Genomic DNA, 55,823 nt, shown 5'->3' on the forward strand with positions numbered 1-55,823 from the left:
CCTTGCGGTCCTTGCCTTCCCACTCGAAGATGTACTGCGTGGGCGCTTTTCGCCCTTTTGTAGCGCGGGACGGCGCCGAAGCCGTCCGAGCGCCCGCCGCTGGTGCGCGCGTCGCCATGTTGTGACCCCCGACAAAGATTTAGATTTCTTATTACGAATTGGTGGTTGCCAGCACTTCTTCGAGTGACGTGACTCCCTGCTTGACCTTGAGCAGGCCAGCCTCCCGCAACGATAGCACGCCGTCGCGCCGCGCCTGTTCCGCGATCTGCAACGCCGTGCCGTGCGTCAGAATGATCTGCTGCATGGCTTCCGTGATCGGCATCACCTGATAGATGCCGCACCGGCCCTTGTACCCGCTGCCGTTGCAGCGTTCGCAGCCGACCGGATGATAGGGCTGCCAGGTGCCGTCGATATCCGACTCCTGAAAGCCCGCGTCGAGCAGCACGTCGCGGGACAGTTCGCCCACACGCTTGCACGTGCAAAGCTTGCGCGCGAGACGCTGCGCGGTAATCATCAGTACGCTCGAGGCGATATTGAATGGCGCCACGCCCATATTCATCAGTCGCGTGAGCGTGGTGGGCGCGTCGTTGGTATGCAGCGTGGACAGGACCAGGTGGCCCGTCTGCGCGGCCTTGATCGAGATGTCCGCGGTTTCGAGGTCGCGGATTTCGCCGACCATGATGATGTCCGGATCCTGCCGCAGGAACGATTTGAGCGCGGCCGCGAAGGTCAGGCCCGCCTTGTCGTTGACGTTGACCTGATTGATACCGGGCAACTGGATTTCCGCGGGATCCTCGGCGGTCGAGATATTGATGTCGCCCTGGTTCAGCAGGTTCAGGAACGTATAGAGCGACACGGTCTTGCCGCTGCCGGTCGGGCCGGTCACGAGCACCATGCCGTACGGGCGCTTGATCACCTCGAGCAGCGCTGCCTTCTGCGCCGGCTCGTAGCCAAGCTGATCGATGTCGAGCTTGTCCGACGAGGATTCGAGAATCCGCATCACGATCTTCTCGCCGAACAGCGTCGGCAGCGTCGATACGCGGAAGTCGATCGCCTTCTCGATCGTCTCCTTGCCGTCCTTGTCCTTGGGCAGGGTGAGCAGCAGCTTCATGCGGCCGTCCTGCGGCACGCGCTTCTCCGAGATGTCCAGGCGCGACAGCACCTTGATACGCGTCGCCACCTTGTCGCGGATATCGAGCGGTGGCCGCGCGACTTCCTGCAGCACGCCGTCCACGCGGAAGCGTACCCGGTAGAAGAACTCGAACGGCTCGAAGTGAAGGTCCGACGCGCCGCGCTGGAACGCTTCCGTGAGCAGCTTCTGCAGGAAGCGTACCACCGGTGCGTCGTCGATTTCGTTGCCGGGCCCCTTGCGCGCGCCCGCCGCGGCCGCCACCGGATCGTAGTCGATCATCTTGGTCGGCGTCGCGCCCGTTCCGGTGGGCGAGATGTTCTTCATCGTGCCGAGCGCTTCGCTGGCCGTGCGGAAGTGCCTCACCAGCTTGTCGTGCTCGACCACCACCGTTTCCACGGGCAGGTTGAACTTCTGCTTGATGGCATCGACGCCGGCCTGGTTGGCCGGGTCCGACATCGCCACGATCAGGCGATTCTCCCGCCGGCCCAGCGGCAGCAGTCGGTGCGCATGGAATTCGCGATTGCCCGCGAGCGCGGGTGGCACGCGCGCGAGGTTGTACTGCGCGAGATCCAGTAGCGGCAACTGATACTTGTCCGCGGCGAAGATCGCGATGTCGTGCGCGCTCATCGTGCCGCTGGCAATGATCTCGTCGATCAGCAGCGACTTCTTCTCTCGTGCCGTCTGTTCCAGCTGGGCAAGCAACGCGGGCGCGATCCGCCGGCTCTGCGCCAATGCGAGGCCTAGTGTCATGGCAATACGATGCGTATGAGCGCGCTGCCCCAGGGTCTTCCCATGCAAAGCGTCTTGCTATGCAAAGGCCAGGGTCAAGGGTCAGGCACGCGTTGTTGACTGCGGCGGGAGCAGGGGGCGAACTTCCCGGGTTCGGGGCAGTTTGCCGCTGGGGTCACTTTTTGTAAAGCGAGCGGAGGCGGGGTGTTGGCGTTTGCGCGACAGTCCGCAACCCTACTGGAGCAGGGATGTGACAGAGGGTGTGACCGCGGTTGTCAAAACCGTCGATACAAAGCAAAAAAGCCGCACATTGCTGTGCGGCTTTTTCAGGAATCTGGTCGGGGTGAGAGGATTCGAACCTCCGGCCTCTACGTCCCGAACGTAGCGCTCTACCAGGCTAAGCTACACCCCGATTTCGTTTTTACTTCTGTCTGCTTTTTCTTTTATCGCCGCGTCATCAAGATTGACGTTGCAGCGAGAAAGCACACAAGTCTATCAGCGTTTCCTTCAGTTGGGAAGGGGGAAATTGCATTGCCGCCCTCTCCGCCGCTTCCGCTTCGCGTTGCGCGGCGGCGTACGTCACGTCGAGCGCGCCGCTTGCATGAATCGCCGCAAACACCGCGTCAAAGTGTTCGGTGCCGCCCTGCACGATCGCGTCGCGCGCGAGCTCGCGTTGTTGCTCGGTGCCGTGCTCGAGCAGATGCAGCAACGGTAGCGTGGGCTTGCCCTCGCGCAGATCATCGCCGGCGTTCTTGCCCATCTGCTCCGCGCTAGCGGTGTAGTCGAGCATGTCGTCGATAAGCTGGAACGCGGTGCCGATGCGGCGGCCGTATTCGGCAGCGGCCTCTTCCATGGCGGCGTCCGCGCCCGCGAGCACCGCGCCTAGTTGGGCGGAAGCTTCGAACAGCTTGGCCGTCTTGTAGCGGATGACCTGCAGGTACCGTTCGACGGTCACCTCGGGGTCGTGCATGTTGAGCAGTTGCAGCACTTCGCCTTCCGCGATCACGTTGGTCGCGTTGGAGAGGATCTCCATGATGCGCATGCTGCCGGCGTCGACCATCATCTGGAATGCGCGCGAGTAGAGGAAGTCTCCGACCAGCACGCTCGCGGCATTGCCGAACACCGCATTGGCGGTCTCGCGGCCGCGGCGCAGTTCCGACTCGTCCACCACGTCGTCATGCAGCAGCGTGGCGGTGTGAATGAATTCGACCACGGCCGCCATTTCGTGATGGCGATGGCCATCGTAGCCAAACGCGCGCGCGGACAGCAGCAGGATCACGGGGCGCAGGCGCTTGCCGCCCGCGCCGATGATGTATTCGCCGATCTGCTCGATCAGCGGCACTTCCGATGCCAGTCTATGGCGAATGACAGCGTCAACGGCGCGCATGTCGGCAGCGACCGGGGCAAGCAAGGCAGTGGCGGAAGACTGGGACAAGATGATCACCGTTACGCAAAACCGGTGGATTATATGCGAAGCATGTGAGGGAATGGCTGCCGAGCAGCGCGGGTTCTATAATGCGCGCATGGACAAGACCCGCACATCTCGCCGGCACTCGCGACGCACCGTCTGGTGGATCGCCTTTGCCGCGCTGGCCGGTTTTCTGCTGGCTGACCTGACCTGACTGGTTTGCCGCATGGGGCGTCCGGCAAGTGCCTGAGCCGCCGCTGGCGGGCCCGGTAGGCTATCTATTTGTTTTCGTTGCGCTTTTCCGCAAGCTGGTATAGACTTGCCGGTTCCTTCGGTCTGTCTGGGCTGTTCGGCTTGGTCGGATGAGGGTTCGTGCACAAAGGATCGTCGCACGTTCGTAGCACAAAACTTGGCGTAAGAAGCGGCGCCAGCCCGTGGTTGTTTCCGGGCAGCATTTCTCGCTTCATTCACATCGAGAGGTTCGACAATGTACGCGGTCGTAAAAACCGGCGGCAAGCAATACAAAGTTGCTGCTGGCGAAAAACTTAAAGTAGAACAGATACCGGCAGACATTGGCGCAGAAATCACGCTGGACCAAGTGCTCGCAGTGGGCGCTGGCGACCAAATCAAGTTTGGTACGCCGCTGGTTAGCGGGGCTTCCGTCAAAGCTACCGTGATCTCCCAAGGTCGTCACGACAAAGTGAAGATCTTCAAGATGCGCCGTCGCAAGCACTACCAGAAGCGTCAGGGCCATCGTCAGAATTACACCGAGCTGCGCATCGACACGATCGTTGCCTGAGCGATATTCGGCCTAGACAGGAGTAAGACATGGCACAGAAAAAAGGCGGCGGTTCTACACGGAACGGCCGCGATTCAGAATCGAAGCGACTGGGCGTGAAGGTTTACGGTGGCCAGGCCATCAACGCCGGCGGCATCATCGTTCGTCAACGCGGTACGCGCGTGCATGCTGGCGAAAACGTCGGCATCGGCAAGGACCACACGCTGTTCGCGCTGGTTGACGGTCACGTGCAGTTCGCCGTCAAGGGCGCTGCCAAGAAGCAGCAAGTCAGCGTCGTTCCGGCGGCCTGATACAGCCTTTGCAGCACGAAGGCCCCGCAACGCTTGCGGGGCTTTTTCATTTCTGGCGACAATGTTGAGGCCGCCAGCCCGAGCCCACACGGAAAATCATCATGAAGTTCATCGACGAAGCCCGAATCGAAGCGATTGCCGGCAATGGCGGCAACGGGAGCGCGTCGTTCCGGCGCGAGAAGTTTGTGCCGTTTGGTGGCCCCGATGGCGGTGACGGCGGCCGAGGCGGCAGCGTATTCGCGCAGGCCGACCGCAACATCAACACGCTGATCGATTTTCGCTACGCGAAGAAGCACGTCGCGCGCAACGGCGAAAACGGCCGCGGTGCCGATTGCTACGGCGCGGCAGGCGAGGACGTGACCCTGCGCATGCCCGTGGGCACGCAGATCGTCGACATGGACACCGGCGAGACCATTGCCGATCTGACCGAGCACGGTCAGATCGTGTGCCTGGCCGAAGGCGGCATGGGTGGCTGGGGCAATCTGCACTTCAAGTCGAGTACCAACCGCGCGCCGCGCCAGCAGGTGGACGGCAAGCCCGGCGAGCGCCGCATGGTCAAGCTCGAGCTCAAGGTACTCGCGGATGTGGGTCTGCTCGGCATGCCCAACGCCGGCAAGTCGACGTTTATCTCGCATATCTCGAACGCGCGGCCCAAGGTCGCCGATTATCCGTTCACCACGCTCCACCCGAACCTCGGCGTGGTGCGTGTCGACCACGAGAAGTCGTTCGTGGTGGCCGATATCCCGGGGCTGATCGAGGGTGCCGCCGAAGGCGCGGGCCTCGGCCACCAGTTCCTGCGCCATCTGCAGCGTACCGGCCTGTTGCTGCATATCGTCGATCTCGCACCGTTCGACGATAACGTCGATCCCGTGGCCGAGGCCCGCGCGATCGTCAACGAACTCAAGAAGTACGACGAGGAACTGTACGAGAAGCCGCGCTGGCTCGTGCTGAACAAGCTCGACATGGTGCCGGAAGACGAGCGCGCCACGCGGGTCAAGGACTTCGTCAAGCGCTACAAGTGGAAGGGACCCGTATTCCAGATCTCCGCGCTGGCCGGTGACGGCTGCCGCGAACTGATCTACGCGATCAAGGACCATCTGGAGGCCATCAAGGCCGCGGAAGCCGCGGCGCTGGCCGAGCCGGATATCCGGCTTGACGATCGCCTGCACAACGTGGACCGCGGCGACGACGAATCCTGATCGCTTCCTGATCCCCATCTCTTTCGGTATCCCCACCATGCAATCGGTCATCGCGCAGGCAAAACGAATCGTCGTCAAGGTGGGATCAAGCCTTGTCACCAACGATGGCAAGGGGCTAGATCACGATGCCATCGCGCGCTGGGCCGCGCAGATCGCCAAGCTGCGCGCGGCGGGCAAGGAAGTGGTGCTGGTCAGCTCCGGTGCCATCGCCGAGGGCATGCAGCGCCTGGGCTGGACGCGCCGCCCGCGCGAGATTCACGAGCTGCAGGCGGCCGCGGCGGTCGGACAGATGGGCCTTGCGCAAGTCTACGAAACCCAGTTCGGCCGCTACGGCATTCGCACCGCGCAGGTGCTGCTGACTCACGCCGACCTGGCCGATCGCGAACGCTACCTCAATGCCCGCTCGACGCTGCTGACACTGCTGGCGCTGGGAGTGGTGCCGATCATCAACGAGAACGACACGGTGGTCACCGATGAAATCAAGTTCGGCGACAACGACACGCTCGGCGCGCTCGTGACGAACCTGATCGAAGGCCACGCGCTCGTGATTCTGACCGACCAGCGCGGTCTCTACACGGCCGATCCGCGCAAGGATCCGAACGCCGAGTTCGTGCATGAGGCACTGGCTGGCACACTCGAACTCGAGGCGATGGCTGGTGGCGCGGGCAGCTCCATAGGCCGGGGCGGCATGCTGACCAAGATCCTCGCTGCCAAGCGCGCGGCCAAGTCGGGCGCGCATACGACCATTGCATCGGGCCGGGAAGCCAACGTGCTCGAACGTCTGGCCGAAGGCGAGGCCATCGGCACGCAACTGTTGGCGCCGACCGGCCGCCTGACCGCGCGCAAGCAATGGATGGCCGACCACCTGCAGCTGCGCGGGCGCGTGATCATCGACGCCGGCGCGGTGGAAAAGCTGACGGGCGGCGGCAAGTCGCTGCTACCGATCGGTGTGGTGGACGTGCAGGGGGAATTCGCGCGCGGGGAAGTGATTGCGTGCGTAGATCCGGCAGGCCTCGAGGTCGCGCGCGGCATTACCAACTATTCGAGCGCCGAAGCCCGCCTGATCGCGCGCAAGCCGTCGTCGGAAATCGAAAGCGTGCTCGGCCATCTGAACGAGCCCGAACTCATTCACCGCGACAATCTGGTGCTGGTGTAACGCCACGGCAGGGCGACCCTCACCCCCGGTTCTCTCCCAGTGGGAGAGGAACCGGCGGGGCGGTGCTTACGGGCTGCGGCGGAAAGTCGGCGCGTAGGCGCGCAGGTCGCGTATCAGCTTCTCCGGCTTGCCGGCCACGGTGCGCCCGTCGCAGAAATAGTCCGTCGCCAGCGTCGATGCGTAGCTGTTGCGCTGCCGCGTCATCATCCGCTGCCAGTCGTCCATGCCGCGATTCGAGACCCAGTCCTTGCTGCCAGTCGGCATCGTCGCGTAGACCTTGCGCTCGAACGCGTCGCAGCGCATGCCTTCGTAGCTGACGTTGCGCGCACCGGACTTGCTCGTGATCACCACCGTATAGCGCACGACGTTGTCGGCGCCCACGCTGACGGACTTGGCATCGACGGCAAAGTCGAAGTTGCCCGAGTCGTTGACCGAGAACGGAATCAGATCGGCGTCCTGCGGCGGGGCCGGCAGCACCGTTTCGCCTTCCGAGAACGGTCGATCCTCGAATGGATTCAGAAAGCCCGACGACTGGTCGCCCTCCGACGGCTTGCTATTGGTCTTGCAACCACCCAGCATGAGGCAGGCTGCAACAAGCAGCAGCCCGGCGCGAGCGGCCGGGCCGGTAATGCGTTTCATCAGGACTCCGTTTGATCAGTGGGCGCCGGACTGGCCGGCGCTGTGGGTTCGGCCGACGCGGCCACAGATTGGGATGGCGCGGCCCCGCACGGTTCACCGCACGGCTCAATGTGCGAATCATCGTGCGAGTCATGATGCGAAACCATCGCCGAGCGCTGACCACCGTAACGGCCGGGGCCGCCATGGTGATTGCCGTGGTGGTTACCGTACGGGCTCAGCGGCACGCGGCTGCGATGCAGGAAGCGCGACAACTCGGTCAGCGCCAACTGATAGACGTCGCGCTTGAACTCGATGACGGCTTCCAGCGGCACCCAGTACTGACTCCACCGCCACGCATCGAACTCGGGATGGTCGGAGGCACGCAACTGGATGTCGCAGTCGCGACAGACCATGCGCAGCAGGAACCAGATCTGTTTCTGGCCCCTGTAGTGGCCGCGGATTTCGCGGCGAATGAACTTGTCCGGCACCTCATAACGCAGCCAGTCGCGCGTGCGACCGACAATCCTGACGTGCTCCGGAAGCAGGCCGACTTCTTCTTGCAGTTCGCGGTACATGGCCTGTTCCGGCGTTTCGCCGTACTTGATGCCACCTTGCGGAAACTGCCAGGAATGTTCGCCGATTCGCTTACCCCAGAAGACCTCGTTACGTGCGTTGATGAGGATGATGCCGACGTTCGGGCGAAAGCCTTCACGATCGAGCATGACTGCACCTCGAATCCTTTAGAATTACGTCGATTATAAAGGAAGCGCGCGGGTCGGCCCGACGAGGGGGATGCTGGTTTTCCCCGAGCGGCAAGGGCAGCTTGAGGCGCGTCTTGCCCACCCGTATTCGCCCACCGAATCGAACTTACGCAGAGATCGCAGAGAAATCAACGGATGAAAGCCTCGCAATTCTTCATTTCCACGCTCAAGGAAGCGCCCGCCGACGCGGAGATCGTGTCGCACAAACTGATGATGCGTGCCGGCATGATCAAGAAGCTCGGCGCCGGCATCTACAACTACATGCCAGTGGGCCTGCGCGTGATCCGCAAGGTGGAGAACATCGTGCGCGAGGAGATGAACCGCGCCGGCGCGGTGGAACTGTCGATGCCGGTGATCCAGCCGGCCGAGCTGTGGCAGGAAACCGGCCGCTGGGACAAGATGGGCCCCGAGCTGCTGCGCCTGAAGGACCGCCACGAACGTGATTTCGCCGTGCAGCCGACCTCGGAAGAGGTGGTGACCGATATCGCGCGCAGTGAAATCCGCAGCTACAAGCAGCTGCCGGTCAATTTCTATCAGATTCAGACCAAATTCCGCGACGAGCGCCGTCCGCGCTTCGGCATCATGCGCGGCCGCGAATTCACGATGAAGGACGCCTATTCGTTCGACCGCGACATCGACGGCCTGAAGGTGTCGTATCAAGCGATGTACGACGCTTACGTGCGCATTTTCGAGCGTTTTGGTCTCGAGTTCCGCGCGGTGGCGGCCGACAACGGTGCGATCGGCGGCTCGGGTTCGCATGAATTCCACGTGATCGCGGATACCGGCGAAGACGCGATCGTCTACTGCCCGACCTCGGATTACGCGGCCAACATGGAAGCGGCGGAAGCACTGCCGCTGGCGGCGAGCCGTGCCGCACCCGCCGAGGCGCTGGTCAAGGCCTCGACGCCGGGCAAGGCCAAGTGCGAGCACGTGGCCGAGTACCTCGGACTGCCGCTCGAGCGCACCATCAAGTCGATCGTGCTGGCCAAGGATGCGGCCGAAGGTACCAATACCGGCGCCGAGATCTGGCTGCTGCTGTTGCGTGGCGACCACGAACTGAACGAGGTCAAGGCGTCGAAGGTGCCCGGCCTGCTCGACTTCCGCTTTGCGACCGAAGCCGAGATCGTCGAGACGTTCGGCACGCCGCCCGGCTATCTGGGCCCGGTCGGCACGAAGAAGCCGGTCAAGGTCGTGGCCGATCGCACGGTCGCGAATATGAGCGATTTCTGCGTGGGCGCGAACGAGCGCGACTATCACCTGACCGGCGTGAACTGGGGCCGTGACCTGCCCGAGCCGCTGGTGGCCGATATCCGCAACGTGGTGGCTGGCGACGCCTCGCCTGACGGCAAGGGCGTGCTCGAGATCTGCCGAGGCATCGAAGTGGGCCACGTGTTCATGCTCGGCACGCGCTATTCGGAGTCGATGAACGCGACGTTCCTGGACCAGAATGGCAAGACGCAGCCGATGCAGATGGGCTGCTACGGCATCGGCGTGACGCGGATCCTAGGCGCCGCGATCGAACAGAACTTCGACGAGCGCGGCATCATCTGGCCGGCCGCGATCGCACCGTTCGCGGTGGTGATCTGCCCGATGGGCTACGACCGTTCGGAAGCGGTGAAGGCCGAAGCCGACCGCATTCATGCGGAACTGCTGGCGGCTGGCGTGGACGTGATCCTCGACGATCGCGGCGAGCGCCCCGGCGTGATGTTCGCCGACTGGGAGCTGATCGGCGTGCCGCACCGCGTGGTGGTGGGCGACCGAGGCCTGAAGGAAGGCAACGTCGAATACCAGGGTCGCCGCGATGCCGAGGCGACGCACGTTGCCGCAGCGGATGTGGTGGCGCACGTGCGCGGCAAGCTGGCAAACTGAGCATCATGCACCCAAGGCCGCAACGTCCCGCCATGCCTGACCGTCCGCCCCGTCCGCGCCACCCGCTGCGTCAGTGGTTGCTGACCGGCGGTCTGATGCTGACCCTGGCGGCAGGCACCGCGCATGCCGGCGCGCAAAAGGAAGAGGCGCTTGCCGATTCCGTGCGCGGCGCGCTGGCGGCGGCCATTGCCGACAACCGGCCGGTGCGGCCGGCCTTTGCGAGCGGCACCGAGCGGCTCGGCTATCTGAAATGGCTCGGCGAGATGTCGCGCCGGCTCGAGAGCAAGATTCCCGAGGCGCAGGTGCGCGTCGAGCTGATCGAGACCGTGTATTACGAAGCCAAGCGCGCGGGGCTCGAGCCCGCGCTCGTGCTGGGTCTCGTCCAGGTCGAAAGCGGATTCCGCAAATATGCGATCAGTTCTGTCAGCGCACGCGGGCTGATGCAGGTGATGCCGTTCTGGGTGCGCACCATTGGCGACGGCGATACGCGCAAGCTGTTCCATTTGCAGAGCAACCTGCGCTATGGCTGCACGATCCTGCGGCATTACCTCGATCGCGAGGACGGCGACCTGTTCCTCGCGCTCGGCCGTTACAACGGCAGCCGCGGCCGCCCCGAATATCCGAACGCGGTGCTGGCAGCATGGAAGCGCTGGCAGTATTCTGAAGCGACGGTGACCATGGCGGGCGACCCGGAACCCGCAGCGCCCGCGCGGCGCGCCTTGCCGCCGGAAGCGCCGGCGCGTAATCCGTTCTCGCCGCAACGGATCACCAATCCGTCTTAGTGACGCGGACCAGCACACCAACAAGCAGGCAGACAAGCACGCGATCATGACCATCGAGACGAAGGGCGGCTATTGCTCCTCCTCGCCCGAGCTGGAGCGCTGGCTGGCGCGCCATATCGAACAGGGGTTCACCGCCGAGGCACTGGTTCGTTCCATGCTGCGCTCGGGCTACGAGGCATCGTTTGCACGCGATACGGTCGCTGCGGCATTGGGCCTGCCGATGCCGCCGACCGCGACGCCGCCGATGAGCGCGCACAATGCCGCGCCGAGTACCTCGCGGGCGGCGACGAGCTCCGCGAGTTCATCCGCACTGCATGCATCGCAGTTGCTGCAGTCGCCGTCATCTCAAGCGTCGGCACAGACCGAGAACGCGCAGCCGGGTGGCAATGTGTTCCGGCACCTCGGTCACTCGATTCCGATTCTGTTCGCGCTGGAAGCACCGCGCGTGCTGCTGCTGCAGAACCTGCTGACCGACGCCGAGTGCGATGCGCTGGTCGCGTTGTCGCGCGGACGCCTCGAGCGCTCGCCCGTGGTCAATCCCGATACCGGTGACGAGAATCTGATCGATGCGCGCACGAGCATGGGCGCGATGTTCCAGGTAGGCGAACATGCGCTGATCGAACGCATCGAGGCCCGCATCGCCGTAGTGACCGGGTTGCCGGTCGAACATGGTGAAGGATTGCAGATTCTGAACTACAAGCCGGGCGGCGAGTATCAGCCGCACTTCGACTACTTCAATCCGCAGCGTCCGGGCGAGGCGCGTCAGTTGCGCGTTGGCGGCCAGCGCGTGGCGACGCTCGTGATCTACCTCAACAGTCCGCCAGCGGGCGGGGCCACGGCGTTCCCGAAGCTCGGGCTCGAAGTGGCGCCGGTCAAGGGCAATGCGGTGTTCTTCAGCTACCAGTTGCCGGATGGCGGTCTCGACGATCGCACGCTGCATGCGGGCCTGCCGGTGGAAGCCGGCGAGAAGTGGATCGCCACCAAATGGCTGCGCGAGCATCCGTACCGCAGTTCGATCTGACCCGTACCGGCACCTTTTAGTTAAACCGTACCGGTACTGTATAGGCCTCGACGCCTGGACTTGGGTATTCCATCCTCATTGCCTCTGGAATCCCATGGCCCTCGAGCACCTTGTTGCCGGCTCCGGCATGTTCGCCGCGTTCTGCGCGTTCGCTCTCGTTTCCTCGATCACCCCCGGGCCCAACAACACCATGGTGCTGGCGTCGGGCGTGAACTTTGGGTTTGCGCGTACCGTGCCGCATCTGCTCGGTATCAGCATCGGCTTTTCGCTGATGGTCGCGCTGGTGGGGCTCGGGCTGGGCTCGATCTTTACGGCGTTGCCGTGGACCTGGCACGTGCTGCGCGCGGTGGCGGCCGTGTATCTGGTGTGGCTGGCGTGGAAGCTCGCGACATCCGGCGGCATGCAGGATCGCGAAGTCGCGCGCCCGATGACCTTCCTGCGCGCGGCCGCATTCCAGTGGGTAAATCCGAAGGCGTGGGTGATGGCGGTGGGCGCGTGCAGCACCTATGTGCTGCACGGCAATGTCTGGCTCAACGTGCTGCTGATGGCCGCTGTCTTCGCGGTGATCAACCTGCCCAGCGTGGCGATGTGGGCGGTATTCGGCTCGGCGCTGCGCCGCTGGCTGGCCTCGCCGCGCGTGCTGCGCGTCTTCAACGTGACCATGGCGCTGTTGCTGCTGGCGTCACTGTGGCCGATTTTAGGCGGCCACCACGCCTGACTTCAGAGTAGCGCGCGGATGGTGCCGAGATTGCGCCAGTAGCCCTTGGCATCCATACCGCAGCCGAAGACATAGCGGTCCGGCACCTTGAAGCCACAGAAATCCGGATGCATCGGCTTCAGCTTGGTCAGCGTCTTCTCGCACAGCACGGCCGCGTGGAATTCCTTTGCGCCCATATCCATGATGCGTTCGCGGATGGCGGCCATGGTCTCGCCCTCGTCGAGGATGTCGTCGAGCACGAGCACCACGCGATCCTTGACCGATTCCCTCGGCGCCACGCGCCACTGCATCTCGCCACCCACCGTCTTGTTGTTGTAGCGCGAGAGGTGGATATAGTCGAATTCCAGCGGGAACTGCAGCTTGGGCAGCAACATGCCCGTGAAGACGACCGCGCCGCCCATCACGGACAGCACCAGCGGAAACTCGTTACCCATGCTGGCGGTGATCTCGGCCGCCATGCGGTCCAGCGATTCCTGGACTTCCGCGGCGCTGACGATTTCCTCGGAGCTGGCCCACAGTTCGCGAGCCTGTTCTGCGGTCAACATGGTGTGTGTCCTTTGTGCGGATGGAGATAGGGAAGAAGCGGTTGGCGCGGCAGCTCGGCGATCAGCGATTGAACAGGCCCTTCATGCCGCCCTTCATCGCACCCATCTGGCGCATCATCTTCATCATGCCGCCGCCCTTGAGCTTCTTCATCATGCCCTGCATCTGGTCGAACTGGTTCAGCAGGCGGTTGACTTCCTGCACCGGCACGCCGGCGCCCGCCGCGATGCGGCGCTTGCGGCTGGCCTTGATCAGTTCCGGCTTGGCGCGCTCGGTCGGCGTCATGCTGTTGATGATGCCTTCCATGCGGCGCACCTGCTTCTCGGCCTGATCCATATTGGCGCCCTGGGCCTGCTGCGCAAACTGCGCGGGCAGCTTGTCCACGAGGCTGCCGATGCCGCCCATCTTCTTCATCTGGCCGATCTGAGCCTTGAAGTCTTCAAGGTCGAATCCACCGGTCTTCTTGATCTTCTTGGCGAGCTTCTCGGCGGCGTCCATATCGACGCCGCGCTGCGCTTCCTCGACCAGCGCGAGGATGTCGCCCATGCCGAGGATCCGCTGCGCCATGCGGTCCGGATAGAACGGCTCCAGACCATCGAGCTTTTCGCCGACGCCGACAAACTTGATCGGACGACCGGTCACATGGCGTACCGATAGCGCGGCACCGCCGCGCGCATCGCCGTCGAGCTTGGTCAGCACCACGCCGGTCAGCGGCAGCGTGTCGTTGAAGGCCTTGGCGGTGTTGACCGCATCCTGACCGAGCATCGCGTCCACCACGAACAGCGTTTCGGCGGGCTTGAGTTCAGCGTGCAGCGCGGCGATTTCCTTCATCATCGCCTCGTCGATACCGAGCCGGCCGGCCGTATCGACGATCAGCACGTCGTGATAATGCTTGCGGGCCCAGTCCATGGCCGCGCGCGCGATATCGACGGGCTTCTGGTCGGGCTGCGACGGGAAGAAGTCCGCGCCGACCTGCTCCGACACGGTTTTCAGCTGGGCGATAGCGGCGGGGCGGTACACGTCGCACGAGACCGTCAGCACCTTCTTCTTCTTTGTCTCCTTGAGCCACTTGGAGAGCTTGCCGACGGTAGTCGTCTTGCCGGCGCCCTGCAGGCCGGCCATCAGGATGATCGCGGGCGGCTGGACGTTGAGGTTGAGCTCGCCGGCCTTGTTTCCGGCGGTAACGGCTTCTTCGCCGCCAATGACCGCCGTCAGCTCGCGCTGGACCACGCCGACCAGCGCCTGGCCAGGGGTCAGGCTGGAGACCACGTCTTCGCCGAGCGCCTTTTCTTTGACGCGGGCAATGAATTCGCGCACGACCGGCAGCGCGACGTCGGCCTCGAGCATGGCAAGGCGCACTTCGCGCAGCATCTCGGCGGTATTGGCCTCGGTCAGTCGGGCCTCGCCGCGCATGGTCTTGACGACCCGCGCCAGGCGTTGAGTGAGGTTGTCCAGCATGGCAGAAAGGGGGAAGTTCCGGCTAGTGTGAGGCGCCTGTGCGACGTTCGTCCACGGCAGTCGCAGGGGCATGCACCTGGGAAAGCCGCCAACAAGGGCACTAAGGTAAACTGCGCAAATGGTCATTGTACTGTATGCCCTGACGGCACTTCTCTATTGCGCGCTGGCGTTCCACGGCTGGTCGACGCGTCATCCCCGGCTGGCGGCCGCGGGCGGCGTGCCGCTGGGCCAGCCCGGCGCGGCTTCCGCGACCCTGCCGTCTCCTGGCGGGCTGGGCACGCCGCTCGCCGGACCGTCCGGCGGGGCCCGGTCGGACAGCCAGCCGGCCTGGTGGCACGTGCTGATGCTGGCGGCGCTGGCCAGCCATGGCCTGCTGCTGCATGAGACGATTTTCCCGGCCGACCGCATGGTGTTCGGCTTCGCGTTCGCGCTGTCGGCCATGCTCTGGCTCGGCATCGGCATTTACTGGATCGAGAGCTTTTTCTTTTCGCTGGCCGGGCTCGGGCTGATTGTGGAGCCGGTGGCGCTGATCGCGAGCCTGATGCCGCTGGCGTTTCCAGGCGCGCAGATCCTTGGCTACGCCGCGCGGCCGCTGTTCAAGCTGCATTTCATCATTGCCAACGTGGCATATGGGCTGTTCACGCTGGCGGCGTTTCACGCGTTCCTGATGCTGCTGGCCGAGCGCCGGCTGCACGGTTTCCAGGGCTCGCCCACCCATGTTGGCGGGAATGAGCGCGTGCAGGGACAGTGGCTCGGCCGCTGGCTCGATCTGCTGCCGCCGTTGCTGACGCTCGAGAAGCTGCTGTTCCGGCTGATCGGCGCGGGCTTTCTGCTGCTGACGTTGACGATTGCCTCGGGCTTCCTGTTCTCCGAGGAGTTGTTTGGCCGCGCGTTTCGCATCGACCACAAGACCGTGTTCGCGATCATTTCGTGGGCGATGTTCGGCGGCATCCTGATCGGCCGTCATTTCCGCGGCTGGCGCGGGCGCACCGCGCTGCGCTGGGTTATCGCGTCGTTTGGCATCCTGCTGCTGGCGTACGTCGGCAGCCGCTTCGTACTCGAAGTCATCCTGCATCGCCTCACCTGAGCGGCGCCTCATGGCAAGAATCCTGATCCTGCTGGCCATCGTGCTTGGCATTCTCTGGTGGCTGCGCGACCGCGCGGGGACGCGCCAGACGCGCTCGCGCGCGCAACCCGACCCACGGTCGGACTCGCGGCCCGATGCGGCCGCGCGCGGCCATGACCGGCCGCGCGGCGCGGACGACGAGATGGAGCCGATGGTCCAGTGCGCCCACTGCGGCGTGCACCTGCCGCGTGGCGAGGCGATCGGCTGGCAGGGGTTGCATTACTGCCGCCGCAGCCATCTGCCCGAACCCACCGAACCCGGCGGGCGCGCATGAGCAAGCCGCCCGAGGCACGGCCGTCGAAGGCCGCAACGGTCGGCCAGGGAGCGCCCGGCGGAACACAGCAGGGCGCGGCGAATGCCTCCGCGAAGGTGGCGCCCGGTGGGGCGACAAACAGGCCGACAAACAGGCCGACCAGCGGGGCGACTAGCAGGGCCACCAACGGGGCCACCACCGGGGCCACCACCGGGGCCACCACCGGGGCCACCACCGGTTCACCGAAGGCCTCACCGAAAGTCATACCGAAGTCCTCATCGAAGGCCCCGCCAAAGGCGCGGCCTGAGGCGCGAGCCAAGGGCTCGTCGCTGCGCGGCGGCAGCGTGCTGCGGCAGTTGTGGCAGCAACCCGAGCCGCCCGAGTTCCATTGGCGCCTGCTGCGCTATTTCTGCTGGACGCGGCTTGCGGTGGCGTTGCTGCTGCTGGGCTACGCGTGGCTGCCGCTCGATCGCAACGCGCGCGTGCTGGCCGCCGCCGAAGGGAGCATGCGGCTGAACAATGCGATGCCGGCGATCGTGCCCTACCTGGTCGTCGGCATCTTGCTGGCCGGGGCGGCGTTCTGGCGTCGGCGGTTCCAGTTACGCGTGCGCGTCGAGGTGTTGCTGGACCTGCTGATGCTGGCCGCGGTTTTCCTCGTGCTGACCAAGGGCAGCCACGGCGAGGGCGTGGCGATGATCTTCCTGCTGCCCGCGCTCGAGGCGGGCGCACTGACGAGCCTGCCATTCGCGCTGTTCACGGCGGCGATGTCGGCGCTGGTCGTGATGAGCGAGCCGTTCGTCCATACGCTGCTGTCGCGCCAGGCGGACGCGGACCTGCTTGGCTCCGGACTGTTCAGCCTGGTGTTCATGATCGCCGCGTTCGTGATGCACATGCTGGCCAACCGGCAGATCGCGCAGGAGCAGCTGGCGCTCGCGCGCGAGCACGAATTGCGCATGCAGCAGCTGGTCAACCGGCTGCTCGTCAACGACATGCAGGATGGCGTGATGCTGGTGCGCGCCAATGGCGCCGTGGTGGCCGCCAATCCGGCCGCGGTGGTGCTGCTGGGTGTGCAGCCGCACGAGCGGCTGCGCGAAGGCCAGGTGCGGGCGGGCGAGCGCGATGGCGCGCTGTTCGACCTTCGTCGCATTCCGCGGCTGCAGCCGCTGATGGAGATGCTGCGCGACTGGCTGCGCACGAAGGACGACGTACCGCGCATCCTGCAATTGCTGCCGCTGCCGTCGCAGCCATCGGCGGGCGGACCGATGTTCCATACCCGCCTGCGTCTGCGTTTCGTGTTGCCGGGACTGGCGGGTGTGCGCTCGACGCTGTCGCACGCGTACACGGTGCCGTCCACGCTCGATACAGAGGGATGGAACGATCTGTCGCCCGAGACCGCGGCGCGCATGCGGCTGGCGATCGCGCAGAACGAGGCGATGGCCTGGAGCGCGGAGGACGAGGCATTGCTACGCAGCGAGATGCGGGACACGCTGCTGGTGCATATCGAAAGCTGGGAGCGCATTGCCGAGCAGGTCCAGCAGGAGAAGCTCGCGGCGATGGGCCGGCTGGTGGCGAGCGTGGCGCACCAGATTCGCAATCCGCTGGCGGCCATCAGCCAGGCCAACGAGCTGCTGGCCGATTCGGTAAGGGCCGATTCCGTGCGGCGCGCGGGCGAGGGCGTGCATGAGGGCATGCGGGACGGACGGGATGAGCGGGACGGCGGCAGAACCGAAGGCGGCGACGTCGATGCGCGCCTGCTGCGCATCATCAGCGATAACGTGCGCCGGCTGGATCAGGTGGTGTCCGACGTGCTGCAGCTGTCGCGGCGGCCACGCACGGGACACAGTGCGGTGAAGCTGGCGCAGGCGCTGCCGGAGATCGTCGATCGCTGGCGCCTGGAAATGCGTTCGCGCGCGGGCACGCGGGCGGACGGAACGCGCGCCGACATCAACGCGAATGCCATCCGCATCACGGTGGATCTGGCGCAGCCGGTGATCTTCGACGCCTCGCAATTGCAGCAGGTGCTGGGCAATCTGCTCGACAACGCCTGGCGTTACGGCAGCCGCCTGCCCGGCTCGATCCGGTTGCTGGCGCATGCGTTGGATCAGCACCACGCCGAGCTGATTGTCTGGAACGATGGCGCGGAGGTTTCGCGCGAACATCAGCGCAGCCTGTTCGAGCCGTTCTTCACCAGCAACGCACAGGGGACGGGGCTCGGGCTGTTCATGGCGCGCGAGCTGTGCGGGGCCAACGATGCGCAGGTGCGTTACGGCACCATCATGCTCGAGACGTTGCTGGAGCGCACGGGGGTGCTTGCACCGGGCGGTCGCGATACACTCCCGGCCAAAGCATTTGTGCTGACGATGCGCATCGATACCCCCGACGATACCCATAATGTGGCTGCCGGTAACTGAGTACCGGCGACCGGGCCCGTCGGGCCGATAGAACCACGATCCCCTTCCTACCTTCATGCCTGTCCGACCGCCTGCCCTCGATCCGATTCTCGTTATCGACGACGAGGCCGACCTGCGCGAGCTGCTCGAGATCTCGCTGCGCCGGATGGGGCATGACGTAGTAATGGCTGGCTCTCTCGCAGAGGCGCGCCAGAGGCTGGCCGAGCGTCGCTACAGCCTGGTGCTGACCGATATGCGCCTGGGCGATGGACTCGGTATCGACATCGTGCGGCAGCTGTCCGCCTCGCCCGAGCGCGTGCCGGTGGCGGTGATCACCGCGTATGGCAGCGCCGACAACGCGGTGGATGCGCTCAAAGCTGGCGCGTTCGACTACATCGCCAAGCCGGTCTCGCTTGACCAGCTGCGTACGCTGATTCTCAATGCGCTTGGCCGCAAGCAGAGCGATGGCGGTCACAGTGCGACCTCGGAGACGTCGGAAGCGAGTGAGCTGGCCGAACGCATGATGGGGTTGCTGCCCGGCCTGTCGGCGGCGATGCAGGAAGTGCGGCGCTCGCTGTCGCGGCTGGCCCGCAGCATGGCGCCGGTGGTGATCAGCGGGGAGTCCGGCAGCGGCAAGGAGCGCGCGGCGCGGGCGATCCACGCGGTAAGCGCGCGGGCCGCGCATCCGTTCGTTGCGGTCAACTGCGGTGCGATTCCCGAATCTCTGATGGAATCGGAATTCTTCGGCCACGTGAAGGGCGCGTTCACGGGCGCCGATGCCGAGCGCGGCGGCTTCTTCCAGGCCGCCAATGGCGGCACGCTGTTGCTGGACGAGGTGGCGGACCTGCCGCTGGCGATGCAGGTCAAGCTGCTGCGCGCGCTGCAGGAACGGCGCGTGCGCAAGATCGGCGCGAGCAAGGAAGATGTGGTGGACGTGCGCGTCATGTGCGCGAGCCACAAGGACCTGGCGGCGATGGTCGCGGCCGGTTCGTTCCGGCAGGATTTGTATTACCGGTTGAACGTGCTGGAGCTGCGCATGCCGACGCTGCGCGAGCGCGCCGAGGACGTGCCGGTGCTGGCGCGCGCGATTCTCGAGCATCTGGCGGTGCGCTATGGCGATGCGCATCCGCGCCGGCTGGCGCGCGCGGCGCTGGCGCGGCTGGCGGCGTATCCGTTCCCCGGCAACGTGCGCGAGCTCGAGAATCTGCTCGAGCGCGCCTACGCGTTTGCGGAGGGCGAGGAGATCGACGTGGCGGACCTGGGGCCGTTGGAAGCGGGGATGGAGCGCGCCACGATGCTGCAGCCGCCGCCGATGCCGCCGGTGGTGTCGAACGCGTACCCGGTGTGGGGCACCATGCCGGGATGGACGGCTGCGCCCACTGGCGCGCTGCCACCATCCATGCCACCGATGGCGCCCGTGCCCAGTTTTCCCGAGTTCGCAACGGAAGCCGAGCCGGCGCCCGTGGCGGACGATCCGCTCGCAGCGGCACTGGGCGATATCAGCTTCCCGATCGATCTGCCCGCACGGCTCGAGGCCATCGAGCGCGAGCTGATCCTGCGGGCGTTGCGGCAGACCGGTTTCAATCGCACCGCGGCGGCGCCGCTGCTCGGCCTCAATTTCCGGCAGCTGCGCTATCGCATCCAGCAACTGGAGATCCGCGACGAGCGCGAGGGGCGCGATGGACGCGACGACAATAGCGATGCCAATGCCGAGACGCTGCCCGAGGGGGAGGGGCGCGATGGCTGAGGTGTCTGGCGCGGACTTCATGCCGAGCGTGGACGGGTGGGTGCCCGCCGCGCGGCATGTGCCGTCGCCGAATTTCGACGCGCGGCCGGCGGATCTGCCGACCGATCTCGTCGTGATCCACAACATCAGTCTGCCGCCGGGCCAGTTCGGTACCGGCGACATCGAGGCGTTCTTCCAGAACCGGCTCGACGTCACGCGCGACCCGTTCTTCGAACAGATTCGTGACGTTCAGGTGTCGGCGCACTTCCTGATCGCGCGCGATGGCGAGCTTGTGCAGTTTGTCGCCTGCACGCAACGCGCGTGGCACGCGGGGCAGTCCGCCTTCTGTGGTCGCCAGCGTTGCAATGATTTCTCGATCGGTATCGAGATCGAGGGCACCGACGAGGTGCCGTTCACCGCGGCCCAGTATGAAACGGCCGCGGCGCTCGTCCGGGCCCTGCAACTGGCTTATCCGATTACGGCGCTGGCCGGACATAGCGATATTGCCCCCGGCCGCAAGACTGACCCCGGTCCGCACTTCGATTGGAATCGGCTGGCGAAGCTTGCCGATCTGCCGGCGGGCATGCTGCCGTACCAGCCATAGGGCGCGGAACTTACTTGCTCCGCTTCGTAGCATCCTCGGTTCCTGTGCGCAAATCGCGTGCGTAATGCCCCGTTCCGGGTAGGCCTATCGTCGCCTTTTCGCCATAGAAAAATATTTAAAAATTGTGTGCGGCAGCGGACGATAAGCCCGCATCCCTTGGCGTATCGCGGCTGGCGGGAATGTGGCGCTGCCGCATCCGGAGAACAGAGGGGTAAATGGCCTTTGTCAAGACTGTTCATCTGCGGGCGATTCACTATACTTAGCCCAGTTTTTCGAGGCGACCACAATATCTAGTGGTCCCCTCCAGGTACCGACCCTAATGTATGGCCCGCGGCGCACCAGAGATGTGCTGCCAGTGCCTCAGCAGCGGAAGGGTCGGGGCAATACCAGAGTCCCTAGCAGAATGATCGCCAGTGCAGTTGGGTTCTCGCCCGGCAAAGCCGGAACCGAGAGTGTCTTCTGAAGCGCATTTTGCTAGGGACTTTGTCACTTCCAAATACACAAGGGGAAACGACCTCATGCAAACGGCCCAGAACGAACTCGCCACTGGCGTATCGAGCGTTGTCGGCGCAGCCGGCACGTCGCAGTCCAACTCCGCCGCTGCGGGTACGGGTTACCAGGACTACAAGATCATTCGCCGCAATGGCGCCGTCGTGGCGTTCGAGCCGAGCAAGATTTCCGTCGCCGTGACCAAGGCCTTCCTGGCCGTCAACGGCGGTACCGGTGCTGCCTCCGCGCGTGTGCGCGAGCTCACCGAGCAGCTGACCCAGTCCGTGGTGCGCGCGCTGCTGCGCAGCCGCCCGAACGGCGGCACGTTCCATATCGAGGACGTGCAGGACCACGTGGAACTGGCGCTGATGCGCTCGGGCGAACATGAAGTGGCCCGTGCCTACGTGCTGTATCGCGAGAAGCGTTCGCAGGAACGCGCGCAGGCCAACGCGCAGGCCGTGGCCCGCGTGCAGGAAGCTGGCGGCGTGGCCGTCAACGTGACCGACGGTGGCGTCGTGCGCGTGCTGGATCTGGCGGCGCTGCACGAGATGATCGACACCGCCTGCAGCGGTCTGGGCGAGAGCGTGAGCGCCGAGCCGATCCTGAAGGAAACGCTCAAGAACCTGTATGACGGCGTGCCGCTGACGCAGGTCTACGACTCGGCGATTCTCGCCGCGCGTACGCTGATCGAAAAGGACCCGGCCTACAGCCAGGTGACCGCGCGCATCCTGCTGCATACGATTCGCAAGGAAATCCTCGGTACCGAAGTGACGCAGGCCGAGATGTCGGTGCGTTACGCCGAATACTTCCCGAAGTTCATCGCGCGCGGTATCGAGGCCGAGCTGCTCGACGAGAAGCTGGCCACGTATGACCTGACCCGCCTGGGCGCCGCGCTGGACGCTTCGCGCGACTTCCAGTTCAACTACCTCGGCCTGCAGACGCTGTACGACCGCTACTTCCTGCACGTGGAGGAAGCGCGCATCGAGATGCCGCAGGCCTTCTTCATGCGTGTGGCCATGGGCCTGGCGCTTGAAGAGAAGGACCGTGAAGCGCGCGCGATCGAGTTCTATCAACTGCTGTCGTCGTTCGACTTCATGTCGTCCACGCCGACGCTGTTCAACTCGGGTACGCGCCGTTCGCAGCTGTCCTCGTGCTACCTGACCACGGTGTCGGACGACCTCGAAGGCATCTACGAAGCGCTCAAGGAAAATGCGCTGCTGTCGAAGTTCGCGGGCGGTCTGGGCAACGACTGGACCAACGTGCGCGCGCTGGGCTCGCATATCAAGGGCACCAACGGCAAGAGCCAGGGCGTGGTGCCGTTCCTGAAGGTGGTCAACGACACGGCCGTGGCCGTGAACCAGGGCGGCAAGCGCAAGGGCGCGGTGTGCGCGTACCTGGAGACGTGGCACCTGGACATCGAGGAATTCCTCGAGCTGCGCAAGAACACCGGTGACGATCGTCGCCGCACGCACGACATGAACACGGCCAACTGGATTCCGGACCTGTTCATGAAGCGCGTGATGGAAGGCGGCGACTGGACGCTGTTCTCGCCGGCCACCTGCCCGGACCTGCATGACAAGGTGGGCAAGGCGTTCGAGACGGCCTACCTCGGCTACGAAGCCAAGGCCGCCAGCGGCGAGATCAAGCTGTTCAAGAAGCTTCCGGCGCAGCAACTGTGGCGCAAGATGCTGGGCATGCTGTTCGAGACCGGCCATCCGTGGATCACGTTCAAGGATCCGTGCAACATCCGCAGCCCGCAGCAGCACGTGGGCGTGGTGCACAGCTCCAACCTCTGCACCGAGATCACGCTCAACACGAACGACAGCGAGATCGCCGTCTGCAACCTGGGCTCGGTCAATCTGGTCGCGCACCTGAAGCAACAGGCTGACGGTTCGTACGTGCTCGATCACGACAAGCTGCAGAAGACGGTTCGTACCGCGATGCGCATGCTCGACAACGTGATCGACATCAACTACTACGCGGTGGACAAGGCGCGCAATTCCAACCTGCGTCACCGTCCGGTTGGCATGGGCATCATGGGCTTCCAGGACTGCCTGCACGTGCAGCGCGTGGCCTACGCCAGCGACGCCGCGGTGAAGTTTGCCGATACGTCGATGGAAGCGGTGTGCTACTACGCGTACCAGGCTTCGACCGAACTGGCTGAAGAGCGCGGCCGCTACAGCACCTACACGGGTTCGCTGTGGGATCGTGGCATCCTGCCGCAGGACTCGCTGAAGCTGCTGGCCGACGAGCGTGGTGGTTACCTCGATGTGGACCTGTCCTCGACGATGGACTGGGACGCGCTGCGCGCACGCATCAAGCAGCACGGCATGCGTAACTCGAACTGCATCGCGATTGCACCGACCGCGACGATCTCGAACATCATCGGCGTGTCGGCCTGTATCGAGCCGACGTTCCAGAACCTGTACGTGAAGTCGAACCTGTCGGGCGAGTTCACGGTGGTCAACGATTACCTGGTTCGCGACCTGAAGGCCCGCGGCCTGTGGGACGAGGTGATGGTTGCCGACCTCAAGTACTTCGATGGCTCGCTGGCCCGCATCGACCGCATTCCGCAGGATCTGCGCGAGATCTATGCCACCGCGTTCGAAGTGGAACCGTCGTGGCTCGTGGAAGCCGCCAGCCGTCGTCAGAAGTGGATCGATCAGGCGCAGTCGCTGAACATCTACATGGCCGGCGCGTCGGGCAAGAAGCTGGACGACACCTACAAGCTGGCGTGGGTGCGCGGTCTCAAGACCACGTACTACCTGCGCACCATGGCTGCCACGCACGTGGAGAAGTCCACTGTGTCGCGCGGTTCGCTGAACTCGGTGTCTTCGGGCGCCGAGACCAGCGGCGCCTCCGCACTGGAAAAGGCGGCCGCCGCGGCGCCTGCCATGCCGGAAGCCGAAGGCGCGGTCTGCACGATGCGTCCGGGCGACGCAGGCTTTGACGAGTGCGAAGCCTGCCAGTAAAGGCCACCATGCGAGGCCGGTTTGCGAATCGGCCTCGCACATTCAGAACTATCGGAGAACAACTATGCTGAGCTGGGACGACGACGTTCAAGCCACGCCTCAAGCTGCGCCGCAGCCTGCCCTGCAACCTGCATTGCAGCCTACCTCGCGCACGACCGCGGACGAGCAGGGCGTATTGCCGCCGGCCGCTACGCAGCCGACCGGTATCCTCGGTAATCTGCCGGCATCGGGCGATCAGGCCTCGCGCCGTGTGAACGCCGCTGACAAGCGCGTGATCAACGGTTCCACCGACGTCAACCAGCTGGTGCCGTTCAAGTACAAGTGGGCGTGGGAGAAGTACCTCGCCGGCTGCGCGAACCACTGGATGCCGCAGGAAATCAACATGTCGCGGGACATCGCGCTGTGGAAGGATCCGAACGGGCTGACCGAGGACGAGCGCCGCATCATCAAGCGCAACCTGGGCTTCTTCGTGACGGCCGACTCGCTGGCCGCCAACAACATCGTGCTGGGCACGTACCGCCAGATCACGGCGCCCGAGTGCCGCCAGTACCTGCTGCGTCAGGCCTTCGAAGAGGCCATCCACACGCACGCTTACCAGTACATCGTGGAGTCGCTTGGCCTCAATGAAGCCGAGATCTTCAACGCATATCACGAAGTTGCGTCGATCCGCGCCAAGGACGAGTTCCTGATTCCGTTCATCGACACGCTGACCGATCCGTCGTTCAAGACCGGCACGCCCGAGAACGACCAGAAGCTGCTGAAGTCGCTGATCGTGTTCGCGTGCATCATGGAAGGCCTGTTCTTCTACGTGGGCTTCACGCAGATTCTGGCCATGGGTCGTCAGAACAAGATGACCGGCGCTGCGGAGCAGTACCAGTACATCCTGCGCGACGAGTCGCTGCACTGCAATTTCGGTATCGACCTGATCAACCAGATCAAGCTCGAGAACCCGCACCTGTGGACCGCCGAGTTCAAGGCCGAGATCACCGAGCTGTTCAAGGAAGCGGTGGACCTCGAGTACCGCTACGCCGAGGACACCATGCCGCGCGGCGTGCTGGGCCTGAATGCGCCGATGTTCAAGTCGTACCTGCGCTTCATCTGCAACCGCCGCTGCCAGCAGATCGGCCTCGAGCAGCTGTTCCCGAACGAGGAAAACCCGTTCCCGTGGATGAGCGAGATGATCGACCTGAAGAAGGAACGCAACTTCTTCGAAACCCGCGTGATCGAGTATCAGACGGGTGGGGCTTTATCGTGGGATTGAGGTGATTGTTGCCGGTTTTCCCGAGAGGAAAGCGCGGCTTCGGATCATAAGACAGGCGACGCGGAAGGCGTCGCCTGTTTTTTTCTGAGGTTGAAAGATGCACTGTCAGCGAATTGACCGTGCCGTTGGCGGTTGTCCGGATTGGTCTCGGGCACATGTTCGGCAGTAGCGCGTATCTCGCGTTTATATGATGGAGCTGTACATTCATACAGTGATAGCCTTGCGACTCATTGCGCAGAAGGGCGCGCAAATAGCAGCGGGCCTCGGCTAATGTTCAGATGTCGAACCTGTGTAGATGCCCGTTGAGCCCGTCATAGGAGCATCATTTGACCAAGCAGGACTATTCACCCCTCTGGCCGCCAGGACGTCACAAGGTAACGCTGGATCAGTTTCGCGTAACGGCGATTGAGCGTTTTCCGTTTGATGTCCGGCGGCAGGAGTTGTACTCGAAGCTTGAAGCGTGGGTCCATCGTCTTCGCGAGCTTGGTGTCAAAGGGGTCGTCTGGATCGATGGTTCCATCACGACAGAGAAATCGGCGCCGAGCGATATCGATTGCATCTTGTGGAATCCGAAGACGGTCGAGCCGCTGAGTGCCGATGTTGAGGCAGCTTTGGCCCCTCTTGTGGATAAGGCCAACGTCGATAAAGAGTTCAGCTTGGATTTCTATCTGGAGGGACCCTGGAGCGGAGATCGCTTCACGCGTGAAGCGTACTGGTCAGGGGTATTTGGTTTCTGCCATGACAGAGTTACGGCGAAGGGCTTCGTGGAGATCGCACTGTGAGCACGAAATTTCTCGAGCAGCACGCGAAGACGCTGGCGGCGTTTGCGAAGGAGACTGCAGATGCTTCTTCGGAATCGCCCGACGATTTTTGGCTCCGCGCTGCGGTCAAGGTTCAGCACGAGGCAGCGGCAAAGGCTGCTCGCGAACTGGCTCTTGCTCGTGCCGATGAGGCGGGGGAACTGATTGGCTTGCGATTCATCGGTCCTCGAGCTGATGGGTCCATACCCCTTGATGCGTTCGTGAAGATCATGGAGCCGCTTACGTATGCCTGGAAGGCTGCGGCTCACAGGCTGCGGTACGGCCGTGATGACTTGCGCGTCGCCACGGAAATTTCTGACCTACTGGATCTCCGGTTAGCAGGGTTGGCTTATGGATCTACGCGGGTATTTGTCACGGGGAATGGAGCCGCAGATCTCACTGGCGAGAGCTTGCTCCAAGCCACGCTGGTGCATGTCTTCAAGCTTCTAACCGCTACGCGGGACGACTTCCATGATGCCGCTGACTCCATTGGCGGCAAGGCTGCATCCAGCCTTGCGGAAGCGCTCAAGGCCATCGACGCGGCCGGTTTTTCGGCAGAGCTTACTTGGCAATCCCCATCTTGTCGTTGGCGATGGGATGGCAAGCGCGACGAGATCGTACGTTTCCGAAATTGGGTCGAGTCGATGACGGATCCCGAAGAGTACGAAGAGGAGGTAGCTGGAATTGTCGCAGCGATCAAAGACACTGGACGGTTTGAGTTGCGCACCGAGGATGGCAAGATCGTCGTTCGCTATCCCCTTGCGTTGACCACTGAAGTGCAAAAGCTCACCATTGCCAAACCAGCTCGCGTCGCAGTGATTACTGCCAAGTACAGAGATTCAGTAGCGAAGCGGGACATTTACACGAGGCACTTGAAGTACGTGCTTTGATCTCAGCTTCCCTGTCATCACGGATGGGGCGTCAATGCTGATCTCCGCATTTGCCATCTGATCTTCTAGATCGGCCGCCCCGCTTAAACTCATCGTAGGTTCACGAAATTGCTTGCGGCTTTGGTCCGAAGGTTACGATGGGGCTGCGAAGAGCGTACTTTTCAAGTCACGGGTGCCCCCGGTGTGACCTCTGCGCAAGCATGCCCCCGGGGGACGTTCTCTTCTACGCAGCTACCCCGCACTTGAGACGATCGGGCAAATCGTCGAGACGGATCGGCAAGGGCGGCCGCCGATGCACTCCTAGACTGAAGTCACTGATCGCAGTGATCGCGAAACCAAAACGCGAGGCGCGATCTGCAGGTACCCAACGACTTCAGGAGCCCATCATGAGCAACAACACCCTTAACGCCGGCGCACGTTTGCGCGTTCTTGCCGCTGCGGTTGCCTTGGCCGCTGCCTCGTTCTCCGTTAGTGCGCATGCCGCCGATACGGCCGCCGCTCGCGACGCGACGGCGCCGGTCACGCATGCCAGCCTGATGAATGAACTCAGCGAGTTACGCGCGGTGGGCTACGACCTGCAAGACGACAGCTTCCCCGAGTCGCTGCAGCGCGCGGAGCGCAAGCTGGAGTCGAAGCGCCGCGCCGAGCAACAGGCCACGCAGTTGTCGCCGCAGGCAGGGTCGGCAAGCTGATTGCTCGATGGATATGAGACGACTCTGAAAATGGCGGGGTGGTTGCGACGAATCAACCTCACGCAAACTTCCCCGTCAGTCCCCCATCCACCACCAGTTCCGTGCCGGTGACATAGGCTGCCGCGTCGGAGGCCAGGAAGGCGCAGGCGTTGGCGATGTCCCACGCGGTGCCCATGCGGCCCAGCGGGACTTGTTTGGCGCGCGCGGCGCGGGCTTCGTCGAGGCTGGTTTCTGAGAACATTTTGGCGACCGTGTTGGCGATGCGCGGGGTGTCGATCAAGCCGGGGACCACGGTGTTGGCGCGTATGCCATTGGCCGCGTATTGCTGGGCGAGCATGCGGGTGAACTGGATCACCGCGGCTTTGGTGACGCAGTACGACAGGTGCGGATAGCCGAGGTAACGCAGGCCGGCGACCGACGAGATCGTGATGATGGAACCGCGGCCCTGTTCGATCATGTCGGGCAGGACCTGGCGTGAGGCCAGCAGCAGACTGCGGACGTTGACCGATTGGGCGAGGTCGAAGTCCTCCAGCTTTGTGTCGAGCGGGCCGCCCGTTTTGCCGATGCCCACGTTGCGGTGGAGCACGTCGATGACGCCGAAGCGGGCTTTGGCTTCGGCGAACATGCGGACCACGTCGTCCTCATTGGCGATGTCACCCACGAAGGTGTCGACAGTGCCGCCTTCGCTGCGGATGATCTGCGTGGTCTCCTCCGCGGAGGTGCGATCGCGGTCGGCGACGCAGACGCGTGCACCAAGGCGGGCATAGGTGACACACGCCGCGCGGCCGATGCTCCAGCCGGGGCCGGCCGAGCCGCCGCCGGCGACGAACACTGTGCGATCGGACAGGCCTAGTGACAATGCGGCAGTCGTGGTCATCAGTCGTGTTCCTTGCCACCCTCGCCAACATACGGAATCGCATGCTCGACCGTGTCCCAGATAAATCGGCCGGACGGGCTTTGCTGTTCCTCGACGATATGCGCGACCAGCCCCGCGGCGCGCGAGATCACCGCGAAGCCGCGCATGACGGCGGTCGGCACGCCAATCTCGCCGAGCAGTGCGGCCACCGCGCCCGTGGCGTTGATCGTGATCGGGCGCCCAGCCACTTCATCAACCGCGGTGGACAGACGCTCGAGTGCGCGAATGTGTTTGCCATCGAGTTCAGTCTCGGCGCGGCCGAGCTCTAGCAGTTTGTACGCACGCGGATCGACGGGCTTGTGCAGATGGTGTCCAAAGCCCGGAACCGGGCTTTTCAGCGCCTTGTAGTGTCGCGCGATCGCCAGTGCTTCCGCATCGGGATCATCAGCGGCAAGAATACGGTCCAGCAGTTGCGAGCAGTTCTCCATCGTACCGACGAATGAACTCCCCACCGCCAGCAGGCCCGCGGAGACCGCACCCTGCAGATTCTCCGGTGCGCTCATGTAGATCAGCCGCGTGGCAATCGCGCTCGGCGTCAGGCCATGCTCCATCAGCACGATCAGCACGACGTCGGTGATGCGCATATCGACCGCGCGCGGTTCGCGGCCGAGGATCTGCATCAGCATGACTTCGGTGAAGGTTTTCTTGCCCATCAGATCTTCGACCAGATCGGCATCGCGGTAATGCAGGCTCGTCAGCGTATGTGTGCAGAGGCGGGTAACGGGGGTGTCATTGGCAGCCATGTCGGTCTCCTTCAGGATGCAGTCTGTGCCAGCGCGAGGTCGCGCACGGAAGTCTTGAGTACCTTGCCGACGGTCGAGCGCGGCAGGCTGGCAAGGAAGTGGATGCGCTTGGGCGTCTGCACCGGCCCGAGCCGTGCGCGCACATGGGCGATCAACTCGTCTTCGGTCGCGGCGCAGCCATCACGCAATTGCACGGCAGCCTGCACGGCCTCGCCCCACTTGTCGTCGGGAATGCCAAACACCGCGCTCTCGTGTACGGCGGGGTGCTGTCCCAGTGCATTCTCGACATCGATCGGATAGACATTGAACCCACCCGTGATCACGACATCGCGGAGCCGATCTTTCAGATACAGGAAGCCGCGCTCGTCGATCAACCCACGGTCGCCGGTATGTAGCCAACCATCGACGATGGTCTTTGCCGTCAGCTCGGGCAGACGCCAGTAGCCCGTCATCACCAGGTCTCCCCGCGCCACCACTTCGCCCACCTCACCAGTCGGCAACAACGTGCCCTCGGGCGACATGATCGCGACCTCGCTGAACCAAGTGGTACGCCCAACCGCTGCGAGGTTGGCGGGATCCTCGAAGTCTTCAGGCCGCATCACGGTCAGCAGTTGCGGCGCCTCGGTCTGGCCATAGGTCGTGGCCATCACCGGCCCGAAGAACTCGCGCGCGACGCGCAGCTTCTCGGCAGGCATCGGCGCGCCGCCATAGATCAGCCGACGCAGATATGGATAGTCGGCACGCGAGGCACCCGGCAACGCCATCAGCATGTAGATCAGGGTGGGCGGCATGAAGGCGATGGAGCCGCCGCGCTCGCGGAACGCGGTACGCACGGCTTCCGCGCCGCTACCGTCCATGATCACGTGACAGCCGCCCTGCGCGAGGATCGGCACGACGTACGTGGATGTGCCATGTGTGACCGGCGCCGCCACGACGTATCGATCGTGCTCGTCGAAGCCCCAGACGTGGATCTGGTTGACGATATTGGCCACCCACGCGCGATACGGCTGCATGACGCCCTTGGGCGCACCCGTGGTGCCGCCCGTGAACTTGATGGCCTGCGTGTCATCGCGCCCCAGCGAGAGCACGGGACGCGCTGCGCCCGCATGCCGCAGAATCTCCGCATCGAGCGCGTGCGTGGCAATACGCTCCCCCGGCGCGCCGTCCAGCAGCGCCGCACAGTCGGCATCGAACACGAGGATCGACGGCTCGGTGGCATCGACGATGCGCCGAATCTCGAACGGCGTGCTCTTCGGATTGAGCGGCACCCAGATCTTGCCGCTGGCGAGCACGGCCAGCAGCACCGTCAGATGCGCGGCGGAGTTGCCCGCGCAGATGCCCACGCGGCTCTGCGGCGCGGGATCATGCGCCTGCAGCGCGGTGGCCAGCGCCGCTACGCGTTCCGCCAGCACGCGATAGGTCACGGTGCCGTCCGGCGCATCGATGGCGATGTTGCCAGGCCAGCGATCGGCCGCGCGCCAGAAGAAATCAATCGGAAACATAAAGGGTCCTCAGTTGACGCGCGCGCCCGACTCCTGCACGACGTCGTGCCAGCGCTTGATTTCGGAGAGCGCGAATGCGCGGCACTGCTCGGGCGTGCCGGGTTCCGGCGTGGCCACGAGTTCCTGCATGCGTTGCCGCACCTCGGGGTTGGCAAGCGCTTTGTTGAGCGCGGTATTGATCTTGTCGACGATCGGCCGCGGCGTACCAGCCGGCGCGGCAATCGCGAACCACGACTGCACATCGAAGCCGGGAAAGCCGGACTCGGAAACGGTCGGGACATCGGGCAGCAGCGGCGAACGTTTCGCACTGGTAATGGCGATCGCGCGCAGGCGCCCGGCCTTGACATGCGGCATCGCGGACGGGGTGTTGTCGAACATCGACTGCACCTGACCGCCAAGCAGATCGGTCACGGCCGGCGCGCTGCCGCGATACGGCACGTGCAGCATGTTGCTGCCACTGCGCATGCGGAAGATCTCGCCGGACAGGTGAATCGACGAGCCCGACCCCGACGAGGCAAAGGTGACGCCGTTCGGCGATTCCTTCGCAAAGCGGATGTAGTCGGCCACGGTATTGACCGGCAGCTTGGGATTCACCACCAGCAGGTTCGGGATCTTGGCGATCATGCCGGCAAGCTCGAAGTCCTTGACCGGGTCGTAGGTCAGCTTGTCGTAAAGCGTGGCGTTGATGGTGTTGGCGATGGTGTAGACATAGAGCGTGTAGCCATCGGGCGCGGACCTCGCCACGACCTCGGCGCCGACATTGCTGTTGGCGCCCGCGCGGTTGTCGATGACGACCGGTTGGCCGAGGTTGTCGCCGAGCTTGACGGCGACCAATCGAGCCAGCACATCGGTGGCACCGCCGGCCGCATAGCCGACCACGAGCCGGACCGGCTTGGTGGGCCACGCGGACGCCTGCGCGTGGGCGGCCCTCGGGGTAACGAGCAACGTGGTAGCGGCCAGCGCGCAGGCCACGACGGGCAGCAGCGCCAGCAGGCGCCGCCGTGTGGTGCCTGCGAGCGTAGAGCGCGTCGGGTACGCCTGGGCAGAGGCGGCGGATAAGGCTGACGTAGTTAACGAAAGCGTCCGGCCGGATGGGATGGTCATGGTTGTCTCCTGGATGGTCACCAATCGCGCGCGTCCGTCTCTGGTTTCTGTGCCGCCCGGTGTGGCTGCGGCATACTGCGGACTGCATCGTCGACGTGGAAATTCTTTCCCATGCCTGCTCGTGTTGCCACCAGAAACGTCCGCCAGGCGGACGCTCCATCGAATGTCAAAGATAGCGCGGATACCGTGCCGGAGGACGGCGCGCGGGCTTTGCGCCGCGGGTTGATGCTGCTGGACGCGATTCTCGCGGGTAGCCGGGAAGGGTTGCGCGTGGTCGATCTGTGCCGCATCGCGGGCCTCGAACGGCCCACGGTCTATCGCTTGCTCGCCACGCTGATCGAGACCGGCTACGTGGCGCAGCGCGGTCGCTTTCGTTATGTCACGGGGCCGCGGCTGGCCGCGATGCCACAGCGGCAGGCCTCGACCGCCGTGGCCGAACGCATTCGCCCGGTGTTGTCACGCGTCAGCCAGGCCTGCGGCGATGCGGCATTCGCGATCGTGCGCGATGGCCCGCTCTCGCACTGCGTGGCGCGGCACGTCGGCACGCACCCGGTGCAGGTACTGGTGATCCAGGTAGGGACGCGACAGCCACTGGGTGTGGGCGCGGCGGGACTGGCGCTGCTATCGGCGCTGCCCGATGCCACGGTGGGCGAGATCATCGCGGCCAATGCCGATGGGCTCGGCCACTACAACGGGATGACCCCCGATCGGCTGCGCATTCTGGTGCGGTCCACACGGGAGCGCGGCTGGTCGGTCATCGGCAATCATGCGACGCGCAACGTGCTGGCGGTGGGGATGGCGGTGCCCAATGCCGATGGCGAACCCGTGGCCGGCATCAGCGTGGCAACCACGCTCGCGCGCATGCCGCGCGAGCGTCAGCAACTGATCGCGCGTGTCATGCGCGAGTCCGTGGCCGCGCTGCTGCCTGACGGCCTGTAGCGCGCGGTTTGCGTTTGGGCTTGACCGCGCCGGCGCGCAGCGGCAGTTCGGGTCGGCCGATCTCGCTTTGCAGGAAGTCGATGAACACGCGCAGCTTCATCGGCATCGCGGTGCGGTTGTAGTAGTAGAGATAGAGCGCCGCGGGCGAGGTCCACCCGGGCAGCACTTCGACGAGGCGACCCTCGGCGAGCGCCGGCGCCGCGGACTCGCTGGCGAGATACGCAAAGCCGTAGCCTTCGCACGCCGCGCGCAGCAGCAGATTGGTGTCGTTCGACGAGACGCGGCCGGTGACCGCAAGGCGCACACGCTTGCCGTTGTCCTCGAACTCCCATTTGTAGAGCGCGCCGCTGTCCGCGCTGCGATAGTTGATGCACTCGTGCTTGAGCAGATCGCGCGGATGCCGCGGCATGCCGCGCGTGGCCACATAGTCGGGCGCGGCCACCACCACGAACGGCACCGAGGCGATCAGCGGAATCGCGACCATGTCGTCGCCCAGTACGTTGTCGAAGCGGATGCCGGCGTCGAAGCCCTTGGTGACGATATCGACAAGGCTGTTATCGACCGCTACGTCGAGGCTGATATTCGGATGGGCGTCGAGAAAGCGCCGCAGCAGCGGCTCGATGATCAGGCGGCTCGCGGTGGAAGGGATATTGAGCCGCAGCGTGCCCATCGACACGTTCGACGCCACCGAGACGTCATGCATCGCCAGCTGCAGTTCCTCGAGCAGCGGCGCCACGCGGTCCATAAAGGCGCTGCCGGCCTCGGTCAGGCTGACGCTGCGTGTGGTGCGGTTGAACAGACGTGCGCCGAGCTGCGCCTCCAGCGTGCGCACGGCATAGCTCGCGGCCGATACGGAGATGCCCGAAGCATCGGCCGCGGCGGTGAAACTCTGGGTCTCCGCCACGCGCATGAACAGGCGTAGCGATTGAAAATCCGGCTCGCTCATTGTGAAAATCCGTTGCAAGAAGCTTGCCGATTATCATCCTTTTCAACAGAAAGCGTGCGATCCGGATTCGATTCTCTTTTGACGTTCAGCCGTCCTTGCCGTCGGCGCGTGGTCGCAACAGCCACGGTGTGTACCTGACGAGGTACAGCACGAAGGCGGCGACCCAGAGCAGACCCGCACCGCCGATCGCATACGCCTTGAGCGCGGGCAGCGCGATCGGCACCACCACACGGACCAGCGCGGCCAGCGCGATGCACGCGTAGGCCACGTGCTCCATGCGGCCGGTCTCGAGCGGGCGGCCGGTGTGGCCCAGCGCGGTGCGCGTGATCATGGCGAGGATCGCGCAGGCGATGGCGCCAACCGTCAGCGCATGGAGCGCGGTCGAGCCATCGAGCCAGCCGGCGGCCGCCCCCGCGATCAACGCGAAGCCGAGCGCCAGGAATGCATAGGCGACGTGGAGCATGGCGACGATCGGCTTGCGCAACGTGCGCAGCGGCGCCCAGCCCGCGAGCCGGATCCCGTGCGCGAGCGCGGCACCGGACGCCAGCGGCAGAGTCAGCCACACGGGCGCATGCGCGCTGTGTGCGGCGATGGCCAGCAGGGTCAGCACGACCACCGCGCGCTCGACCGACGCATGCCGGCGAATGGTCACGCCCGGGAGCGCATTGGCGGTGAACATCGGGATCACGCGGCCGCCGATCACCGTCACGAAGATCGCCACGATCCCGGTTGCCGCTTCCGTGAGCCGCAGTGCGATGCCGATATCACCCGTCAGCACGGCCGCGTGGAAGGCGACGTTAAGCGCGCCCATCACGCCGAGCGCGATTGCCAGGCCGTAGTTGCGTTGGTTGCTGGCACGCCGCAATACGATGAAGAAGCTGAGCGCACACGCCGGGAGGAATGCGCTATCGACCACCACCGCAAGCCACGCGGGGCCACCCCACATGAGCACGCGCGCCAGTACCCAGAGGCCCGCAAGTGCGCCTAGCCAGATCCCTTGCGGGGTTTGCTGGCCGGTCCACGCCTTTCCCGCGGTGAACAGGAAACCCACCACGACCGCGGCGGCGAAGCCGAACACCATCTCGTGCGCGTGCCAGACCATCGCGCCGGTCCAGGGCTGCGCGGCCGGTTGCCACCACCCGAGGTACATCAGCACCCACGCCGCGATGGCGAGCGCGCCGAAGGCCGCCGCCAGCAGATAGAACGGCCGGAAGCCGAGCGCCAGCGCGGGATGACCTCGATAGCGCGGGTGTTTGCGCGAGGGGGAGGGTAGCGGGATCGAGATCGACATGGCGCATGACTGGCGGATGGGTATGTCTTCGATTCTAGTAAAGATATATTTTTAATGCAACTTAAGTGAGAAATTCGGCGATTTGCGCTGGGTTTTTGGTACGCCGAGGCATCACAGAAGCTTCAAAAACAACGTGCGATTTTCAGAATCGGCTCACACACACGGCCCTCATCTGTTCCTACGATCGAGCTTTCGATCCATTCGATTCATTCGCTCGGAGTACGCAGGATGCTAGCCGCCGTTCTTCATCAGTTGGGGGAGGTTCCCCGCCTCGATGCCTTTGCCGAGCCCGTGCCCGGCGCGGGCGAAGTGCTCGTGCGGGTGGCCGCCGCCATGATCAAGCCATTGGACCTGGCCATCGCGCGCGGGCACCATTACCGCAGCCCGCTCGTGCTGCCCGCAGTGTGCGGCACCGATGGCGTGGGCTATCTCGATACCGGCGAGCGCGTGTACTTTACCGGCGTGCGGGCGCCCTACGGCGCGCTGGCGACCTTCGCGCCCGCGCAATGCGTGGCCATGATTCCGGACGAGGTGGACAACCTGACCGCTGCAGTGCTCGTCGATCGCGCGCTGATGGCGTGGCTGCCATTGCAATGGCGCGCGCGGGTTCAGCCCGGCGAGACCGTGCTGGTGGTGGGCGCCACCGGACTGTTGGGCCGCATGACGGTGCAGGCCGCGCGGCTGCTGGGTGCCGCGCGCGTGATCGTCGCCGGGCGCAAGCCCAGCGATATGGCGGAAATGGGCGCCGATGCGATGATCGATCTGCGGCTGCCACCGACGCACCTGCACGAGGCGTTCGGCGTCCATGCCGCGGGCGGCATCGATGTGGTGATCGACTTTATCTGGGGCCCGATCTCGGAGGTGCTGATCGCCGCGTTGACGATGACATCGGTGCCCGGCGAGCGGGGCGTGCGCATCGTCTCGACGGGGGAACCGAGGGAAGACCCGATCGCACTGACGGGCGCGCATCTGCGCGATGCACCGGTCCTGCTGATGGGCAATGGCCCGGGCCACCGTCCGTCCTCGCGCGAACTCGAGGCGATGATCGAGGAGATCCTCGGGCATGCGGCAACCGGCGCGTTGCGCGCCGATGCGGAAATGCTGCTGCTGAGCGATATCGAACGCGCGTGGGAACGCGCGCGAACACGCGAGCGGCCCGTGGTGGTGCGGGTGGGGTAGTGCGGGTTGGGGCCGGGCGGTTACGGCGGAGTGGGCGGACGGGTGGGGCAAGACCCCACCCGCTTACAGGCTCGCAGACGATCAGGCCGCCTTACGCTCCTCAACTTGCCGCTCGCCGCCGAGTGCATCGGTGATGTCGGCCAGCAGTTGCGCGAGCTCGCCCGCCATCAGCGCGAAATCGGCATCGAAGCGCTCGTCCTCGTCACGCATGCTGCCGTCCGCCCCGCCGTTGGCCTGCTCCTTGATCACGTCGAGCGGCGCCACGCGCTTGATCGCGAGCGATTCGGTCATCACGAACGACACGCGATCGTTCCACGTCATGGCCAGACGCGTGCAGCGCTTGCCCGCGGCGATATGGCGCTGCAGATCCTCGGGGTCGAGCGGATGGCGCACGTAACGCACGGTGGCCTTGCTTTCGGCGCTCGACTGCAGCTCGATTTCCTGATCGATGCTAAAGCCCGCCGGCGCGGTGTCGCTGGAGAGCCATTCGGTCATCGCGGCCACCGGCGACTGATTCACGTGCAGGCCCACCAGCGGCAGCGGCTCGATCGCCTTGAACAGCATGCCGCGCACTTCGTCGGCCTTGGCGGTACCGGCGGCATCAATGGCCAGCCACCCATTGACCGGGTCGATCCACACGCGCGTGTCGCGGCGAATGCTGAAGGCGCGCGGCAGCAGTTCGTCGGTGACCTGCTCCTTGAGCTCGCGCATTTGCTTGCGGCCAGGCTTGAAGCCCTGCTGTTCCTCGAGCTCGACAGCGCGCGCCTTGGTGACCTGATTGACCACGGTGGCGGGCAGCAGCTTCTTTTCGGTGCGCAGTACCAGCAGCATCTGCTTGCCGACGCAATGGACCAGCGGTCCGTTATCCCGAGGCGCGGCCCAGCCCTGCGTCTGGGGTTCGAGGCTGGTACCGGGGAAGAACGCGTGACGGGCGAGGCAGGTTTCCACCTCTTCCGCGCTCAGCGTCCACGGGGCGGAGAAGCGGTGCAGCTGAAGATTCTTGAACCACATGGGAATTCGGTGCCCCTCTGGCGAAACGAGAAAGGGTCGAATTCTATCTTGCCCGGGGCGGCGAACGCGCGACGCGCAAAAAAAACGGGACGCCGGAGCGTCCCATCTTGCCGCATTGGCTTGCGCCGTCGCGGGTCAGGCCGGTCAGATGTCGAGCTTCGAGATCTTCGTGCCTTCGACGCTCAGGCCGGCCATCAGGCCCGCATTGGTCAGCGCGAAACCGACGATCGGCTGCTGGGCCGTGTTGGTGTCGAGTTGGCCATTGGCACCGATGGTCGCCAGCGCGACGGTGGCGTCCGCGCCCACGGTCCAGCCACTGCTGTTGACGAACTTCTGGTACGCATCCTGCGTCATGAACATCAGAATGAAGGCCTTCGATTGCGCGCCGATCTGCCAGCCGAGCGAGCCCGAAATCGCGCGATAGTAGCCACGGTTGGCGCCGCCAGAGCGCAGGACGCCGTCGCCATATTCGCCGCCGACCACGAAGCCTGCGGACAGCAGCTTCGGAAACACGAGAATGCCGCGCGAGCGGTTGGCAAGCTCTTGCGAGCCGCGCACGGAGCTATACAGCCGGTTCAGCGTATCGGTGGCGCCTGCGTCGATTTCACGCCGTTTGGCGGCCTTGTCAGATGTCGCATCGGGACCGGTAGTGGTACAGCCGGCGAGCGACAGCGCGCCGAGGGACAGACCCGTGACGCCCACAAGGCCGGCGCTGCCGGCAGACAGGAAGGTTCTACGTTTCATTGGGTTCCTCCAGAGGGGTATCGTGTGTTGCAACCGCCTCTACAGCATAGGCGTACGATGCACATTCGCCAATGCGATGTTGTCTGACATGGACGGTGCATCCATCTGACAAGGTCGGACATACTTTCTTGCAATTACTTGCAAAAAAACCGACGCGCATTTGAAACAATGCAGCCATCGCTATTCCAACCCGAGACGCCCCCATGATCCACTCGAACCGTTCCCTACATTCCTCCGCCGCGCTCGCGTTGCTGGCCGCCGCGGCGGTGCTGTCGCTGGCCGCATGCTCGTCTTCGAAGCAGGCCGGCGAGACCGCGCAGACGGCGAGCGCCGAGTCGACCGCGTCCGCGCCCGGCCCGACCACCACGTCCGGCGCCGATGCGGCATGGCTGAAGCAGCGCGCCCAATACATGGATTGCGTGCAGGACCGCGCGAAGGCCAACCTGACCGCGAAGGGCACCTCGAAGGATGTCGCCGCCAGCGCGATCGAGGCCTGCAAGTCGCAACTCTCGACGATGCACGATGCGTTCCAGGACTACCTGTCGGCGCAGATGTCGTCGTCGCATGGCAAGTCCAGCGCGCGGCAAGCTGCCGATCGCGTGACCAACGACACGCGCGAGAAGGCGCGCACGTATCTGACGCAGTACGTCGAACGTCAGCGTTACGAGGCGGGTCAGCGTTAAGCAGCTTGGCGCCAGGAAGGTCAGGGCTGGACCGGCGCGCGTCTGACTACAGCATCGCCAGGGGCTGTGGCCCACGTGGCGGGGCAAAGATGCCGTCGAGTTCGGTCAGTTGCGCGGGTGTGAATACGAGGTCCAGCGCGCCAAGGTTTTCGCGCAACCGCGCGCGCTGCCCGGTCTTCGGGATCGCAATGATGTCGTCGAACTGAAGCAGCCAGCCGAGCGCCGCCTGCGCCGGCGTCATGCCGTGGCGTTCCGCGAACGCGCGCAACGCTGGTTGCCGCAGCAGGCGCGACTGCTCGATCGGCGAATAGGCCATTACCGGCACGCCGTGCTCGCGCAGCCACGGCAGCAGATCGTACTCGATACCGCGCCGGCTCAGGTTATAGAGCAGCTGGTTGGCCGCTACCTCATTGCCACCCGGCACCTCCCACAGTTCTTCCATATCGGCGAGGTCGAGGTTGCTCACGCCGAAATGCCGGATCTTGCCCGCCTGCCGCAGGCGCCGGAAGGCCTCGATAGTTTCTTCGAACGGTACGCCGCCGCGCCAGTGCAGCAGGTAGAGGTCGATACGGTCGGTGCCAAGCCGGCGCAGGCTGCGTTCGCATGCAGCCATCGCGCCCTCCAGGCTTGCGTTGTGCGGAAAGACCTTGCTGACGAGAAACACGTCGTCGCGGCGGCCCTGGATGGCTTCGCCGATCAGCGATTCCGACGCGCCTTCGCCGTACATCTCGGCGGTATCGATCAGCCGCAGGCCGAGGTCGAGCCCGAGCCGCAGCGTGGCGATCTCCTCGGCGCGGGTCTGCGCGCTGTCACCGATATTCCAGGTACCCATGCCGAGCGCCGGCACCTGTTCGCCGCCAGGCAACATGACTTGCTTCATGCCCGACCTCCCTCGTCTATTCGATCAGATCCGTGATCAAACCAGTCCGGTCGTGTAGTACACGGTGATCACGAAGAACACCGCCAGCGTCTTGATGACCGTTACCGCGAATATATCGCGATAGGACTCGCGGTGCGTCAGGCCGGTCACGGCTAGCAGCGTGATGACGGCGCCGTTGTGAGGCAGCGTGTCCATGCCGCCGCTGGCCATCGACACCACGCGATGCAGGACTTCGAGCGGGATATGCGCGGCCTGTGCGCCCTGGATGAACGAGTCCGACATCGCCGCCAGCGCGATGCTCATGCCGCCCGATGCCGAGCCGGTGATGCCGGCCAGCGTGCTCACCGATACCGCCGCGTTGACGAGCGGATTCGGAATGCTGCGCAGGGCGTCGCTGACTACGAGGAAGCCCGGCAGTGCCGCAATGACGCCGCCGAAGCCGTACTCGGAGGCGGTGTTCAGCGAGGCCAGCAGCGCGCCGCCGACCGCGGCCTTGGTGCCGTCCGCGAAGCGGGTGCGCACGGCACCGAACGCGGTAACCAGCACCACGACGATGCCCAGCAGTAGCGCACCCTCAACCGCCCAGATCGCGGTCACGCTGGCGATCTTGGTTTCAACGGGATGCGGCAGCCCCGGCAGCGACACGCTGCTCGATGCGCCGTACCAGAGCGGAATCATGCGCGTGAGCCAGAAGTTGGCCACGCCGACCACCACGAGCGGCAGCAGGGCGAGCAACGGCGGCGGCAGCTTGCCGCCTTCGCGGTGCTGCGGCTCGTTCAGCAGGTTGGTGCCGTAACCCTCGCCGCGCGCCATGGCGGTACGGCGACGCCATTCGAGGTAGGACAGGCCCACCACGATGATGAACAGCGAACCCGCCACGCCGAGAATCGGTGCGGCCCACGAGGTGGTCTTGAAGAACGTGGTCGGGATGATGTTCTGGATCTGCGGCGTGCCGGGCAGCGAGTCCATCGTGAACGAGAACGCGCCCAGCGCGATGGCGCCCGGCATCAGCCGCTTGGGGATATTGCTCTGACGGTAGAGCTCGGCCGCGAACGGATAGACCGCGAACACGACCACGAACAGCGACACGCCGCCGTACGTCAGTAGTGCGCAGACGGCAACAATCACCGCGTTGGCGCGCGAGCGTCCGATGTAGCGAATCGCCGCCGCCACGATCGACTCGGAAAAGCCCGACAGTTCCACGACCTTGCCGAACACCGCGCCAAGCAGGAACACCGGGAAATACAGTTTGATAAAGCCGACCATCTTCTCCATGAAGATGCCCGAGAACACGGGTGCCACCGCCGACGGTTCGGTCAGCAGCACGGCGCCGAGTGCCGCGATGGGCGCGAACAGGATCACGCTGTAGCCGCGATAGGCGGCGAACATCAGGAAGGCGAGGGCCGCCAACACGATGAGGAACGACATGGGATCTCCATTATTGCGAATTGCAAGCGGGGCACTTTGCCACAGCTGGCGTGACTGCGTCCGGCCAAGGCGCGTACGGCGCGCGTGACAAACTGTGATGACGCGCGCGAGCGGATCTTCAAAAGCAAGCGACCCGCTCGAGGCGGGTCGCATCATATCTCTCAGGCAGCAGGAGTGCGGGTTTGCCCGCATCCCGCGCAACACTTATTGATCGCGCTCCCAGGTCTGGGTGCGGCCGATCAGGCTGATGCCGATGAAGCCGCGCACGTTGAGCTTCTTGCCGTCATCGGCGAGCGACATCTTGCACTTGTAGAGCTTGCCCGTTTCCGGGTCGAGGATCTCGCCACCGGTCCAGTCGTTGTCGCCGGTCTTGCGCAGGCCCGTCAGCAGCGTCATGCCCATGATGGGCTGGTCCTTGCGCGAGTCGGTGCACTTGTCGCAGACCTTCACCTTGGTGTCGTGGGTCTCCACGAGACTGCGCACGAGCTTGCCGCTGTACAGGCCATCCTTCTCGGTGATCTCGATCAGGCCGCGCGGCTTGCCGGTGGCGTCGTCGATGGTCTTCCACATGCCGACGGGTGTCGCCTGCGCGAACGCGGCGGCGCTGCCGGCGAACGCGAGCATGAACAGGCTCGCGCGCAGAAGGGCTCGGGGGGTCAGGATGCGCATTGCCATCTCCTTTGGTTAACTGGCGACGCCAATCTACTGGCGCGCGCCGATCCCTGCAATCACCAACGCCAGTTTGCGTACGCACCAGCACGCCAGCGTGCGAAGTCCGCAGACGTAGCGAGCATGCGGGAAGTGCCGTTTTTTGTCATGCAGCAAATCCAAAGCCGAATTTTTCCTCTAACGCACGCTCGTCGTTCCCTTGCATCGTCACCGTCTTCGTCGCGACCTCGCGTCGGAGACGGTGGGCCGATCGGTCGCGTCGAGGTGTCGATGCCTCGCCGACACCGATCGGAGTCTGACCTCGCAAATGCGAGCGTCGGGTATTCCGCGACGTTGGTCGAGGTCCATCGACACACGCCAACATGCGTTCCGACACACCATCCGACACGCGTTCGAGCGACGATGTTGGTATCGAGTTGTGACAAACCGTTGCGTTGGCGCATCACTCAGTGACCTCGCACACGCGAGCGATCGCACGCGTGTGTTGCGCGCGTCGGACGCGCGCGCACGGTTTGCATCGGCACGTGTGTCGCAGCGTGCGAGTCGTCGCGCGCGACGCGCGAGACCACCGACGATGCCGACGCATCGCGTGGGTCGTGCGTGCAAGCGCGGCGCGCGCGACGCCGCATCGCGTTTTCCGCAAACGTACTGTTCATGCGGGTTTCCGGTGAATGCGCGGGATCATCGAGAGTGCCGATCGCGCGCCGCGAGAGCGATGCGCAGGGTGTCGCGCGTGGGCGTCGCGCAGCGTGTCGCGCGCGTTGGCCGCATGCAAAAACGCGCGGCAACAAGAACCGAAATCTTGCGACGAAAGGAACTTCGACACAGCGATGGAAGTCGAGAGCAACAGGTGAGTCGACGATGTTCGATGCATCGAGACCTGCGTGAGCTAGTTGGAGTCGTTCGCACGCGCAAGTTTTTTTGCACTTTTTTCTTAACATCATCGAACAAACGAATTATGATTCGCCTTGACAAGCGTCTCACTTCATTGCAGCGAGCATCGAGGCAGAAGCAACAAGCAACAAGTAAAGATGATCGATGCCTCGAACGCGCTCGGAAGAGCGAGCATGAAGACCTTCGATGCAGTGTGAGATCGGAGCAATGCAGCGAAGCAATGCAGTCGATGCAGTGAACGAGTAGTCGAGACGCAGGCAGTTGAGCGGGTAGCCAAGGAGCACCAGAACTTTGACGCAGAACAAGCCGAGCTGGCTTTCAAAAACGCGTGCAGTGTCCTGTAGCCCAGTAACGGGATGGGCGAGCTACCCCCTGATGATTGCCATCCGCCGTGCGCGAGGCCTTGCCCGCACCGCGGTGTCACTGACAGATATCTCCTCTTACCGGACCGCGCGCCAAAGAGATGCGCGAAGCGGCCCGATCGAATTTTCCAGGGCGCGGCTCGCCTGGGAAACCCGCGCGAAGACTGCCACTGCGGTCTTCGGCGACCTTCCCGCCAGCCGTTTTCGCACCGCGTGTCGCGGTGCCCCTGCCACCGAATTCATTAGCGTGCGGTCAGCTTATAGCCGTGCGCCGATGAATCGCTCGCTCGACTGGGGTTGTGTTGTTTCGCACCTCGGGTCGGTCGGGTCGCCAACTTAGGTCATTCGATATTCACGTTAGTGAAGGAGTTATCCATGGCAACTGCTGCAAAGAAAAAGCCGGCGGCTAAGAAGGCCGCCAAGCCGGCCGCCAAGAAGGCCGCCGTGAAGAAGGTCGCCGCCAAGAAGGCCGCTCCGGCCAAGAAGGCCGTAGCCAAGAAGGTAGCAACCAAGAAGGTCGCGGCAAAGAAGGTCGCAACCAAGAAGGTAGCTGCGAAGAAGGTTGCAACGAAGAAGGTTGCAGCTAAGAAGGTCGCAACCAAGAAGGTAGCAGCGAAGAAGGTTGCAACCAAGAAGGTTGCCGCCAAGAAGGCGCCCGCAGCCAAGAAGGCCGCGGTCAAGAAGGTTGCCGCCAAGAAGGTAGCGACCAAGAAGGTTGCAGCCAAGAAGGCCGCACCGGCCAAGAAGGCTGCCGCCAAGAAGACCGCTGCCGCCAAGAAGCCGGCTGCGAAAAAGGCTGCTGCCAAGCCTGCCGCCAAGAAGCCTGCTGCGAAGAAGGCTGCCGCCAAGAAGGCTGCCCCTGCCGCAAAGCCTGCCGCTGCGCCTGCTGTTGCTCCCGCAGTCGTCGCCAAGACCGCGCTGAATCCGGCAGCGGCCTGGCCGTTCCCGACGGGCAACCGTCCGTAATCGTTTCGCCTCGCGCGAACGATCACGACAGGGAAGTCGCGGCGCACGCTCAGTGCGTTGCAATGACCGGATACTCTGTATCCGGTCAGCATGACGGAAGTCCTGCAGACCCGCCGAAGCGCTTGCCCGGCGGGTTTTTTCTTTGGTGCCGTCCCCTCGCGTATGCCCTGGTGTATGCCCTCGTGTATGCCAAAGAAAAAACGCCGTGGCCTTGCGGCTCACGGCGTTCCTGTCGAGTGCGGAGACTCAGTGCGTGACGCGGGTAGTGCCCCCCGAAGACAGCAGGCGCACGCGCTCACCGGGGCGGAATACCTCGTCCGCTTCCTGCGTGACCGCACGCATCTCGCCGTTGTCGAGCCGGACCGTGATCTCGAGACCGCGGCGTTGCTGCAACTTGTTCTCGGCAGCGCTGCCGGCAATGCCACCGATGACCGCGCCGAGCAAGCCTGCCGCCACCGCGCCACCACCGCCACCGATCGTGCTGCCGGCGGCGACACCACCGAGCACGCCGCCCGCAACCGTCCCGGCACCGCTCTGCTGGCCCTGGATCAGTACTTCGCGCACGCCTTCGACCACGCCATAGCGAACCGTCTGCTCGCGCCCCGCCTGATCGCTCGTATAGACGCTGTTGGAGTTCGACCAGCTCGCGCAACCGGAGACCAGCGCCGCCGCCAGCGTGGCGGCCATCGCGAGACGTCCACCGCGCGTCGTGTGATGAGTGAAATGGTTCATGGTAGTTCCCGTAAAACCGTCCCAGTAAAACAACCCCATAAATCAGGTCGCGAGCTCGCCGAGTTTATTACTCAGTTGTACCGCTCAGTTGTGGCCCTCAGTTGTACCGATAACCGAATGCCGACTGGAAGCGGTTGCCGATTTCTTCGCGCGACAGCCAGTGGTTCTGCGGACCCTGTTGCGCGATCTTGAGCGCGCCCATCAGCGACGCCAGGCGACCGGTGGTCTCCCAGTCCAGGCCGTTCTCGATACCGTACAGCAGGCCGCCACGGAAGGCGTCGCCGCAGCCCGTCGGATCGACCACGCGCTCGGCCGGCACCGCCGGAATCGCGAACTGCTTGCCATCGGCAAATACGCTGGCGCCGCGCTCGCCGTGCGTGACGATGAACGCGCGCACCTTGGCCGCGACTTCGGCGCTGGTCCACGCCGTGCGCGACAGCAGTACCTGCGCTTCGTAGTCATTGACCGTCACGTAACTGGCGAGTTCAATGAACTGCCGCAGGTCCTCGCCGTTGAACAGCGGCATGGCCTGACCCAGATCGAAGATGAACGGGATATTGGCTTCGGCGAACTGGCGCGCGTGGTGCAGCATGCCTTCGCGGCTGTCCGGCGCAACGATGCCGATGGCCGGACGCTTGCCACCGGTGAGGGCGTCGTGCACGCTCGACAGCGACGACTCGCTCATCGCGCCTGGGTGGAACGCGGTGATCTGGTTGTTGTCCAGGTCGGTCGTGATCATCGCCTGCGCGGTGAACAGTTCGGGCAGCGTGCGCACGAAATCCGTGCCGATGCCGAGGTCGCGCAGGTACTGGAGATAGGGTCCGGCATCCTGGCCGACGGTCGCCATCACGATCGGATCGCCACCAAGCATCTTGAGCGTGTAGGCGATGTTGCCCGCGCACCCGCCGTACTCGCGCCGCATGCCGGGCACCAGAAACGAGACGTTCAGCATGTGAATCTGATCCGGCAGGATGTGTTCGCGGAAACGACCGTCGAACGTCATGATGGTGTCGTAGGCAACGGAGCCGCAAATCAGGCTGGCCATTCTTTCTCCAGAATTGCCCGGCGAGGCCGGGCGGTCAATGTTATGAAAAGTACGATTACTTGAGGGCGGCGAGAGCGGCGTCGTAGTTCGGCTCTTCCTTGATCTCGGACACGAGCTGGCTGTACGTGACGGTGTTGTTCTCGTCGAGCACCACCACCGCGCGCGCGGTCACGCCGGCCAGCGGACCGGTCTTGATGTCCACGCCGTACTGCGACTTGAAGTCGGCGCCGCGCATCAGCGAGAGCGTCACCACGTTGGCCAGGCCTTCGGTGGTGCAGAAGCGGCTCATCGCAAACGGCAGGTCGGCCGAGATGGTCAGCACCACGGTGTTGTCGAGGCTGCTCGCAGCGGTGTTGAACTTGCGCGCCGAGGTCTGGCACGTAGGCGTGTCGAGGCTCGGCACGATGTTCAGAACCTTGCGCTTGCCGGCGAAGTCGGCAAGCGTGACGTCCTTGAGATCCTTGCCGACGAGGCGGAAGTCGGCCGCCTTGTCGCCGGCTTGCGGAAACTTGCCTGCGACTTCGATCGGGTTGCCGCCGAGGGTGACGTTGCTCATCGTTTGCTCCTGGTCTGATGTTGGAATCGGGTGGGAATACGGGAACAGATGCGCGCCTGCAGCGGATGTTGCCGCACGCGTGCGCGCCGGTTCGTCGCCGGCATGCGCGGGCACCCGCGCGGGCTCACATTGGAGCCTGCCGGATACCGCGGACAATCTTAGGGGTAGAAAATCAGCACGCGATAGTTGGCAGCCGCCTGCTGTGTCCGGAATCGTACCCGAACCGGCAGCTCGGTGCCCGCGCGCAGGCCGCTGGTGGCGAATCCGCGCTGGGCCGGCTCCAGATACTCGGCCGGTTGCAGCACGCGGCGCAGCAGCAGCTGATCCTGCAGATCCGTCATAACGAGTTCGATCGCGGGCAATGCGGTGGTCGCGCGGCCCTGATTGCGCATCGTGACGGCAAGCAGATAGACGTCGGTGGCCTCATCCTGCTTCTGCAGCTGCGAGCTGTCGATGCGCAGGGCGTCGAGGTCACGCCAGGGCGGGATGACGCAATGCAGCGGTGCGCACGCGGCTTCGAGCAATGGCCGCAGCGTGGGGAACGTGCCGGCCAGCTGGCTGCGTGCGAGGTAGGTGGCTTCGAGCAATGCGCCTACCGCGAGCACGATGATGGCCACGCGCGCAAGCACGCGCTTGTTCGTGGGCACCGTGACCTTGTGTTCACGCTGCCGCTGCTGGCCGCGGGTATGGCGCAGGAAGTCGGGCGCGAAGCCCGGCATGCGCACGCCGTCGCCGTCGCGGTGCGTGGCCTGTTCCGCGTCGCCGCTTGCATCGGCGTCGTCACCGTTCGAATCGCCAGGCCGTTTGCCGTGCTGTGCGTCCGCGTACGGCGCCTCGTCATTGCCACGCCCGGCGTCGTCTTCGGTGTGGCGGCGGCCGAGCCAGTGCTGTGCGGTGGACTGTCGCGCGGCGCTGCCAGCGGCCGCGAATCCCGTGAAGTCGGTGGCGTCGGTGCCCTCCGAGGTGGCGGAAGGACGGTTACCGTCCTCCCCGCGCGCCTCGGCGGTCTCCGTGCGCAGGAAGCCGCTTGCGCTCGGGATGACGGGTGCCGCGAACGGGTCGTCGGTCGTGGTCGGTAGTGGGGCGTTGGGCGCGGCGCCCGAGGTGGCGCCCGGGGTGGCGACGGCGCGCGCGCTGTAAGCGCCCGATGCCGGAATGCCTGCCGCCTGCGCCTGCGCCTGCGCGCGCGGAGGCGATTTTGCGTCATCCAATGCATCGCCAAACGCGCCGCGATCGAGCGTGGGCCACGGCTCGGGCGCTAAGGTCGCTTCCGTCGGCTCCGGCGGTTCCGTCCGCTCCGGCTCTGCCTCGGCTTGTAGTTCAAGCTCGGCGCCTAATGTAGGCTCGGGCTCGACCACCGCATCCGTTGGGTGTTCCGCGGGGGACGCCGCAGCCGGCTCGGCCATCAGCGCCGCCGTGGGCGCGTCGTCCGATCCGACGACGTCCGCGGCAACTTCCGGCGCGACGCCATGCGCGGCAGCCTGCGGCTCGTCGTAGCCCGCAAGCGTCTCGGACTCGGCCATCATCATCGTGGGCGAGTCGAGCGCGGGGACCTCATAACCGGGGTCGTAGCCGGGGTCGAACGGTTGCTGCGCTTCCTGCGCGTGCGCATCGGCCTGTCGTTGCGCGGCGTGCGCGAGCGCGGCCTCAATCGTCGGTGCGGTGGACGCCGGTGGCGCGGGTGAGGCGGACGGTGCGGTGACAGAAGTCGAGGGTGTCGGCGCCGGCGAGGATGGCGTCGCGGGCACCTCGATCAGGTGCTCGCGCGCATCAAAGACAGTTTCGCACTGGCCGCAGCGAACCAGCCCCTGGCGCAGACGCAACTGGTCCGCGACAAGCCGGAATGCCGTACGGCAAGCCGGGCAGCGCGTGACGAGCTTGGCGGCGGCCATGGCTGGGCCTCAGGATTGTGCGGAAACGTTGGTCACAGGGCGGGTGCCATGCAGGCAGACCCAGCCTTCCTCGCTGCGCCAGACCGACATCGGCAGCCATCGCGCATAGGCGGCGGCCACTTCTTCGGCCTGCCGCTCGAGCACGCCCGACAGCACGAGGCGGCCGCCCGGGCGCACGCGCGCACTGAGCATTGCCGCCATCAGCTTGAGCGGATTGGAAAGGATGTTGGCCACCACGAGGTCGTACGTCGCCTCGGAGACCGATTCCGGTAGCGCGAAGACGGCTTCCACGCGGTTGCGCTCGGCGTTGTAGCGCGAGGCCTCCACCGCGTTGGGATCGATGTCGATGCCGAGCGTATCGCCGGCACCAAGCTTCTTTGCCACGATCGCGAGAATGCCGGAACCGCAGCCATAGTCGAGCACGGTTTCGCCGCGCTGCACATGCTGCTCGAGCCACTGCATACAGAGGCGGGTGGTGGGATGACTGCCGGTGCCGAACGCCAGGCCCGGATCGAGCTCCAGCACCACGGCATCGGGTTCGGGCGCTTCGTGCCAGGACGGCACCACCCATAATTTTTCGCCGACGCGAATCGGCTCGAACTGCGATTGGGTCAGGCGCACCCAATCCTGATCCTCGACCGCGCGCAGCGTATGCGCGGGCACGGGATCCACGCCCAGCGCGTTGGCGGCCGCAGCCAATGCGAGGACCGGATCGACATCGTCGCCAAACAGCGCGACCACGCGCGACCGGTCCCACGCGAGTTGCGTGGGCTCCAGCCCCGGTTCGCCGAACAGCGGCTTTTCATCGGGCGTGTCGGCATCGGCGTCTTCCACCGACACCGACAGCGCGCCCAGATCGAACAGGGCGTCGGACCAGGCTTCCGCCGAATCCTGCGCAACCTCGATCACACATTCCTGAAAAGCCACGGCTCTCCCTTGTTGCGATGTCAGGCTTTTTCGCCCTTGGCCACGGCCTTCTGGGCCAGGCGATGTTCCAGATAATGGATGCTGGTGCCGCCTTCGACGAAGTTGGCGTCCAGCATCAGTTCACGGTGCAGCGGCACGTTGGTCTGAATGCCGTCCACGACCATTTCCGACAGCGCGATGCGCATCCGGGCAATGGCCTGCTCCCGCGTGGCGCCATACGTGATGATCTTGCCGATCATCGAATCGTAGTTGGGCGGCACGAAGTAGCCATCATACGCGTGCGAGTCGACGCGCACACCGGGGCCGCCGGGCATATGCCAGGCGGTGATGCGTCCCGGCGACGGCGTGAACTTGAACGGGTCCTCGGCGTTGATGCGGCACTCGATCGCATGGCCGCGCAGCTGCACGTCCTTCTGGCGCACGCGCAGCTTCTCGCCGAACGCGATGCGGATCTGTTCCTGCACGATGTCGATGCCGGTGATCAGCTCCGTGACCGGATGCTCCACCTGCACACGCGTGTTCATTTCGATGAAATAGAACTCGTTGTTCTCGTACAGGAACTCGAACGTGCCAGCGCCACGATAGCCGATCTTCTTGCAGGCCTCGGCGCAGCGATCGCCGATGCGCTCGATCAAACGGCGCGGGATGTGCGGTGCCGGCGCTTCCTCGATGACCTTCTGGTGGCGGCGCTGCATCGAGCAGTCACGCTCGCCGAGCCAGATCGCCTGCCGGTGCTCGTCGGCCAGGATCTGGATCTCGACGTGGCGCGGGTTCTCGAGGAACTTCTCCATGTACACCTCGGGGTTGCCGAACGCGCGTCCGGCTTCCTCGCGGGTCATGTTGACCGCATTGATCAGCGCGGCCTCGGTGTGCACCACGCGCATGCCGCGGCCACCGCCACCGCCAGCCGCCTTGATGATCACCGGATAGCCCACGCGACGCGCGGTCGCAAGGATCTCCTTGGGATCGTCGGCCGGCAGTGCGCCGTCGGAACCCGGCACGCACGGCACGCCGGACTTGATCATGGCCTGCTTGGCCGAGACCTTGTCGCCCATCAGGCGAATGCTCTCGGAGGTCGGGCCGATGAACACGAAGCCCGACTTCTCGACGCGTTCGGCAAAGTCCGCATTCTCGGACAGGAAGCCGTAACCCGGGTGGATGGCCTGGGCGTCCGTGACTTCCGCCGCCGAGATGATGGCGGGCATGTTCAGGTACGACAGTGGCGAAGGTGCCGGGCCAATACAGACAGCCTCGTCGGCAAGCTTGACGTACTTGGCTTCCTTGTCGGCTTCCGAGTACACCACCACGGTCTTGATGCCCAGCTCGCGGCAGGCGCGCTGGATACGAAGCGCGATTTCACCGCGATTCGCGATCAGAATTTTTTCAAACATGGTCTCTCTCTGCGAGAACAGAAGCGAACCCGCGCATGGCCGGGGGCGGCACGGGGAGGGCTCGCGGCCGGCGGCGCCGGCCCGAAGCGCATCAGCCGATGACGAACAGCGGCTGGCCGTATTCGACGGCCTGGCCGTTCTCGACCAGGATTTCCTTGATCACGCCGGCCTTGTCGCACTCGATTTCATTGAGCAGCTTCATGGCCTCGATGATGCAGACGGTCTGGCCTTCCTTGACCGCGTCGCCAACATTGACGAACGCCGAGGCGCCCGGCGACGGCGCGCGGTAGAACGTGCCTACCATGGGCGACGTGACGATGTGGCCAGCCGGCAGTTGCGGCGCGGCGGGAGCGACGTCGGCGACCGGAGCGGCCTGCGTGGCGCCGCCCTGGGCAACCGGCAGTGCCTGCATTTGCGGCATGGCCATCGGCGCCACGATCTGGGGCGGTGCCTTCACGATGCGCACCTTGCCCTCGCCTTCGGTCACTTCCAGCTCCGAGATGCCGGATTCGGCCACCAGGTCGATCAGCGTCTTAAGCTTGCGCAAGTCCATCTTCTTGTCCTCCAGAATCGGGTTGTCCGGTCGCCATCGCGCGCAGTACGCGCCCATGGCGGCGGGGAATCGTTCATGACAAAGGCGCCTGGCGGTCGCCATGGCGCCTTGTCGTCAAATGAGTCGTCGCGGGCTAGCCGTTCGGCTCGACCGCTTCCTGTGCAAGCACGTATTCGAGCGCCAGCAGGTAACCCTGCCAGCCCAGTCCGCAGATCACCCCGACCGCCTGATCGGAGAAATAGGAGTGATGACGGAACGGCTCGCGTCGATGCACGTTCGAGAGGTGAACCTCGACGAACGGAATCGCCACCCCGGCCAGCGCGTCGCGCAGTGCCACGCTGGTATGCGTGAACGCGGCCGGGTTGATGATGATGAAATCGACGCCTTCGGTGCGGGCCGCATGAATGCGATCCACCAGCGCGCCCTCATGATTGGACTGGAACGTCTGCAGTGCCAGGCCAGTGTCAGTGGCGCGCTTGACCAGCGCTTCGTCGATATCGGCCAGCGTCGTGTGCCCGTACGTATCCGGCTCGCGCGTTCCCAGCAAATTCAGGTTCGGCCCATGCAGGACCAGCACCTTGGGGTAGCGGGCAGAGCGGCTAGCGGAACGGTTTGCGGACACGGGTTGCGTCACAGTACCTCGACCAGATCAACGAAATTGCGCGGAGATTACCGTAGCTTAGAGGGATTTGTCTAGCGGGGGATACAGCCGCCAGTGCGATGCAGCACGTCTTTTTGACCACTTTCGGTCATTTTGCGTCCCCGGCGGCGCTTGCAGGCACGTTTCGCGGCATATTCGACGGGGATCGACGCCGGTTACACGAAATTAACGGCGAAACGGCCGGCGCGCGTCAGCCTTGGGTTAGCTTTTCGGCAGCACCGCGCGCAATTCCTCCATATGCACGCGCCCCAGTTTGGAGAATTTGACCGCGCCGTCGGGAGCGATCACGAGCGTAAAGGGCAGGCCGCCCTGCGCGTTGCCGAGGCTGCGCGCCAGTTCGGTGCCCTGGAAGCCAGCGACTGCGAGCGGATAGGCCACCGGCACCTTCTGGAGGAATTGTTCGATGTTCTTCGCCGAATCGATGCCGATGCCGACAAATTCAACATTGCGCGGCGTGTATTCCTTATGCAGCGCGGTGAGTTCGGGCATTTCCTCGACGCAGGGGCCGCACCAGGGCGCCCAGAAATTGACGACCAGCGTCTTGCCGCGCAGCTTGCCCAGATCGACATCGCCACCGCCCGGCGCAGGCAATTTCGCCTGATAGAGGGCCTCGACCGCGCCATCGGCGGCAGGCTTGGGTGAGAACACCGAATGACTCGCCAGCGCGCCGGCCACGGCGGCAATCACGGCGAGGACGATCCACAACCAGAGGCGGCTGCGGCGGGGTGCGGTGGAAGCAGAAGTCGTCATGTTGGCAGCCGTTGGACGGCACTCACTATATATAGAAGGTTTCGGGACGGGGCGGGGTCAGGAGGCAAGGGCGCGGGTCAGGGGCGGTTGGCGCCGTTATCGTCCCCGCTGTCGTGACTGTCCGCCTGCAGCAGCGCCAGCACCACGGTCAGATCGGCGCGTGCCACGCGGCCGCTCGCATCGGCGCGTAGCGCGCCGCGTTCGTCATCGGCATCGTAGAGCGCGATATGCAGACCGACCGGCGCGCCCAGCTCCGCGCGCACCTCGCCCGCCAGCAGGCGGGCCTCGCGCTGCGCGGGCCACTGGCCCCGCCAGAGAAAGCTCAGTGTCTCCACGTCGGCGCGGCCGCCGAAGTGGCGCGACTCGCTGGTGTCGAAGTCGACCCCCGCGTTGAGCAGGTGGAGCGCGACGTCTTTGGGGCTATCGCAGAAGCATTGCAGATAGATATCGGAATGTTCGGTCGCGGTGCCGTTGAGCACCGCGCCGACCAGATAAGGCCGGAATGGGGCCAGGTCCGTCATCGCCAGCACCGCGACGCGGCGCATCAGCGCGAGAATGCGCGGCTGGCTCTCGCCGTGGAATAACGCCTGGTAGGCGCGCACCTCGGCCTCGATGGTCTCGTTATCGGGCAGCCACTCCCCGGCGACGCGCACGTCGCCCAGTAACTGGCGCGCGGCCTTGCGCTTGGCGGTGGCGTAGTCGGCGCCATCCTCGGCGATCATGCGCGCGGCGGCCTGCGCGATTTCCTCGCGCAGACGGGTGGGATCGGAAGGGACACGTCGGGACATGCCGAAATGATACCGGACCCGTCCCGTGGCCGCGTCTGCTACCAAGCGTCGCACGCGGACGGTCAAAACTGGAGCGAGCGCGGGTCGGTGGCCGCGGGCGGGCGCACCCCCTCGGGTACAATCATCCGCTCCCCGCCCGGGAGAGCCGCTGGCCCCCGGGCCCCAGTTTTCGCGCACGATGAGTTGCGCAGGATTTCCCCGACGCACCATGCATATTCACATTCTCGGCATCTGCGGCACGTTCATGGGTGGCCTCGCGGTGCTGGCCCGTCAGGCGGGCCATCGCGTCACCGGCTGCGACGCCAACGTCTATCCGCCCATGAGCACACAGCTCGAGGCACAGGGCATCGAGCTGATCGAAGGGTTCGACCCGTCGCAGCTGTCGCTCGAACCCGACCTGTTCGTCATCGGCAACGTGGTCTCGCGCGGCAATCCGCTCATGGAAGCGATCCTCGACCGCAACCTGCCTTACACGTCGGGTCCGCAATGGCTGGGCGAGCATGTGCTCGCGGGCAAGTGGGTGCTCGCGGTGGCCGGCACGCACGGCAAGACTACGACCACCTCGATGCTCGCGTGGATTCTCGAGGATGCCGGCTACGAGCCGGGCTTCCTCGTGGGTGGCGTGCCGCAGAACTTCGGCATTTCCGCGCGTCTGACGGAATCCGACTTCTTCGTGATCGAGGCCGACGAATATGACACCGCGTTCTTCGACAAGCGCAGCAAGTTCGTGCACTACCGCCCGCGCACGGCGATCCTGAACAACCTCGAATACGATCACGCCGACATCTTCCCCGATCTGGCCGCCATCGAGACGCAGTTCCATCACCTCGTGCGGACCGTGCCACGGCAGGGCCGCCTGCTGGTCAACGGCAACGAGCCGAGCCTCGCGCGCGTGCTCGAGCGCGGCTGCTGGAGCGAACTGGAACAGTTCGGCATGGGCAACTGGCGCGAGGGCAATGCCGCCACGCCGGTGCCCGCGGGCAAGGACGGCTTCGACGTCTGGTTCGACGACAAGGGTCAGGAAACGCCGCAGGGCACCGTGATCTGGGATCTGCAGGGCACGCACAACCGCATGAACGCGCTCGCCGCCATTGCCGCCGCGCGCCATGTGGGCGTGCCGCCGGCCCGCGCGATCGAGTCGCTGGGCCGCTTTGCCAACGTCAAGCGCCGCATGGAAGTGCGCGGCGTGGCCAACGGCGTGACGGTGTACGACGATTTCGCGCACCATCCCACCGCGATCCAGACCACGCTCGACGGCCTGCGTCGGCGTGTGGGCGAGGCGCGCATCCTGGCGGTGCTCGAGCCGCGCTCCAACACGATGAAGCTCGGCGTGATGAAGGCCCAGCTACCGGCCAGCCTCGAAGGCGCCGACCTCGTGTTCGGTTACGGCGCGCCCGGCGGCAAGGATGCGCTCGGCTGGGATCTGGCCGAATCGCTCGCCCCGCTCGGCGACAAGGCCGAAGCATTTCAGGACATCGGCACGCTGGTCGCCGCGGTGCGCGCGGCCGCGCGGCCCGGTGACCACGTGCTGGTGATGAGCAACGGCGGTTTCGGCGACGTCCATCGCAAGCTGCTCGACGCGCTCGCGGCCTGACGGGAGTCGCGCAATGCTGCTGTATCTGCACGGCTTTCGCTCTTCGCCGCAATCGTTCAAGGCGCGTCTGGTCCAGGACCGCATGCGTGCGTGGGGTGTGGGCAAGGCATACGCGTGCCCGATGCTCGATGTGTCGCCCGCCGCCGCGATCGCGCGGGCCGAAGCGGCCATCGCGGGGGCGCGCGCGGCCGGCGATGTCGACATCGCCATCGTCGGGTCGTCGCTGGGAGGGTTCTATGCGCGCTGGCTGGGCGAACGCCACGGCTGCCGCACGGTGCTGCTCAATCCGGCCATCCACCCGTGGACCGACCTCGAGAAGTATCTCGGCGACCAGCCGCTATGGCACGGCGGCGGCTCGGTCCGGGTCGAGCGTCATCATCTGCAGGAATTGCTCGACCTGCGCGTTGACGCGATCACCGACCCCGCGCGCTATTACCTGATGGCCGCGACCGGCGACGAAGTGCTCGATTACCGCGAGATGGTGGCGGCCTATCCCGGCGCGCATCTCCGCGTGATCGAGGGCAGCGACCACGGCATCAGCGAATTCGCCGACTATGTCGACGATGTGCTGGCTTTCTGCGGCTACCGCCCTGACGCACAGATGCCTACCGCCTCCGGCGTGCCGGCGGCATGACGGGCCCGTTGCACCGTCACGCGCGCCATGGCGGCGGCGCGTGGCAGGCCCATCTGCCGTACGACGCCAATATCTCCGCGAACCTGCGCCGCTGGGTGACCGGAGACGCGGGCTCGCTGACCGCGAGGCTGATCTCGGCGTCGTCGCGCTTTCGCGTATCGCGCCTCGCGCAACGGCTTGCCATGCCTTATGCCGACGAATGGCAGACGCTTGGCTTGCCAGCCCCGGTACCGGTGCTCACGCGCGAGGTCATGCTGATCTGTGACGAAGTCACGGCCATTTACGCGCATACCGTGGTGATGGCACGGCATGCGCGTCGCGACTGGCCGTTTCTGCGCGGGCTGGGCGAGCGCCCGC

General features: G+C 64.9%; 55 protein-coding genes and 1 tRNA gene (2 of these 56 cut by a window edge). 26 read left to right on the forward strand and 30 right to left on the reverse strand.

Features of this window, described 5'->3' with window-relative positions; translation table 11 throughout:
• From LDO41_RS20265 to LDO41_RS20280, 4 genes are all read right to left on the reverse strand, one after another.
• A protein-coding gene (locus LDO41_RS20265; protein ID WP_223991518.1) for a type II secretion system F family protein crosses the window boundary here: on the reverse strand, positions 1-118 show its start. It extends 1,151 nt beyond the left edge of the window; only the first 118 of its 1,269 coding nucleotides appear in the window; the start codon lies at positions 116-118; the stop codon falls past the left edge of the window.
• A 33-nt stretch (positions 119-151) separates the two neighbouring features.
• Positions 152-1,882, reverse strand: a complete 1,731-nt coding sequence (gene pilB / locus LDO41_RS20270; protein WP_223991519.1) for a type IV-A pilus assembly ATPase PilB — start codon at positions 1,880-1,882, stop codon at positions 152-154.
• Positions 1,883-2,196: 314 nt separating this feature from the next.
• Positions 2,197-2,273: transfer RNA gene (locus LDO41_RS20275), tRNA-Pro, on the reverse strand.
• A 45-nt stretch (positions 2,274-2,318) separates the two neighbouring features.
• Positions 2,319-3,248, reverse strand: a complete 930-nt coding sequence (locus LDO41_RS20280) for a polyprenyl synthetase family protein (protein ID WP_223992075.1) — start codon at positions 3,246-3,248, stop codon at positions 2,319-2,321.
• A gap of 100 nt (positions 3,249-3,348) precedes the next feature.
• Between LDO41_RS20280 and LDO41_RS34245 the strand changes: the two genes are divergently transcribed.
• From LDO41_RS34245 to proB, 5 genes are all read left to right on the forward strand, one after another.
• Complete coding sequence (locus LDO41_RS34245) at positions 3,349-3,483, forward strand: hypothetical protein (RefSeq protein ID WP_290370907.1); 135 nt, start codon at positions 3,349-3,351, stop codon at positions 3,481-3,483.
• 273 nt (positions 3,484-3,756) lie between these two features.
• Positions 3,757-4,068, forward strand: a complete 312-nt coding sequence (gene rplU, locus LDO41_RS20285; RefSeq protein WP_109580057.1) for a 50S ribosomal protein L21 — start codon at positions 3,757-3,759, stop codon at positions 4,066-4,068.
• 29 nt (positions 4,069-4,097) lie between these two features.
• The gene (rpmA, locus tag LDO41_RS20290) at positions 4,098-4,358 is read left to right on the forward strand and encodes a 50S ribosomal protein L27 (RefSeq protein WP_019449572.1); all 261 of its coding nucleotides are present in this window, start codon (positions 4,098-4,100) and stop codon (positions 4,356-4,358) included.
• 101 nt (positions 4,359-4,459) lie between these two features.
• Positions 4,460-5,557, forward strand: coding sequence for a GTPase ObgE (gene obgE / locus LDO41_RS20295; RefSeq protein ID WP_223991520.1), 1,098 nt, complete (start codon positions 4,460-4,462; stop codon positions 5,555-5,557).
• A 37-nt stretch (positions 5,558-5,594) separates the two neighbouring features.
• Positions 5,595-6,713: a glutamate 5-kinase gene (gene proB, locus LDO41_RS20300; protein WP_223992076.1), complete on the forward strand. Its 1,119-nt coding sequence runs from the start codon at positions 5,595-5,597 to the stop codon at positions 6,711-6,713.
• Between the two features lie 66 nt (positions 6,714-6,779).
• On the opposite strand, the gene LDO41_RS20305 is transcribed toward proB, so the two are convergent.
• Positions 6,780-7,352: a CNP1-like family protein gene (locus LDO41_RS20305; RefSeq protein ID WP_223991521.1), complete on the reverse strand. Its 573-nt coding sequence runs from the start codon at positions 7,350-7,352 to the stop codon at positions 6,780-6,782.
• Positions 7,352-8,053 (reverse strand): RNA pyrophosphohydrolase, encoded by a 702-nt coding sequence (locus LDO41_RS20310; protein ID WP_223991522.1) that lies wholly within the window; start codon positions 8,051-8,053, stop codon positions 7,352-7,354. Before LDO41_RS20310 ends, LDO41_RS20305 begins: the two co-directional genes overlap by 1 nt.
• A 174-nt stretch (positions 8,054-8,227) precedes the next feature.
• On the opposite strand from LDO41_RS20310, the gene LDO41_RS20315 reads away from it, so the two are divergent.
• The 4 genes from LDO41_RS20315 to LDO41_RS20330 all read left to right on the forward strand — a co-directional run bounded on the left by LDO41_RS20315 (position 8,228) and on the right by LDO41_RS20330 (position 12,482).
• Positions 8,228-9,961 carry a proline--tRNA ligase gene (locus tag LDO41_RS20315; RefSeq protein ID WP_223991523.1) on the forward strand — a complete coding sequence of 578 codons (1,734 nt, stop codon included), beginning with the start codon at positions 8,228-8,230 and terminating at the stop codon, positions 9,959-9,961.
• Between the two features lie 95 nt (positions 9,962-10,056).
• Complete coding sequence (locus LDO41_RS20320) at positions 10,057-10,743, forward strand: lytic transglycosylase domain-containing protein (protein ID WP_223992077.1); 687 nt, start codon at positions 10,057-10,059, stop codon at positions 10,741-10,743.
• Positions 10,744-10,789: 46 nt separating this feature from the next.
• A complete protein-coding gene (locus LDO41_RS20325) occupies positions 10,790-11,764 on the forward strand; it encodes a 2OG-Fe(II) oxygenase (RefSeq protein WP_223991524.1) in 975 nt (324 codons plus the stop codon).
• A gap of 94 nt (positions 11,765-11,858) precedes the next feature.
• The gene (locus tag LDO41_RS20330) at positions 11,859-12,482 is read left to right on the forward strand and encodes a LysE family translocator (protein WP_223991525.1); all 624 of its coding nucleotides are present in this window, start codon (positions 11,859-11,861) and stop codon (positions 12,480-12,482) included.
• A 2-nt stretch (positions 12,483-12,484) separates the two neighbouring features.
• Here the strand turns inward: LDO41_RS20330 and LDO41_RS20335 are convergent, their stop codons facing one another.
• Together LDO41_RS20335 and ffh are read right to left on the reverse strand one after the other, a co-directional pair.
• The gene (locus tag LDO41_RS20335) at positions 12,485-13,027 is read right to left on the reverse strand and encodes a hypoxanthine-guanine phosphoribosyltransferase (protein WP_223991526.1); all 543 of its coding nucleotides are present in this window, start codon (positions 13,025-13,027) and stop codon (positions 12,485-12,487) included.
• Between the two features lie 61 nt (positions 13,028-13,088).
• A complete protein-coding gene (gene ffh, locus LDO41_RS20340; protein WP_223991527.1) occupies positions 13,089-14,483 on the reverse strand; it encodes a signal recognition particle protein in 1,395 nt (464 codons plus the stop codon).
• A gap of 118 nt (positions 14,484-14,601) precedes the next feature.
• Here ffh and LDO41_RS20345 point away from each other — a divergent pair, with 118 nt between their 5' ends.
• From LDO41_RS20345 to LDO41_RS20390, 10 genes are all read left to right on the forward strand, one after another.
• Positions 14,602-15,570 (forward strand): cytochrome C assembly family protein, encoded by a 969-nt coding sequence (locus LDO41_RS20345; protein ID WP_223991528.1) that lies wholly within the window; start codon positions 14,602-14,604, stop codon positions 15,568-15,570.
• A gap of 10 nt (positions 15,571-15,580) precedes the next feature.
• Positions 15,581-15,883: a PP0621 family protein gene (locus LDO41_RS20350; protein ID WP_223991529.1), complete on the forward strand. Its 303-nt coding sequence runs from the start codon at positions 15,581-15,583 to the stop codon at positions 15,881-15,883.
• A complete protein-coding gene (locus tag LDO41_RS20355; RefSeq protein ID WP_223991530.1) occupies positions 15,880-18,273 on the forward strand; it encodes an MFS domain-containing histidine kinase in 2,394 nt (797 codons plus the stop codon). Before LDO41_RS20350 ends, LDO41_RS20355 begins: the two co-directional genes overlap by 4 nt.
• A 55-nt stretch (positions 18,274-18,328) precedes the next feature.
• Positions 18,329-19,999 carry a sigma-54-dependent transcriptional regulator gene (locus LDO41_RS20360; RefSeq protein WP_223991531.1) on the forward strand — a complete coding sequence of 557 codons (1,671 nt, stop codon included), beginning with the start codon at positions 18,329-18,331 and terminating at the stop codon, positions 19,997-19,999.
• Positions 19,992-20,582 (forward strand): 1,6-anhydro-N-acetylmuramyl-L-alanine amidase AmpD, encoded by a 591-nt coding sequence (gene ampD, locus LDO41_RS20365; protein WP_223991532.1) that lies wholly within the window; start codon positions 19,992-19,994, stop codon positions 20,580-20,582. Before LDO41_RS20360 ends, ampD begins: the two co-directional genes overlap by 8 nt.
• Before the next feature lie 518 nt (positions 20,583-21,100).
• Entirely contained in the window at positions 21,101-24,043 is a 2,943-nt protein-coding gene (locus LDO41_RS20370; RefSeq protein ID WP_223991533.1) for a ribonucleoside-diphosphate reductase subunit alpha, read from the forward strand.
• 64 nt (positions 24,044-24,107) lie between these two features.
• Positions 24,108-25,304, forward strand: a complete 1,197-nt coding sequence (locus LDO41_RS20375) for a ribonucleotide-diphosphate reductase subunit beta (RefSeq protein WP_223991534.1) — start codon at positions 24,108-24,110, stop codon at positions 25,302-25,304.
• 326 nt (positions 25,305-25,630) lie between these two features.
• Complete coding sequence (locus LDO41_RS20380; RefSeq protein WP_223991535.1) at positions 25,631-26,086, forward strand: DUF6932 family protein; 456 nt, start codon at positions 25,631-25,633, stop codon at positions 26,084-26,086.
• Positions 26,083-26,994, forward strand: coding sequence for a hypothetical protein (locus LDO41_RS20385; protein ID WP_223991536.1), 912 nt, complete (start codon positions 26,083-26,085; stop codon positions 26,992-26,994). Before LDO41_RS20380 ends, LDO41_RS20385 begins: the two co-directional genes overlap by 4 nt.
• A gap of 386 nt (positions 26,995-27,380) precedes the next feature.
• On the forward strand, positions 27,381-27,686 hold the full coding sequence (locus LDO41_RS20390) for a DUF4148 domain-containing protein (RefSeq protein ID WP_223991537.1): 306 nt from the start codon (positions 27,381-27,383) through the stop codon (positions 27,684-27,686).
• 58 nt (positions 27,687-27,744) lie between these two features.
• Here the strand turns inward: LDO41_RS20390 and LDO41_RS20395 are convergent, their stop codons facing one another.
• From LDO41_RS20395 to LDO41_RS20410, 4 genes are read right to left on the reverse strand one after another with little or no spacing between them, the layout of a single operon-like run.
• Positions 27,745-28,563 (reverse strand): SDR family NAD(P)-dependent oxidoreductase, encoded by an 819-nt coding sequence (locus LDO41_RS20395; protein ID WP_223991538.1) that lies wholly within the window; start codon positions 28,561-28,563, stop codon positions 27,745-27,747.
• Positions 28,563-29,345, reverse strand: a complete 783-nt coding sequence (locus LDO41_RS20400; RefSeq protein WP_223991539.1) for a citryl-CoA lyase — start codon at positions 29,343-29,345, stop codon at positions 28,563-28,565. The genes LDO41_RS20395 and LDO41_RS20400 overlap by 1 nt, the downstream gene beginning before the upstream one ends.
• A gap of 11 nt (positions 29,346-29,356) precedes the next feature.
• Complete coding sequence (locus LDO41_RS20405) at positions 29,357-30,847, reverse strand: class I adenylate-forming enzyme family protein (protein WP_223991540.1); 1,491 nt, start codon at positions 30,845-30,847, stop codon at positions 29,357-29,359.
• Between the two features lie 9 nt (positions 30,848-30,856).
• The gene (locus LDO41_RS20410; RefSeq protein WP_223991541.1) at positions 30,857-31,951 is read right to left on the reverse strand and encodes a Bug family tripartite tricarboxylate transporter substrate binding protein; all 1,095 of its coding nucleotides are present in this window, start codon (positions 31,949-31,951) and stop codon (positions 30,857-30,859) included.
• A gap of 111 nt (positions 31,952-32,062) precedes the next feature.
• Between LDO41_RS20410 and LDO41_RS20415 the strand changes: the two genes are divergently transcribed.
• The gene (locus tag LDO41_RS20415; protein WP_223991542.1) at positions 32,063-32,890 is read left to right on the forward strand and encodes an IclR family transcriptional regulator; all 828 of its coding nucleotides are present in this window, start codon (positions 32,063-32,065) and stop codon (positions 32,888-32,890) included.
• Here the strand turns inward: LDO41_RS20415 and LDO41_RS20420 are convergent.
• Positions 32,847-33,836 carry a LysR family transcriptional regulator gene (locus LDO41_RS20420; RefSeq protein WP_223991543.1) on the reverse strand — a complete coding sequence of 330 codons (990 nt, stop codon included), beginning with the start codon at positions 33,834-33,836 and terminating at the stop codon, positions 32,847-32,849. The genes LDO41_RS20415 and LDO41_RS20420 overlap by 44 nt on opposite strands.
• An 85-nt stretch (positions 33,837-33,921) precedes the next feature.
• On the reverse strand, positions 33,922-35,127 hold the full coding sequence (locus LDO41_RS20425) for an NnrS family protein (protein ID WP_223991544.1): 1,206 nt from the start codon (positions 35,125-35,127) through the stop codon (positions 33,922-33,924).
• 228 nt (positions 35,128-35,355) lie between these two features.
• Between LDO41_RS20425 and LDO41_RS20430 the strand changes: the two genes are divergently transcribed.
• Entirely contained in the window at positions 35,356-36,306 is a 951-nt protein-coding gene (locus LDO41_RS20430) for an MDR/zinc-dependent alcohol dehydrogenase-like family protein (protein ID WP_223991545.1), read from the forward strand.
• Between the two features lie 81 nt (positions 36,307-36,387).
• Here the strand turns inward: LDO41_RS20430 and LDO41_RS20435 are convergent, their stop codons facing one another.
• A complete protein-coding gene (locus LDO41_RS20435) occupies positions 36,388-37,317 on the reverse strand; it encodes a recombination-associated protein RdgC (RefSeq protein WP_223991546.1) in 930 nt (309 codons plus the stop codon).
• A 144-nt stretch (positions 37,318-37,461) separates the two neighbouring features.
• A complete protein-coding gene (locus LDO41_RS20440) occupies positions 37,462-38,061 on the reverse strand; it encodes a BPSL1445 family SYLF domain-containing lipoprotein (protein ID WP_223991547.1) in 600 nt (199 codons plus the stop codon).
• A 203-nt stretch (positions 38,062-38,264) separates the two neighbouring features.
• On the opposite strand from LDO41_RS20440, the gene LDO41_RS20445 reads away from it, so the two are divergent.
• A complete protein-coding gene (locus LDO41_RS20445) occupies positions 38,265-38,744 on the forward strand; it encodes a hypothetical protein (protein ID WP_223991548.1) in 480 nt (159 codons plus the stop codon).
• A gap of 46 nt (positions 38,745-38,790) precedes the next feature.
• Here the strand turns inward: LDO41_RS20445 and LDO41_RS20450 are convergent, their stop codons facing one another.
• From LDO41_RS20450 to LDO41_RS20465, 4 genes are all read right to left on the reverse strand, one after another.
• Positions 38,791-39,624 (reverse strand): aldo/keto reductase, encoded by an 834-nt coding sequence (locus tag LDO41_RS20450; RefSeq protein ID WP_223991549.1) that lies wholly within the window; start codon positions 39,622-39,624, stop codon positions 38,791-38,793.
• Positions 39,625-39,660: 36 nt separating this feature from the next.
• Positions 39,661-41,052: a GntP family permease gene (locus LDO41_RS20455; RefSeq protein ID WP_223991550.1), complete on the reverse strand. Its 1,392-nt coding sequence runs from the start codon at positions 41,050-41,052 to the stop codon at positions 39,661-39,663.
• Positions 41,053-41,256: 204 nt separating this feature from the next.
• Complete coding sequence (locus LDO41_RS20460; RefSeq protein ID WP_223991551.1) at positions 41,257-41,721, reverse strand: DUF2147 domain-containing protein; 465 nt, start codon at positions 41,719-41,721, stop codon at positions 41,257-41,259.
• Between the two features lie 446 nt (positions 41,722-42,167).
• Positions 42,168-42,377 carry a hypothetical protein gene (locus LDO41_RS20465; protein WP_223991552.1) on the reverse strand — a complete coding sequence of 70 codons (210 nt, stop codon included), beginning with the start codon at positions 42,375-42,377 and terminating at the stop codon, positions 42,168-42,170.
• 975 nt (positions 42,378-43,352) lie between these two features.
• Here LDO41_RS20465 and LDO41_RS20470 point away from each other — a divergent pair.
• Entirely contained in the window at positions 43,353-43,943 is a 591-nt protein-coding gene (locus LDO41_RS20470; RefSeq protein ID WP_223991554.1) for a histone H1-like DNA-binding protein, read from the forward strand.
• Positions 43,944-44,189: 246 nt separating this feature from the next.
• Here LDO41_RS20470 and LDO41_RS20475 read toward each other — a convergent pair whose 3' ends face one another.
• From LDO41_RS20475 to LDO41_RS20520, 10 genes are all read right to left on the reverse strand, one after another.
• Positions 44,190-44,675, reverse strand: a complete 486-nt coding sequence (locus tag LDO41_RS20475; RefSeq protein ID WP_223991555.1) for an outer membrane lipoprotein — start codon at positions 44,673-44,675, stop codon at positions 44,190-44,192.
• Positions 44,676-44,772: 97 nt separating this feature from the next.
• Entirely contained in the window at positions 44,773-45,720 is a 948-nt protein-coding gene (locus tag LDO41_RS20480; RefSeq protein ID WP_223991557.1) for a carbohydrate kinase family protein, read from the reverse strand.
• A 55-nt stretch (positions 45,721-45,775) separates the two neighbouring features.
• Entirely contained in the window at positions 45,776-46,276 is a 501-nt protein-coding gene (gene tpx, locus LDO41_RS20485; RefSeq protein ID WP_223991559.1) for a thiol peroxidase, read from the reverse strand.
• A gap of 158 nt (positions 46,277-46,434) precedes the next feature.
• On the reverse strand, positions 46,435-48,168 hold the full coding sequence (locus LDO41_RS20490; protein ID WP_223991561.1) for a DUF3426 domain-containing protein: 1,734 nt from the start codon (positions 48,166-48,168) through the stop codon (positions 46,435-46,437).
• Between the two features lie 9 nt (positions 48,169-48,177).
• Positions 48,178-49,095 carry a 50S ribosomal protein L11 methyltransferase gene (gene prmA / locus LDO41_RS20495; RefSeq protein WP_223991563.1) on the reverse strand — a complete coding sequence of 306 codons (918 nt, stop codon included), beginning with the start codon at positions 49,093-49,095 and terminating at the stop codon, positions 48,178-48,180.
• Positions 49,096-49,115: 20 nt separating this feature from the next.
• Positions 49,116-50,486, reverse strand: a complete 1,371-nt coding sequence (accC, locus tag LDO41_RS20500) for an acetyl-CoA carboxylase biotin carboxylase subunit (protein WP_223991565.1) — start codon at positions 50,484-50,486, stop codon at positions 49,116-49,118.
• Positions 50,487-50,577: 91 nt separating this feature from the next.
• Positions 50,578-51,039, reverse strand: a complete 462-nt coding sequence (gene accB / locus LDO41_RS20505) for an acetyl-CoA carboxylase biotin carboxyl carrier protein (RefSeq protein WP_223991567.1) — start codon at positions 51,037-51,039, stop codon at positions 50,578-50,580.
• Between the two features lie 133 nt (positions 51,040-51,172).
• Positions 51,173-51,661: a type II 3-dehydroquinate dehydratase gene (gene aroQ, locus LDO41_RS20510; RefSeq protein ID WP_223991569.1), complete on the reverse strand. Its 489-nt coding sequence runs from the start codon at positions 51,659-51,661 to the stop codon at positions 51,173-51,175.
• A gap of 240 nt (positions 51,662-51,901) precedes the next feature.
• Complete coding sequence (locus LDO41_RS20515) at positions 51,902-52,450, reverse strand: TlpA family protein disulfide reductase (RefSeq protein WP_223991570.1); 549 nt, start codon at positions 52,448-52,450, stop codon at positions 51,902-51,904.
• Between the two features lie 77 nt (positions 52,451-52,527).
• The gene (locus LDO41_RS20520) at positions 52,528-53,238 is read right to left on the reverse strand and encodes a UDP-N-acetylmuramate--alanine ligase (protein WP_223991572.1); all 711 of its coding nucleotides are present in this window, start codon (positions 53,236-53,238) and stop codon (positions 52,528-52,530) included.
• A gap of 208 nt (positions 53,239-53,446) precedes the next feature.
• Between LDO41_RS20520 and mpl the strand changes: the two genes are divergently transcribed.
• The 3 genes in view from mpl to LDO41_RS20535 are tightly spaced (at most 13 nt apart) and all read left to right on the forward strand, a layout consistent with a single transcriptional unit that may run on beyond the window.
• A complete protein-coding gene (gene mpl / locus LDO41_RS20525) occupies positions 53,447-54,832 on the forward strand; it encodes a UDP-N-acetylmuramate:L-alanyl-gamma-D-glutamyl-meso-diaminopimelate ligase (RefSeq protein ID WP_223991574.1) in 1,386 nt (461 codons plus the stop codon).
• Positions 54,833-54,845: 13 nt separating this feature from the next.
• Positions 54,846-55,466 carry a YqiA/YcfP family alpha/beta fold hydrolase gene (locus LDO41_RS20530; RefSeq protein ID WP_223991576.1) on the forward strand — a complete coding sequence of 207 codons (621 nt, stop codon included), beginning with the start codon at positions 54,846-54,848 and terminating at the stop codon, positions 55,464-55,466.
• Positions 55,463-55,823, forward strand: partial view of a chorismate--pyruvate lyase family protein gene (locus LDO41_RS20535; RefSeq protein WP_223991578.1) — the 5' portion only. The gene runs 236 nt beyond the window's last position; only the first 361 of its 597 coding nucleotides appear in the window; the start codon lies at positions 55,463-55,465; its stop codon lies off the right edge, out of view. The genes LDO41_RS20530 and LDO41_RS20535 overlap by 4 nt, the downstream gene beginning before the upstream one ends.

This window comes from Cupriavidus pampae (assembly GCF_914271485.1).
GTDB lineage: Bacteria > Pseudomonadota > Gammaproteobacteria > Burkholderiales > Burkholderiaceae > Cupriavidus > Cupriavidus pampae.

Bases quoted from the DNA above. Each gene is read 5' to 3' on its own strand.
- LDO41_RS20280 (WP_223992075.1), bottom strand. From the start codon at position 3,248: ATGCGCGCCGTTGACGCTGTCATTCGCCATAGACTGGCATCGGAAGTG.
- LDO41_RS20415 (WP_223991542.1), top strand. From the start codon at position 32,063: ATGCCTGCTCGTGTTGCCACCAGAAACGTCCGCCAGGCGGACGCTCCA.
- LDO41_RS20400 (WP_223991539.1), bottom strand. From the start codon at position 29,345: ATGGCTGCCAATGACACCCCCGTTACCCGCCTCTGCACACATACGCTG.
- LDO41_RS20465 (WP_223991552.1), bottom strand. From the start codon at position 42,377: ATGAACAGTACGTTTGCGGAAAACGCGATGCGGCGTCGCGCGCGCCGC.
- LDO41_RS20515 (WP_223991570.1), bottom strand. From the start codon at position 52,450: ATGACGACTTCTGCTTCCACCGCACCCCGCCGCAGCCGCCTCTGGTTG.
- LDO41_RS20305 (WP_223991521.1), bottom strand. From the start codon at position 7,352: ATGAAACGCATTACCGGCCCGGCCGCTCGCGCCGGGCTGCTGCTTGTT.
- ffh (WP_223991527.1), bottom strand. From the start codon at position 14,483: ATGCTGGACAACCTCACTCAACGCCTGGCGCGGGTCGTCAAGACCATG.
- LDO41_RS20360 (WP_223991531.1), top strand. From the start codon at position 18,329: ATGCCTGTCCGACCGCCTGCCCTCGATCCGATTCTCGTTATCGACGAC.
- LDO41_RS20350 (WP_223991529.1), top strand. From the start codon at position 15,581: ATGGCAAGAATCCTGATCCTGCTGGCCATCGTGCTTGGCATTCTCTGG.
- LDO41_RS20490 (WP_223991561.1), bottom strand. From the start codon at position 48,168: ATGGCCGCCGCCAAGCTCGTCACGCGCTGCCCGGCTTGCCGTACGGCA.
- mpl (WP_223991574.1), top strand. From the start codon at position 53,447: ATGCATATTCACATTCTCGGCATCTGCGGCACGTTCATGGGTGGCCTC.
- LDO41_RS20530 (WP_223991576.1), top strand. From the start codon at position 54,846: ATGCTGCTGTATCTGCACGGCTTTCGCTCTTCGCCGCAATCGTTCAAG.
- accB (WP_223991567.1), bottom strand. From the start codon at position 51,039: ATGGACTTGCGCAAGCTTAAGACGCTGATCGACCTGGTGGCCGAATCC.
- LDO41_RS20445 (WP_223991548.1), top strand. From the start codon at position 38,265: ATGATCCACTCGAACCGTTCCCTACATTCCTCCGCCGCGCTCGCGTTG.
- LDO41_RS20335 (WP_223991526.1), bottom strand. From the start codon at position 13,027: ATGTTGACCGCAGAACAGGCTCGCGAACTGTGGGCCAGCTCCGAGGAA.
- LDO41_RS20355 (WP_223991530.1), top strand. From the start codon at position 15,880: ATGAGCAAGCCGCCCGAGGCACGGCCGTCGAAGGCCGCAACGGTCGGC.
- LDO41_RS20390 (WP_223991537.1), top strand. From the start codon at position 27,381: ATGAGCAACAACACCCTTAACGCCGGCGCACGTTTGCGCGTTCTTGCC.
- LDO41_RS20310 (WP_223991522.1), bottom strand. From the start codon at position 8,053: ATGCTCGATCGTGAAGGCTTTCGCCCGAACGTCGGCATCATCCTCATC.
- rpmA (WP_019449572.1), top strand. From the start codon at position 4,098: ATGGCACAGAAAAAAGGCGGCGGTTCTACACGGAACGGCCGCGATTCA.
- proB (WP_223992076.1), top strand. From the start codon at position 5,595: ATGCAATCGGTCATCGCGCAGGCAAAACGAATCGTCGTCAAGGTGGGA.
- LDO41_RS20370 (WP_223991533.1), top strand. From the start codon at position 21,101: ATGCAAACGGCCCAGAACGAACTCGCCACTGGCGTATCGAGCGTTGTC.
- obgE (WP_223991520.1), top strand. From the start codon at position 4,460: ATGAAGTTCATCGACGAAGCCCGAATCGAAGCGATTGCCGGCAATGGC.
- ampD (WP_223991532.1), top strand. From the start codon at position 19,992: ATGGCTGAGGTGTCTGGCGCGGACTTCATGCCGAGCGTGGACGGGTGG.
- LDO41_RS20395 (WP_223991538.1), bottom strand. From the start codon at position 28,563: ATGACCACGACTGCCGCATTGTCACTAGGCCTGTCCGATCGCACAGTG.
- LDO41_RS20405 (WP_223991540.1), bottom strand. From the start codon at position 30,847: ATGTTTCCGATTGATTTCTTCTGGCGCGCGGCCGATCGCTGGCCTGGC.
- LDO41_RS20425 (WP_223991544.1), bottom strand. From the start codon at position 35,127: ATGTCGATCTCGATCCCGCTACCCTCCCCCTCGCGCAAACACCCGCGC.
- rplU (WP_109580057.1), top strand. From the start codon at position 3,757: ATGTACGCGGTCGTAAAAACCGGCGGCAAGCAATACAAAGTTGCTGCT.
- LDO41_RS20470 (WP_223991554.1), top strand. From the start codon at position 43,353: ATGGCAACTGCTGCAAAGAAAAAGCCGGCGGCTAAGAAGGCCGCCAAG.
- LDO41_RS20520 (WP_223991572.1), bottom strand. From the start codon at position 53,238: ATGTCCCGACGTGTCCCTTCCGATCCCACCCGTCTGCGCGAGGAAATC.
- LDO41_RS20475 (WP_223991555.1), bottom strand. From the start codon at position 44,675: ATGAACCATTTCACTCATCACACGACGCGCGGTGGACGTCTCGCGATG.
- LDO41_RS20345 (WP_223991528.1), top strand. From the start codon at position 14,602: ATGGTCATTGTACTGTATGCCCTGACGGCACTTCTCTATTGCGCGCTG.
- pilB (WP_223991519.1), bottom strand. From the start codon at position 1,882: ATGACACTAGGCCTCGCATTGGCGCAGAGCCGGCGGATCGCGCCCGCG.
- LDO41_RS20375 (WP_223991534.1), top strand. From the start codon at position 24,108: ATGCTGAGCTGGGACGACGACGTTCAAGCCACGCCTCAAGCTGCGCCG.
- LDO41_RS20450 (WP_223991549.1), bottom strand. From the start codon at position 39,624: ATGAAGCAAGTCATGTTGCCTGGCGGCGAACAGGTGCCGGCGCTCGGC.
- LDO41_RS20420 (WP_223991543.1), bottom strand. From the start codon at position 33,836: ATGAGCGAGCCGGATTTTCAATCGCTACGCCTGTTCATGCGCGTGGCG.
- LDO41_RS20460 (WP_223991551.1), bottom strand. From the start codon at position 41,721: ATGCGCATCCTGACCCCCCGAGCCCTTCTGCGCGCGAGCCTGTTCATG.
- LDO41_RS34245 (WP_290370907.1), top strand. From the start codon at position 3,349: ATGGCTGCCGAGCAGCGCGGGTTCTATAATGCGCGCATGGACAAGACC.
- LDO41_RS20315 (WP_223991523.1), top strand. From the start codon at position 8,228: ATGAAAGCCTCGCAATTCTTCATTTCCACGCTCAAGGAAGCGCCCGCC.
- LDO41_RS20435 (WP_223991546.1), bottom strand. From the start codon at position 37,317: ATGTGGTTCAAGAATCTTCAGCTGCACCGCTTCTCCGCCCCGTGGACG.
- LDO41_RS20410 (WP_223991541.1), bottom strand. From the start codon at position 31,951: ATGACCATCCCATCCGGCCGGACGCTTTCGTTAACTACGTCAGCCTTA.
- LDO41_RS20330 (WP_223991525.1), top strand. From the start codon at position 11,859: ATGGCCCTCGAGCACCTTGTTGCCGGCTCCGGCATGTTCGCCGCGTTC.
- LDO41_RS20480 (WP_223991557.1), bottom strand. From the start codon at position 45,720: ATGGCCAGCCTGATTTGCGGCTCCGTTGCCTACGACACCATCATGACG.
- LDO41_RS20455 (WP_223991550.1), bottom strand. From the start codon at position 41,052: ATGTCGTTCCTCATCGTGTTGGCGGCCCTCGCCTTCCTGATGTTCGCC.
- LDO41_RS20325 (WP_223991524.1), top strand. From the start codon at position 10,790: ATGACCATCGAGACGAAGGGCGGCTATTGCTCCTCCTCGCCCGAGCTG.
- accC (WP_223991565.1), bottom strand. From the start codon at position 50,486: ATGTTTGAAAAAATTCTGATCGCGAATCGCGGTGAAATCGCGCTTCGT.
- LDO41_RS20430 (WP_223991545.1), top strand. From the start codon at position 35,356: ATGCTAGCCGCCGTTCTTCATCAGTTGGGGGAGGTTCCCCGCCTCGAT.
- LDO41_RS20440 (WP_223991547.1), bottom strand. From the start codon at position 38,061: ATGAAACGTAGAACCTTCCTGTCTGCCGGCAGCGCCGGCCTTGTGGGC.
- LDO41_RS20320 (WP_223992077.1), top strand. From the start codon at position 10,057: ATGCTGACCCTGGCGGCAGGCACCGCGCATGCCGGCGCGCAAAAGGAA.
- tpx (WP_223991559.1), bottom strand. From the start codon at position 46,276: ATGAGCAACGTCACCCTCGGCGGCAACCCGATCGAAGTCGCAGGCAAG.